Annotated in this window: 53 protein-coding genes (2 of these 53 cut by a window edge); 35 read left to right on the top strand and 18 right to left on the bottom strand. The window is 65.8% G+C overall.

Annotated features, from left to right (window positions below):
* The 3 genes from BN3560_RS03035 to BN3560_RS03025 all read right to left on the bottom strand — a co-directional run.
* Positions 1-1,086 carry the 5' portion of a PucR family transcriptional regulator gene (locus BN3560_RS03035; protein WP_157780533.1) on the bottom strand. Its footprint begins 519 nt before the window's first position, so the window shows 1,086 of its 1,605 coding nt (coding positions 1-1,086); its start codon is at positions 1,084-1,086; its stop codon lies beyond the left edge, outside the window.
* A gap of 257 nt (positions 1,087-1,343) precedes the next feature.
* A complete protein-coding gene (locus tag BN3560_RS03030) occupies positions 1,344-2,582 on the bottom strand; it encodes an MFS transporter (RefSeq protein ID WP_096226975.1) in 1,239 nt (412 codons plus the stop codon).
* Between the two features lie 94 nt (positions 2,583-2,676).
* Positions 2,677-2,913 (bottom strand): hypothetical protein, encoded by a 237-nt coding sequence (locus BN3560_RS03025; protein WP_096226974.1) that lies wholly within the window; start codon positions 2,911-2,913, stop codon positions 2,677-2,679.
* A gap of 329 nt (positions 2,914-3,242) precedes the next feature.
* On the opposite strand from BN3560_RS03025, the gene BN3560_RS03020 reads away from it, so the two are divergent.
* The 4 genes from BN3560_RS03020 to BN3560_RS03005 all read left to right on the top strand — a co-directional run bounded on the left by BN3560_RS03020 (position 3,243) and on the right by BN3560_RS03005 (position 7,778).
* Positions 3,243-5,642 carry a molybdopterin-dependent oxidoreductase gene (locus BN3560_RS03020; RefSeq protein WP_096226973.1) on the top strand — a complete coding sequence of 800 codons (2,400 nt, stop codon included), beginning with the start codon at positions 3,243-3,245 and terminating at the stop codon, positions 5,640-5,642.
* Positions 5,643-5,655: 13 nt separating this feature from the next.
* A complete protein-coding gene (locus BN3560_RS03015; protein ID WP_096226972.1) occupies positions 5,656-6,003 on the top strand; it encodes a 4Fe-4S dicluster domain-containing protein in 348 nt (115 codons plus the stop codon).
* Positions 6,004-6,234: 231 nt separating this feature from the next.
* Entirely contained in the window at positions 6,235-7,503 is a 1,269-nt protein-coding gene (locus BN3560_RS03010) for an MFS transporter (RefSeq protein ID WP_161959454.1), read from the top strand.
* Between the two features lie 65 nt (positions 7,504-7,568).
* Positions 7,569-7,778 (top strand): hypothetical protein, encoded by a 210-nt coding sequence (locus BN3560_RS03005; protein ID WP_087191806.1) that lies wholly within the window; start codon positions 7,569-7,571, stop codon positions 7,776-7,778.
* Between the two features lie 69 nt (positions 7,779-7,847).
* Here BN3560_RS03005 and BN3560_RS03000 read toward each other — a convergent pair whose 3' ends face one another.
* Positions 7,848-9,545, bottom strand: a complete 1,698-nt coding sequence (locus BN3560_RS03000; RefSeq protein WP_096226970.1) for a PucR family transcriptional regulator — start codon at positions 9,543-9,545, stop codon at positions 7,848-7,850.
* Positions 9,546-9,925: 380 nt separating this feature from the next.
* On the opposite strand from BN3560_RS03000, the gene BN3560_RS02995 reads away from it, so the two are divergent.
* Entirely contained in the window at positions 9,926-10,633 is a 708-nt protein-coding gene (locus BN3560_RS02995) for a DUF5714 domain-containing protein (protein WP_096226969.1), read from the top strand.
* Between the two features lie 55 nt (positions 10,634-10,688).
* On the opposite strand, the gene BN3560_RS02990 is transcribed toward BN3560_RS02995, so the two are convergent.
* The gene (locus BN3560_RS02990; protein WP_096226968.1) at positions 10,689-12,656 is read right to left on the bottom strand and encodes a GGDEF and EAL domain-containing protein; all 1,968 of its coding nucleotides are present in this window, start codon (positions 12,654-12,656) and stop codon (positions 10,689-10,691) included.
* A gap of 355 nt (positions 12,657-13,011) precedes the next feature.
* Positions 13,012-13,890, bottom strand: a complete 879-nt coding sequence (locus BN3560_RS02985; protein ID WP_096226967.1) for an SDR family oxidoreductase — start codon at positions 13,888-13,890, stop codon at positions 13,012-13,014.
* 354 nt (positions 13,891-14,244) lie between these two features.
* Between BN3560_RS02985 and BN3560_RS02980 the strand changes: the two genes are divergently transcribed.
* Together BN3560_RS02980 and BN3560_RS02975 are read left to right on the top strand one after the other, a co-directional pair.
* A complete protein-coding gene (locus tag BN3560_RS02980; protein WP_096226966.1) occupies positions 14,245-15,429 on the top strand; it encodes an FprA family A-type flavoprotein in 1,185 nt (394 codons plus the stop codon).
* Positions 15,430-15,524: 95 nt separating this feature from the next.
* The gene (locus tag BN3560_RS02975; RefSeq protein ID WP_096226965.1) at positions 15,525-16,637 is read left to right on the top strand and encodes a diacylglycerol/lipid kinase family protein; all 1,113 of its coding nucleotides are present in this window, start codon (positions 15,525-15,527) and stop codon (positions 16,635-16,637) included.
* On the opposite strand, the gene BN3560_RS02970 is transcribed toward BN3560_RS02975, so the two are convergent.
* The gene (locus tag BN3560_RS02970) at positions 16,615-17,505 is read right to left on the bottom strand and encodes a DUF5996 family protein (protein ID WP_096226964.1); all 891 of its coding nucleotides are present in this window, start codon (positions 17,503-17,505) and stop codon (positions 16,615-16,617) included. The two genes, BN3560_RS02975 and BN3560_RS02970, sit on opposite strands and share 23 nt — an antisense overlap.
* Before the next feature lie 228 nt (positions 17,506-17,733).
* On the opposite strand from BN3560_RS02970, the gene BN3560_RS02965 reads away from it, so the two are divergent.
* From BN3560_RS02965 to secY, 19 genes are all read left to right on the top strand, one after another.
* On the top strand, positions 17,734-19,881 hold the full coding sequence (locus BN3560_RS02965) for a YgiQ family radical SAM protein (protein ID WP_096226963.1): 2,148 nt from the start codon (positions 17,734-17,736) through the stop codon (positions 19,879-19,881).
* 654 nt (positions 19,882-20,535) lie between these two features.
* Positions 20,536-21,366 (top strand): 50S ribosomal protein L2, encoded by an 831-nt coding sequence (gene rplB / locus BN3560_RS02960; RefSeq protein ID WP_015539834.1) that lies wholly within the window; start codon positions 20,536-20,538, stop codon positions 21,364-21,366.
* A gap of 22 nt (positions 21,367-21,388) precedes the next feature.
* Positions 21,389-21,661 carry a 30S ribosomal protein S19 gene (gene rpsS, locus BN3560_RS02955; protein WP_041239448.1) on the top strand — a complete coding sequence of 91 codons (273 nt, stop codon included), beginning with the start codon at positions 21,389-21,391 and terminating at the stop codon, positions 21,659-21,661.
* A 15-nt stretch (positions 21,662-21,676) separates the two neighbouring features.
* On the top strand, positions 21,677-22,018 hold the full coding sequence (gene rplV / locus BN3560_RS02950) for a 50S ribosomal protein L22 (RefSeq protein WP_015539833.1): 342 nt from the start codon (positions 21,677-21,679) through the stop codon (positions 22,016-22,018).
* Between the two features lie 5 nt (positions 22,019-22,023).
* On the top strand, positions 22,024-22,737 hold the full coding sequence (gene rpsC / locus BN3560_RS02945) for a 30S ribosomal protein S3 (RefSeq protein WP_015539832.1): 714 nt from the start codon (positions 22,024-22,026) through the stop codon (positions 22,735-22,737).
* Positions 22,738-23,160: a 50S ribosomal protein L16 gene (gene rplP, locus BN3560_RS02940; RefSeq protein ID WP_015539831.1), complete on the top strand. Its 423-nt coding sequence runs from the start codon at positions 22,738-22,740 to the stop codon at positions 23,158-23,160.
* Entirely contained in the window at positions 23,161-23,355 is a 195-nt protein-coding gene (gene rpmC / locus BN3560_RS02935; RefSeq protein ID WP_015539830.1) for a 50S ribosomal protein L29, read from the top strand.
* A gap of 25 nt (positions 23,356-23,380) precedes the next feature.
* Entirely contained in the window at positions 23,381-23,641 is a 261-nt protein-coding gene (gene rpsQ / locus BN3560_RS02930) for a 30S ribosomal protein S17 (RefSeq protein ID WP_015539829.1), read from the top strand.
* Positions 23,642-23,689: 48 nt separating this feature from the next.
* Positions 23,690-24,058 carry a 50S ribosomal protein L14 gene (rplN, locus tag BN3560_RS02925; RefSeq protein ID WP_015539828.1) on the top strand — a complete coding sequence of 123 codons (369 nt, stop codon included), beginning with the start codon at positions 23,690-23,692 and terminating at the stop codon, positions 24,056-24,058.
* A gap of 16 nt (positions 24,059-24,074) precedes the next feature.
* Entirely contained in the window at positions 24,075-24,395 is a 321-nt protein-coding gene (rplX, locus tag BN3560_RS02920) for a 50S ribosomal protein L24 (RefSeq protein WP_096226962.1), read from the top strand.
* A 258-nt stretch (positions 24,396-24,653) separates the two neighbouring features.
* Positions 24,654-25,202, top strand: coding sequence for a 50S ribosomal protein L5 (gene rplE, locus BN3560_RS02915; protein WP_015539826.1), 549 nt, complete (start codon positions 24,654-24,656; stop codon positions 25,200-25,202).
* A gap of 71 nt (positions 25,203-25,273) precedes the next feature.
* Positions 25,274-25,459 carry a type Z 30S ribosomal protein S14 gene (locus tag BN3560_RS02910; protein ID WP_041239446.1) on the top strand — a complete coding sequence of 62 codons (186 nt, stop codon included), beginning with the start codon at positions 25,274-25,276 and terminating at the stop codon, positions 25,457-25,459.
* A gap of 111 nt (positions 25,460-25,570) precedes the next feature.
* Entirely contained in the window at positions 25,571-25,969 is a 399-nt protein-coding gene (rpsH, locus tag BN3560_RS02905) for a 30S ribosomal protein S8 (protein WP_015539824.1), read from the top strand.
* A 19-nt stretch (positions 25,970-25,988) separates the two neighbouring features.
* Positions 25,989-26,531, top strand: coding sequence for a 50S ribosomal protein L6 (gene rplF, locus BN3560_RS02900; protein ID WP_087192274.1), 543 nt, complete (start codon positions 25,989-25,991; stop codon positions 26,529-26,531).
* Positions 26,532-26,571: 40 nt separating this feature from the next.
* Positions 26,572-26,940 (top strand): 50S ribosomal protein L18, encoded by a 369-nt coding sequence (rplR, locus tag BN3560_RS02895; RefSeq protein WP_015539822.1) that lies wholly within the window; start codon positions 26,572-26,574, stop codon positions 26,938-26,940.
* Between the two features lie 15 nt (positions 26,941-26,955).
* Complete coding sequence (gene rpsE, locus BN3560_RS02890) at positions 26,956-27,486, top strand: 30S ribosomal protein S5 (protein WP_015539821.1); 531 nt, start codon at positions 26,956-26,958, stop codon at positions 27,484-27,486.
* A complete protein-coding gene (rpmD, locus tag BN3560_RS02885) occupies positions 27,486-27,677 on the top strand; it encodes a 50S ribosomal protein L30 (RefSeq protein ID WP_015539820.1) in 192 nt (63 codons plus the stop codon). The genes rpsE and rpmD overlap by 1 nt, the downstream gene beginning before the upstream one ends.
* A 183-nt stretch (positions 27,678-27,860) precedes the next feature.
* Positions 27,861-28,310, top strand: coding sequence for a 50S ribosomal protein L15 (gene rplO, locus BN3560_RS02880; protein ID WP_087192275.1), 450 nt, complete (start codon positions 27,861-27,863; stop codon positions 28,308-28,310).
* Positions 28,304-29,584 carry a preprotein translocase subunit SecY gene (secY, locus tag BN3560_RS02875; RefSeq protein ID WP_087192276.1) on the top strand — a complete coding sequence of 427 codons (1,281 nt, stop codon included), beginning with the start codon at positions 28,304-28,306 and terminating at the stop codon, positions 29,582-29,584. The genes rplO and secY overlap by 7 nt, the downstream gene beginning before the upstream one ends.
* A 571-nt stretch (positions 29,585-30,155) precedes the next feature.
* Here secY and BN3560_RS02870 read toward each other — a convergent pair.
* The 4 genes from BN3560_RS02870 to BN3560_RS02855 all read right to left on the bottom strand — a co-directional run bounded on the left by BN3560_RS02870 (position 30,156) and on the right by BN3560_RS02855 (position 33,606).
* Positions 30,156-30,551, bottom strand: coding sequence for a SpoVA/SpoVAEb family sporulation membrane protein (locus tag BN3560_RS02870; protein ID WP_096226961.1), 396 nt, complete (start codon positions 30,549-30,551; stop codon positions 30,156-30,158).
* 11 nt (positions 30,552-30,562) lie between these two features.
* Positions 30,563-30,952 (bottom strand): SpoVA/SpoVAEb family sporulation membrane protein, encoded by a 390-nt coding sequence (locus tag BN3560_RS02865; RefSeq protein WP_096226960.1) that lies wholly within the window; start codon positions 30,950-30,952, stop codon positions 30,563-30,565.
* 69 nt (positions 30,953-31,021) lie between these two features.
* Positions 31,022-31,354 carry a 4Fe-4S binding protein gene (locus BN3560_RS02860; RefSeq protein WP_096226959.1) on the bottom strand — a complete coding sequence of 111 codons (333 nt, stop codon included), beginning with the start codon at positions 31,352-31,354 and terminating at the stop codon, positions 31,022-31,024.
* 2 nt (positions 31,355-31,356) lie between these two features.
* Positions 31,357-33,606 carry a molybdopterin-dependent oxidoreductase gene (locus tag BN3560_RS02855; RefSeq protein ID WP_096226958.1) on the bottom strand — a complete coding sequence of 750 codons (2,250 nt, stop codon included), beginning with the start codon at positions 33,604-33,606 and terminating at the stop codon, positions 31,357-31,359.
* A gap of 334 nt (positions 33,607-33,940) precedes the next feature.
* On the opposite strand from BN3560_RS02855, the gene BN3560_RS02850 reads away from it, so the two are divergent.
* The 5 genes from BN3560_RS02850 to nagA all read left to right on the top strand — a co-directional run bounded on the left by BN3560_RS02850 (position 33,941) and on the right by nagA (position 40,917).
* Positions 33,941-35,380, top strand: a complete 1,440-nt coding sequence (locus tag BN3560_RS02850; protein WP_157780532.1) for a helix-turn-helix transcriptional regulator — start codon at positions 33,941-33,943, stop codon at positions 35,378-35,380.
* Positions 35,381-35,614: 234 nt separating this feature from the next.
* Positions 35,615-36,241: an adenylate kinase gene (locus BN3560_RS02845; RefSeq protein ID WP_087191873.1), complete on the top strand. Its 627-nt coding sequence runs from the start codon at positions 35,615-35,617 to the stop codon at positions 36,239-36,241.
* Between the two features lie 92 nt (positions 36,242-36,333).
* Positions 36,334-38,523, top strand: a complete 2,190-nt coding sequence (locus BN3560_RS02840) for a cytochrome C oxidase Cbb3 (protein WP_087191872.1) — start codon at positions 36,334-36,336, stop codon at positions 38,521-38,523.
* 103 nt (positions 38,524-38,626) lie between these two features.
* The gene (gene nagB, locus BN3560_RS02835) at positions 38,627-39,367 is read left to right on the top strand and encodes a glucosamine-6-phosphate deaminase (protein ID WP_096226956.1); all 741 of its coding nucleotides are present in this window, start codon (positions 38,627-38,629) and stop codon (positions 39,365-39,367) included.
* Between the two features lie 422 nt (positions 39,368-39,789).
* Entirely contained in the window at positions 39,790-40,917 is a 1,128-nt protein-coding gene (nagA, locus tag BN3560_RS02830) for an N-acetylglucosamine-6-phosphate deacetylase (RefSeq protein WP_096226955.1), read from the top strand.
* 440 nt (positions 40,918-41,357) lie between these two features.
* Here the strand turns inward: nagA and BN3560_RS02825 are convergent, their stop codons facing one another.
* The 7 genes from BN3560_RS02825 to BN3560_RS02795 form a co-directional block, all read right to left on the bottom strand.
* Positions 41,358-42,731, bottom strand: coding sequence for an ROK family protein (locus tag BN3560_RS02825; protein ID WP_087191869.1), 1,374 nt, complete (start codon positions 42,729-42,731; stop codon positions 41,358-41,360).
* Positions 42,732-42,735: 4 nt separating this feature from the next.
* Positions 42,736-43,950: an AGE family epimerase/isomerase gene (locus BN3560_RS02820; protein WP_096226954.1), complete on the bottom strand. Its 1,215-nt coding sequence runs from the start codon at positions 43,948-43,950 to the stop codon at positions 42,736-42,738.
* A 10-nt stretch (positions 43,951-43,960) separates the two neighbouring features.
* Positions 43,961-44,944, bottom strand: a complete 984-nt coding sequence (locus tag BN3560_RS02815) for a dihydrodipicolinate synthase family protein (protein ID WP_087191867.1) — start codon at positions 44,942-44,944, stop codon at positions 43,961-43,963.
* A gap of 190 nt (positions 44,945-45,134) precedes the next feature.
* Entirely contained in the window at positions 45,135-45,995 is an 861-nt protein-coding gene (locus BN3560_RS02810; RefSeq protein ID WP_096226953.1) for an ABC transporter ATP-binding protein, read from the bottom strand.
* Positions 45,992-48,019 (bottom strand): dipeptide/oligopeptide/nickel ABC transporter permease/ATP-binding protein, encoded by a 2,028-nt coding sequence (locus BN3560_RS02805; protein ID WP_096226952.1) that lies wholly within the window; start codon positions 48,017-48,019, stop codon positions 45,992-45,994. The genes BN3560_RS02810 and BN3560_RS02805 overlap by 4 nt, the downstream gene beginning before the upstream one ends.
* A gap of 1 nt (position 48,020) precedes the next feature.
* Positions 48,021-48,977, bottom strand: a complete 957-nt coding sequence (locus BN3560_RS02800) for an ABC transporter permease (RefSeq protein WP_087191865.1) — start codon at positions 48,975-48,977, stop codon at positions 48,021-48,023.
* 281 nt (positions 48,978-49,258) lie between these two features.
* Positions 49,259-50,869 (bottom strand): ABC transporter substrate-binding protein, encoded by a 1,611-nt coding sequence (locus BN3560_RS02795; RefSeq protein WP_096226951.1) that lies wholly within the window; start codon positions 50,867-50,869, stop codon positions 49,259-49,261.
* A gap of 210 nt (positions 50,870-51,079) precedes the next feature.
* On the opposite strand from BN3560_RS02795, the gene BN3560_RS02790 reads away from it, so the two are divergent.
* The 4 genes from BN3560_RS02790 to BN3560_RS02775 form a co-directional block, all read left to right on the top strand.
* The gene (locus BN3560_RS02790; RefSeq protein ID WP_096226950.1) at positions 51,080-51,673 is read left to right on the top strand and encodes a very short patch repair endonuclease; all 594 of its coding nucleotides are present in this window, start codon (positions 51,080-51,082) and stop codon (positions 51,671-51,673) included.
* A 300-nt stretch (positions 51,674-51,973) separates the two neighbouring features.
* Positions 51,974-55,516 carry a pyruvate:ferredoxin (flavodoxin) oxidoreductase gene (nifJ, locus tag BN3560_RS02785; protein ID WP_096226949.1) on the top strand — a complete coding sequence of 1,181 codons (3,543 nt, stop codon included), beginning with the start codon at positions 51,974-51,976 and terminating at the stop codon, positions 55,514-55,516.
* Positions 55,517-55,778: 262 nt separating this feature from the next.
* A complete protein-coding gene (locus tag BN3560_RS02780) occupies positions 55,779-56,273 on the top strand; it encodes a hypothetical protein (protein WP_096226948.1) in 495 nt (164 codons plus the stop codon).
* A 171-nt stretch (positions 56,274-56,444) separates the two neighbouring features.
* Positions 56,445-57,000: the 5' end (the start) of a molybdopterin-containing oxidoreductase family protein gene (locus BN3560_RS02775; protein ID WP_096226947.1), read on the top strand. It continues 1,715 nt past the right edge of the window; the window shows 556 of its 2,271 coding nt (coding positions 1-556); the start codon lies at positions 56,445-56,447; its stop codon lies beyond the right edge, outside the window.

The following is a 57,000-nucleotide window of genomic DNA, read 5'->3' as shown; positions in this document are numbered from 1 at the left end:
CGAACGGTTCAGCGCAGCGACTATGCGGTTCTCCACGACGAAGGCGACGCAGTCGAACGTGGCTTGCAGCCGGCTGCACACCGCGGCGTAGGGTCGCATGAAGCAGCAGTCCTGAACCTGCAGGGAAGAGGCGAAATCGATGCAGAGGCACTGGTACTCGTCGGCATCCTGGCTCCATCCCTGCGCTATCGCGCTCTGTACGAGGTCGGCGTCGGAGACTTGGCGGCCCAAGATGAGCGACTTCAGCGAGGAATGCGCGTTGATGAACGGCCGGCTTCCACCGGTTGCGCTGCTCGCCCGGTAGAGCCTCTCTATGGCGGACGCCAGCGTGAGCGCCGGGGCGCAGTCCTTCTTGCCGACCGGTTGGAAGTTGGGATGGATGGACAACACGATGGCGTACTCGGGCGACAGCCCGATGGTCGACCGGAGCACCGTGCAGTCGAACGCCTGCATGGTGGAGAAGGTGGGAAGCGGGGAGGTGAAGTTCTCGCCGTCCTGCTCGTCGCGTACGCCGTCGAAGAGCATGCCCTTCGGAAGGTACGCTCCCTCCTTTATGAGGTCGGTCTGCTCGCGAGGGAAACGGACATTTCGGAACACGCGATGCGCGAGCACACGGCTGAACGGGTCGGTGATGCAAATGTCGTTCTTGAATACCTTCAGGCTCGCGTTCACGAGCCCAGGCAGCTCGCCGCCCTGCTCCACGATCATGCCGAGCTCGCGCTCCCAGGCATTGAACCTCTGGAACGCCTCTTGGACGGCGTTGAACGCCCTGCTCTCGTTTTGCCTGTCGTCGACCCAGAGGACATCGCAGTTTTTCGCCTCGAGGCAGAACGCCGGCGGTTCGCCCAGGCATATGAACGCAAGGGTGAGATGGGGGTTGCGACTCAGCTGGCGCCTGATCTTCTCCTTCGACGCGTCGATATCGTCCGACGAGGCCACGTACGCGATGTGCTCGAAGAGTCGGTGCTCGCTCTCGTTGAAGAGGGCCGGGTACTCGAGTGCTGGCTCGCAGGCGTCCGACGCGATGCTCGAACCTGCGACCGCAGCTCCCAGCTCGTGCTCGATGGTGTGAAGGCTTAGCTTCATGGACGGCCTTTCGCGGGAAAACGTGTTTGCCATATTATACCAAGGAGTCCAAGCCTGCCGACAGCGATGCTACCCGGAGCGTGCCGCCGAGCGAAGGAGTGTCCCGGCGCGCGAGCCCCCCCCCAACGCAAGCGGGCCGCAGGTTGAACCTGCGGCCCGCTCTGGTTTCGGCGGTTGCGGCGTCCAGGGGAGGCGCCGGGGCCCGCGAAACGTCGGGGATGGAAGGGGCGTCTCGCGCCTCCCCGGTGCCCGTCGCCCTACTGCGCGTCCTCGGCCTTCGCGGCGCCCACCGCGTACTTGCCGCAGCGTGCCATGAACACGACGGCGCACACCAGTCCGACGGCGCCCACGATGCCCAGCGGCACGGCCACCATGGCCCAGCTGCCCGTGGACTCCACGATGGCGCCGGCGATGGGGGCGGCGGGGATGCCGCCGAAGTTCGAGCCGATGGGCAGCGCGGCCATGACCAGCGCCACGCCGGCCGGGGTCTTCGCGGCCCACTGCGCGTTCGAGAACAGCGCGGGCGGCACGATGTTCGTGAACAGGCCCACGAGCACGGCCACCACGATGATCGCCGCCTGGCCGGTGAACACGAACTGGATCACGCCGGCCACGGTGCAGAGCACCATGGTGCCCACGAGCACGAGCGGCTGGTTCCTCACCTTCGTGAGCACCACGCCGATGATGAGCGAGCCCACGATGCCGGTGACGGTGGTGATGGACGACACGGAGTTCGCAGCGGCCATGTCCATGCCCACGAGCGGCGTCTGCAGGTAGGTGGGCGCCATGGCCGACCATACCGAGAAGATGAACGCGAAGCAGGCGAACACGATCACGAGCAGCCACGAGTTCAGGGACGTGAGGCCGGCCCACGGCTTGACGTCGCCGCCGGCGGCCACCATCTGCATCTCCTCGGCATGGTCGACGTGGATGCCGAACACGGTGAGCACGAGGCCAACCACCACGATGGCCAGGCACACCCACCACACGCCCTGCCAGCTGCCGGTGGCGCCCAAGATGAACGCATAGGAGTTCAGCATGATGAGCGATCCGGCCGCCGTCCAGCAGGCCCAGATGGAGTTCGGCAGGCCGCGCTTGGCGGGATCCTTGAACAAGAGCGCGATGAGCGTGGGGCCGGCCGTGGCCAGAAAGCCGTTGCCCAGGCCGCCGATGAAGCGCGATGCGATGAACACCTCGACGTTCGGGGCGAGCACGCCCACGAGCGAGTCGAGCGCCATGCACACCAGCGCGGCGATGAGCATGCCCTTCGGCCCGATCTTCGTCTGGATGGCGCCGGTTGCGAACGCGATGACGGTGCCGGCCACGGAGCACGCCGACATGAACCAGCCCGCCTCGCCCAGGCCGCACTGGAAGTACTCCATGAGGCTGCCCATGGCGGGCGGCACCTTGAAGAACCCGATGGCGAAGATGGCCCCCATGACGAAGATGAGGATGAAGTTCACCCAGGCGTTGCCGGTCTTGCTTTTCTCTCCCATGTTCCTCTCCTTGCTGGTCGATTCCCCGTGCGGCCGCTTGCGGCCGCACCCTGCGCTAGCTCGCGCCTCCCCGGCTGGCCGGGGCGCCCGCAGGCTAGTTCTGCCCCGGCGCCTTCCCGGGCACGGCGGGCGGCTTGGGAGCCCCCGGCGCCGCCGGCGCCCCGGGAGCACCGGGCGCTCCCGGGGCGGCCGCTCCCGGGGCGCCCGGTGCCGACGGTCCCGCGGGCAGCGCTGCGCCGCAGTCGGGGCAGGCGGACAGGCTCGGCTCGCACGAGCGTCCGCACTCCGGGCATTTCTTGTTCAGTTCGACGGCCGTTGGTCTGAAGCACATGGTCTCTCAACCTCTTTCCCGATTGGTTCCGACAGGTTGGCGGTGCGTCGGCGCATGGCCGCGCGCGGCATTCGCTGCGAGCGGATACCTCTCCCATCAGGCACGACGCGTTTCACGTCCACAGCGTCCGACGGGTCCGCCACGCTTTGCAGTATAGAAAACGCCCCGATCGGCGGCCTATAGAGGATGTTCCAAAAGTTCGCCCGAGTTTTTGGAACTTCCTCCGTTTCGCGGCCGCAGGCCCGCTCCCTAGAATGGCGGTATTCGACGAGCGGCCGGTTCCACCCGGCGTTCGGAGACCCAAAGGACGAGGGAAGAGAGGAATAGGTATGGAGTACAACAACGAGTACAACCTTGACCTGTACCCGAAGAAGCTGCACTGGAAGGAAGGCGACCTCACCGCCACGCGCACGACCATGTGGTCGGGCCCGGGCTGCCACGAGGGATGCCAGGTCATCTTCTACACGGACGACGACGGCAAGCTCGTGAAGGTGGAGGGCGACCCCAACAGCCCGTTCAACCAGGGGCGCCTCTGCATGCGCTGCCTGGAGCTGCCCGAGCTCGTGAACCACGAGGAGCGCCTGCGCTACCCCCTGAAGCGCGCAGGCGAGCGCGGCGAGGACAAGTGGGAGCGCGTGAGCTGGGACGAGGCCTACGACCTCATCGAGGAGAAGGTGCGCGCGTTCCAGGAGAAGGACGGCCCCGAGTCCATCATCTCCATGATCGGCACCGGCCGCAACGTATCGCAGGTTATCGCGCACAACCAGTACGCTAACTTCGGCGGCCCCGACCTCACGCTCTGCTTCCTGTCGGGCGACTCGTGCATGCTGCCCCGCACGGCGCTCTGCTACGTGGTCATGGGCAACCAGTGGGTGGCAGACATGAGCCAGTTCCGCCCCGACCGCTACGAGAACGACCCCGAGTGGCAGATTCCCGAGTGCATCGTCATCTGGGGCACGAACCCGGTGGTGTGCAACTCCGACGCCTTCCTCGGCCACTGGATCGTGGAGGCCATGAAGCGCGGCAGCAAGCTCGTGACCATCGACCCGCAGCTCACGTGGATCGCCTCCAAGTCGAAGTACTGGCTGCGCCTGCGCCCCGGCACCGACGCGGCGCTCGCCCTCGGCATGATGAACGTCATCATCGGCGAGGACCTCGTGGACCACGACTTCATCGACAAGTGGACCTACGGCTACGAGGCGCTCGCCGAGCGCGTGAAAGACTATCCGGTTGAGAAGGTGGCCGAGATCTGCTGGGTCGAGCCCGAGCTTATCGTGGAGGCCGCACGTTTCTACGCCAAGGCGCACCCCTCCACCATCCAGTGGGGCCTTGCGGTGGACATGTCCAAGATCGGCACCCCTACGGCCCATGCCATCGCGTGTTTGGCCGGCATCACGGGCAACATCGACAACCCCGGCGGCAACATCCTCATCGACCAGGCCTGCGGCCTGGAGTTCGGCTACAACTCCGGCATCGAGTACCTGAAGGAGGGCATGGTCGAGAAGCGCCTGGGCAACTCCAAGTACAACCTGAAGAAGTACGGCTTCACGGCGTCGTCGCAGTCCGACTGCATCCTCGTGGCATGCGAGACCGGCCTCGACGAGAAGGGCGATCCGCGCCCGGTGAACATGCTGTGGATCCAGTCCTCCAACCCCATCACGAACATGGGCCAGGACGCCCCGCGCATCTACCGCGCCATGAAGAACGTCCCGTTCATCTGCGTGGTCGACCTGTTCAAGACCCCGTTCGCCGTAGCATGCGCCGACCTCCTGCTGCCCTGCGCCATGTCCAACGAGCGCGACTGCATCCGCGTGTGGTTCGATCCGGTCCGCTCGCTCACGAAGTGCTCCAGCTTCTACGAGGCGAAGGAGGACGAGCAGATCATGATCGATCTGGGCCACCGCCTCAATCCCGATGCGTGGCCGGAGTGGGTCAAGGAGCCCCGCGACTACATGAACTGGCGCCTGCAGGTGGGCAATTGCGGCTTCACCATGGAGGAGCTGGAGAACGAGCATGCGGGCATGATCTACAACGACTTCCGCTACTACAAGTACGAGAAGGGCCTGCTGCGCCCCGACGGCCAGCCCGGCTTCATGACGCCCACGGGCCGCTACGAGTTCTACATCAGCCTGTTCGACAGCTGGGGCGTGGACGCGCTGCCGTACTACGAGGAGCCGCCCACCAGCCCCGTGGCAACGCCGGAGCTCGCCGAGGAGTACCCGCTCGTGCTCACCACGGGCAAGCGCTCCTTCGAGTTCTTCCACTCCGAGTGGCGCCAGGCGAACACCACCTCGCGCGAGCTGCACCCGGTGCCGTACTTCGACATCCACCCCGACACGGCGGCGAAGTACGGGCTGCACGAGGGCGAGTGGGCCTGGATCGAGAACCAGATGGGCAAGTGCCGCCAGGTCGTGCGCCTGAACGCCACGCTCGATGAGCGCGTGGTGTCCACCGAGCACGGCTGGTGGTTCCCCGAGCAGGAGGCGGCCGAGCCGAGCCTGTTCGGCGTGTTCGACTGCAACCCGAACAACCTCATTCCCATGTGCGAGAACGGCGACAGCGGCTACGGCGCGCCCATCAAGTGCGGCATGGCGAAGGTGTACCCCTGCACGCCCGAGAACAGCGCGCCCGAGGACCAGCCCACCTACCAGGTGACGGCCACGAACGGCTACACGCACGGCCCGTCGCACAAGAGCGACACGCCGAGCTTCTACGACCAGAACAAGTAAGGAGGAGGTACTCATGGCAAACATCGGCGAATACGGCCTTCTGATCGACTACCAGTACTGCTCGGGTTGCCACGCCTGCGAGGTGGCCTGCAAGAAGGAGCACGACCTGCCCAAGGGCGACTTCGGCATCAAGATCGTGCAGGACGGCCCGCGCCAGTGCTCCGACGGCGTGTGGGAGTACGACCACCTGCCCGTGCCCACGCACCTGTGCGACCTGTGCGCCGTGCGCGTGGAGGCCGGCAAGCTTCCCACCTGCGTGCACCACTGCCAGGCCGGCGTCATGGTCTACGGCACGCTGGAGGAGCTCGCCGCCAAGGCGAAGGCGGCCGCGAAGGACAAGATGGTGATCTTCGCGAAGTAGCCTCGCGGCGGGAAGGCGCTGCGGCGGGTGGGGCTTTCCGCTCCCGCCGCGCTCCCTCTCTCGGCGGGCGGCGCCAAGCCGCCCGCCCGCTTCACAATCTGCACCATGGATCGGCTGGTCGGTAAAACGACCGGCTGGTGGCGTTTCGGACGAGGCTCTTCAACGGCCTCACCGCCCGGCGTGCAAGGGGCGCGCCGGGTGTTACCTTTTCGTTTCGCAAGGGGGTCGAACATGCAAGAGAAACTCTATCCGTGGCGATGGGCCATCCTGATAGGCATGACGGTGCTGCTCGTGAGCCTGCAGTTCTCGTTCATCGTGCCGGGCGGCGCGGCGATTCTGGTGATGCAGCAGTACCAGTGCGAGCCCATGATGTTCTCCATGATCATGTCCATTCCGTACTTCTCGGGCGTGCTGTTCTGCATGGCCGGTGGCGTGCTGGCCGACCGCCTGGGCCTCGGCAAGGTGTTCGCGGCGGCGTTCGTCGTGTCGCTTCTGGGCGCGTTCGCGCGCTGCTTCTCGGCCGACTACTGGACGCTCTTCGCCTCGAGCTTCTTCATGGGCATGGGCGTGGCGGCGCTCAACGCGAACTCCGCGAAGCTCCTGCGCCTGTGGTTCCCCGGGACGGCGAACTCGTTCGCCATGGGCGTGTACACGGCCGGCATGTCGGCCGGCGCAGCGCTGGCCATCTGGTACGGCTCGCGCGTGGCCTCCATCCAGGACGCGTGGTGGTTCAGCTTCGGCCTCATGGTGGTGGGCGTGATGGCGTGGTTCGCGGTGTATCGCAAGCATCCCGACGGCGAGCACCGCTCGGTCGAGCCGGTGGGCACGTACCTGCGCGTGGTGGTGAGGAACGGGCACGTGTGGGCCGTGGCCATCGTGGCGCTTCTGGTGTTCGGCATGACGAACGTGAACGGCTCCTACATGGTGGCTGCCGTGACCACGCTCATGGGCGATCCGAGCCTTACGGCCGTGGCGGGCGACCTGTCCACGCTGAACACGGTGATCGCCTGCGTGGCTTCCATGGCGCTGCCGGTGGTGTTCGCGAAGCTTTTCAAGAACATGCGGGCGCCCTTCATCATCTGCCTCGTGGGCACCGCCGCGTGCTTCGCGCTCGTGTTCTTCCTGCCGTACGGGCCTCTCACCTGGGCGCTCTTCTGCATACAGCCCATGCTCATGGCCTCGGTCATGCCGTTCACGAAGATGCTCCCCACGCTGCTTCCCAGCGTGAAGCCCGAGCACTACGGCGTGGTGGGCGGCATCCAGGCCACGCTCCAGAACTTCGGCATGTTCCTCATCGCGTCCTACGTGATCTCGCCCCTCGCCATCGCGGCGACGGGGGCCGTGGACGGCGTGCCGTACTACCAGGGCGTCTACGTGGCCACGGCCGTGCTCTGCCTCGTTGCCGCGGCGTCGCTCTTCCTGTTCCCGAACGTGCGCAGCTCCGTGGCACGCAAGATAGCCGACGAGCAGGCGGCCGCTCCCGACGAGCAGGCGGAGTAAGAACAGCGGGAACCGGGCGCCGAGCCGCCCGGTTCCCCACGTGAAGCGAGGGGAGGGGGCTGCTTATGGGCAACTGCCATTACTGCATGAACTGCGGCCGCTGCCGGGGCGAGAAGCCTCCGGCCATCCTCGTGCGCCGCTGCCCGTCGTGCGGCTGCATGAACGATCCGGGCACGCGCGCCTGCGCCGCCTGCGGCGGCTCCCTCGAGCTGCAATCCGGCACGACGAGCCTCGCGCCGGGCATGCCGCAGCGCGATCCGGGCACTACCGCTTGAGCGTGGCGGAGAATACCCGTCCTCGATATGGCTCTAGCTTCAGGGAAGCGCGCCTCTCCGATCCCTCCCTTAGCTTTCCTGCTCGGGGCTTCGTGCGCCGACGATCGCCCGCTCTACGGAATCGCTGCCCTCGGTGAGGAAGAAGGCCTTGAAGTCCAGGAGCATGCGCTCGCGGGCGCCGGGGAGGGCGAGGTCGAAGTCGAAGCGACGCTGGATCTTCTCTATATGGTAGAGCACGGTGTTGCGGTGCAGGTGGAGCCGCGAGGCCACGGCGGTGGCGTTGCGGCCGCTGTTCAGGTAGTGCCAGAACAGGGCCAGGTAGTTCGTGTTGTTGGCAACGTCCTCGGCGTGGATCTTCTCCACCACGGTATGCGAGAAGCAGAAGCGCATGAACCGCTCGTCCTTCTCCGCCGGATCCACGAGGAAGTACATGAGCGCGTCGCCGAAGAGGTACGCACCGCGGTCGGCGTCCTCGGCGGCGGAGAGCTGCAGGCGGATGGTCTGGCGCAGCCCGAGCGCGATCTTCGCCTGCCGGTATGCCAGGTCGAGGTTCTCGATGCCCTCGAATATCTCCGACACGCCGCAGTCGATGCCCAAGGGGCCGCTCACGTGCTCCTCGAGCTCGTCCAGGGTGCGGCGGTGCGCGAGGCGGCAGTCGCTCGGCGGCGCGTAGCAGAGCGCCAGCACCTCGGCCCGGTACGCGAAGCAGTGCACGTCGCCGCCGTTCAGCCGCCCGGCCGCCCGCACCGCGCGCCCCGCCTTCTCGGGATCGGCCCCCTCGTCCACCTCCAGCACCACGAGCTTGTACTGCGCGTTGGCCGCGAGCCCGGCCATCTCCCGCTGCGTGTCCACGTACTCGCACGACACGGGCTCGTGCTCCAGCAGCTTCTCGAAGAAGAAGTAGTGGGGTATGTTCAGCTTCACCTGTGAGCGCCACTGCTGCTCGCACAGCGGCATGACGTGGCGTATCAAGATGCAGAACAGGTCCTTCAGCCCCTCGGTGAGCGGCGCGACGTGGCATGACATGGACAGCGATCCGAAGTAGGTGTGGCTTAGGTACAGCGGGTGCGAAAGCCGCGCGTAGGGCGTGATGGCGGAGGGTTCCTTCTCGTAGAACGCCTTCTCGGGCAGGTGGAAGCGCTTCTCCGCGATCATCTGGGGCGACAGGCAGCCGGTTTCGACGAGGCGCCGGTGCAGGGCGTCGGGCGGTTCGATGGCGGAGGTGCGCGCGACGAGGTTGAACTCGTTGTCGGTCACGAACATGAAGTTGCGCATCACCGGCGCGCTCGCGTCGAGCGCCTCGGCGAGCGTGCCGTGGCGCAGCGCGATGCGGTCGAGCTCGCCCTCCCACAGCAAAAGGCGCATGAAATAGGATTGCACGAGGAAGATGAAGTAGGAGAAGCGGTCCTGTTGGCGGATGACGAGCAGGCGGTCGGCCACGTCCGCGAGGGCGGGCCCGACGTGCTCCCCGCCGTCCGCCAGCGCCAGCGCGAAGGCCCGCGGGCGGTCGCGCAGGAGCGTGCCGGCCATGCCGAGGCGGCACACGAACAGCAGCCGCGCGTCGTCCAGGTCGCTCGGCGCCGTGCTCGCCACCTGCTCGTGCGACACGGCGGCGAACCAGCGGAACGTGCGGCGCGCGGCGGGAGGGCGGTGGACGACCTCGCAGTCCGACAGGAAATCTTCCAGCATGGGCAGCGTCACCGTCGCCAGGCTGCCCCCTTGCGCGGGCGTGAGGAAGACGTCGTCCCCGAAATCGTGAGATGCCACTGAGAACCCCCCATTCACGTGACGGCCGGAGGCGCAGGTGCTGCTTTCCGGTATACCCGAACAGTATAGCAGGAGATGCGGCGTAACCGTGCGGATCCGGGAGGGAGGCGTGCCGGATGGGAAGGGGCGGGGCGGGCCAGGTGTGCGAAGTTGGCTTGCGACGCGAGTGCGGGAACCGCGGCGTTTCTGCTCTCGGCTGTGCAGATAGCCTATGATCGCTAACCACGGCGCAGTGGTTAGCTGCTGCAGGGATCGTTATCATGGTGGGTGTCGTGGTGACGGTGCTCAACGGGCTGGTGGGCATGGTGGTGAGGAAAACCGTCAAGTGGAGTTGAGGGCGTGAGGTCGTGCCGGCAAGAAGGAGAGGGAAGGAGAGGCGTATGTCAGCAGGATTGGCGATCTGCCTGGTGTGCGGGAAGCCGCTCGATTACTTCGAGGAGGCGCGGGAGGTTGCCTGCCATATCTGCGGTAAGAAGGAGACGGGGCATTCCGTGTGCACGGCGGGGCATTACGTGTGCGATGCCTGCCACCGCAAGGGCGGCGTCGACCATGCCATGGAGTACTGCTCGTCCGCCGATTCGAGGAACCCGGTGGAGATGGCGATGGCCATGATGGACGACAAGTCCATCTTCCCCAACGGGCCGGAGCACCACACGCTCGTGGGCGCCGCGCTGCTCGCCGCCTACAAGAACGCCGGCGGCGACCTCGACCTGCCCCGGGCGCTCGCCGAGATGCGAAACCGCTCGATGAACGTGCCGGGCGGCGCCTGCGGGCTCTGGGGGGCCTGCGGCGCGGCCGTGAGCGCGGGCATGTACTGGAGCATCGTGTCGGGTTCCACGCCCATGACGCGCGGGCCGTGGGCCGAGACGCAGCGTTTGACCTCGCGCATCCTCGGCCGCCTGGCCGACCTGGGCGGGCCGCGCTGCTGCAAGCGCACGGGCTTCGTCGCCCTTCAGGAGGCGGCGGCGTACACGGCCGAGCTGAGCGGTGTGGAGATGGAGATGCCCGAGCGCATAACCTGCCGCTATTACCACCGCAACCGGGAATGCCTGAAGGTCGGCTGCCCGTTCTTCCCCTGCCCCGCTTGAACGCTCGCGGTAAAGCGATAGGAATCCTGCATCAGCTACGTTGCGCAGCACGGGGCTACCCCTCGGCGCGCTCCTCGCTCGCGGCAATCACCGCGGCGGCCTCGTCGGGCGGCAAGAGGCGCGAGAACAGGTAGCCCTGCATGAGGTCGCAGCCGCACAGGTTCAGGAAGGCGCGCTGCTCCGGCGTCTCCACGCCCTCGGAGAGCGCCTGCGTGCCCAGTGCGCCGAAACCGGAGGCCAGGAGCCCGAAGAACTCCACCAGGTGCTCGTTCTCCGTCGCGGATCGCAGGATGCTCTTATCCAGTTTCACCACGTCGAACGGCAGCTCCAGCAGCGTGGAGAGGTTCGAGTACCCCGTGCCGAAGTCGTCCAGGTAGAAGCGCACGCCCTGCGCGTGCATCCTCTCCATGAACGCGCGCACGGCGTCGGGGTTCGCGATGATGGCGCTCTCCGTCACCTCCACGCGCAGGCACGATGCCGGAATGCCGTGGCGCTCCACCACGGCCAGCACCGACTCGGCCAGGTCGTCCTGTATGAACTGCACGGCCGAGAAGTTCACCGACACGCCGCGGAACGTTGAGCCGGGGTGGGCGCCGCGATAGGAGCGAACGAACGCGCAGGCGCGGTCCAGCATGAAGCGCGTGACGTCGGAGATGACGCCGATCTGCTCCGCGATGGGGATGAACTCGTCGGGCGGGATGGGACCCAACTCGTCGTCGGTCAGGCGGCAGAGCGCCTCGGCCGCCACGAACCGCTGCGCGCTCTCGGACCACACGGGCTGCAAGTTCATGGTGAAGCCGTCCTGCTCGGCCGCACGCCGCACCACGTCGGCGATGGCGCTGCGGCGGTGGATGGCCTTCATCATGCCCGGCGTGCACACGCACGGCGTGTTCGGCTCGAGCTTCTTCGACTCCTCCGTGGCGTATTCCAGCGCGGCCACCACGTCGCCGGGCGTGCGCGCGATAACGGGGTAGCTCACCGCCCCGATGGCGGCGCCCACGGTGTAGGAGCGCCCGCCGATGCGCCATGGCTCCCCGAGGCGCTGTCGCAGCGGGGCCAGCAGGGAGGCGGTCGCGTCGTCCCCGTCTTGTCCGCCATGTGTGCCCCAACCGCCGTCGCGGCTCACGATGAAGGCGAACTGGTCGCCGCTGTAGCGGTAGAGCCGCGCGTCGCCGATGGCGCCCAGGTACGAGGCGAACTCGCGCAGGAACCGGTCGCCGCTCTCGTGGCCGAACTTGTCGTTGATGAACTTGAAGTTCGAAAGCGACACGAGCACGGCCGTGAACGGCTGCTCCTTCTCGTTCATGAGCGAGACCATGGACAGGAACTCCTGGCGGTTGGAGGCGCCGGTAAGCTGGTCGACCGACAGGCGCTTGTTCTGCAAGTACAGGTAGATGATGAGCAGCGAGCACGCGGCCGCCGATCCCGACAGCAGATAGGTTGGGAACAGCTGCTGCACGGCGATCACGGCCACGGCGATGAGCGGGAACACGGCCAGGATGCGCTTGATGACGGGGTCGATGGGCGCCCGCGTGAACATGACGAGCGCGAAGCAGGCCATGCAGTAGAAGTAGAACACCAGGTACGTGGCGATGATGAACGGCCCCTGCACGTAGGCGCCCGCCGCGTCGAAGGAGAACAACCATCCGGTGGGCACGTTCGCCAGCACCAGCAGGAAGTACACCGCGCACGGCACTCCGCTGGCAAGGGCGAAGGCCCGCCCGACCGGCCGCGCCTCGCTCACCACGGCCACGGCGTAATAGAAGTACACGGTGCCCAAAAGCGGCGTGAGCACGAAGTAGCAGTGGGTGACGAGGTACGTGAGCGGCAGCAGCTCCAGGGGCGCGTAGGCAATCAGAAGCGTGGAAGCCAGGTTCGTGCCGATGGCGCCCAGCGTCGTGCCCAGGCAGAGCCGGAACACCCGGTTCTTCAGCGACGGCACCGCATGGCTTTGGCGCGAGTACACGGAGATGATGAGCACGATGATGAAGGCGATGACCTCGGCCGATACGTTCCATCCCATGTCGTTCGCCCATCCTCGTTTTCCCCGGCGCCCGCCGAGAGGGCCACATCCCGCAACCCCCTGCTGTATTGTACCGTCTCGTCTTCGCCCTGCCCGGCACAATTCCGTCTAAAGTTCCTGGCGAACGTCGATCCCGTCCTGCGGACAGACGGCTTTTAGAGGAAGGTGACGCCCGTGTTCCACGCGGAAGCGGGCCTGCAGCGTCTGCGTCGGACTCCATGATTCCCGCTTGCAGTGGGCGAAGCCGTTTCGCGCTCTCCGCTGTTTTTACGATTAACGGAATCAACCGTACCCTTCCTGACCCCGGTCGGCGTTCGCGCCCGCCGACCCCGACCGGCCGGCGGGCGCTCGGCGCCTACCCGTTCACCACGGTGCCGCCGTTCACATGGATGACCTGCCCCGAGATGTAGCTGGAGTCGTCGCAGGCCAGGAACACGTAGGCGGGGGCAAGCTCGTAGGGCTGGCCGGGGCGGCCCATCGGCACGCTCTCGCCGAAGTGGCGCACCTTGTCGCTGTCGGCGCCGTAGGACGCGGGGTTCAGCGGCGTCCAGATGGGGCCGGGCGCCACGGCGTTCACGCGGATGCCGCGGCCCACCAGCTCCTCGTTCTCGGAGAGCGAGCGGGTGAACGCCGTGATGGCGCCCTTCGTGGCCGAGTAGTCCAGAAGCTGGGGGCTTCCCTGGTAGGCCGTCACCGACGTGGTGTTCACGATGGCCCCGCCCCGCGGCATATGCGGCAGGGCGGCCTTAACCAGGAAGAACATGCTGAAGATGTTCGTCTGGAACGTGCGCACGAGCTGAGCCTGCGTGATGTCGAGGATGCTCTTCTGCGGCGTCTGCTCGCCGGCGTTGTTCACGAGCACGTCCAGGCGGCCCCAGGCGTCCACGATGCCGCCCACCGTGCGGCGGCAGAACTCCTCGTCGCCCACGTCGCCCTTGAACACGAGCGCGCGCCGGCCGAGCGAGCGGATGCGCTCGGCCACCGCCTGCGCGTCGTCGTCGGAGGAGTAGTAGACGAGAGCCACATCGGCTCCCTCCTTGGCGAAGGCGATGGCCGCAGCGGCACCGATGCCGCTGTCGCCCCCGGTCACGAGGGCGGCTCTGCCCTCCAGCTTGCCGGCGGGACGGTAGTCGTCACTTTCGATCTGCGGCTTCGGATCCACGTTCGCGCGCACGTCGTCCATGGCGTAGCCTGCCTTCGGGGCCTGGGTCTCGAGCATTGCGGTTTGCGTCATAAGGGGCTCCTTTCCCACGGGTACGGGCGCAGCTTACGCCTGCGCCCGCCCGCCGCCCCGCCCCGGCGCGCAGCGTTACGCGGCCCTTCGGCAGCGGTAACGCCCGCGAGAACTGCCCCCCCCGTTCAGCCCGTGACCCCTGCGCAGCCTGCTCTTCGCAATGCCTTCCCAAAACATAGCCCACGCCCCTCGCTTGGCCCCGCCTACGCTCCCCACAACGCCTCCCTGCGCAGCCCACGCCCGCACCTCCCGCGCAATCCGAATGCGGGTCTTTCGCTATCATTTACCTGCGCACCCCTCGGCCGACAGCGCTCCGTCGCTATACTGGACGAAAACGCGAGAAAGGAGCTAATCATGCTGCATGCGGTCGAGGTAAAGCCGGACGTGTACTGGGTCGGGGGAGTCGATTGGAACGAGCGGAACTTCCACGGCTACACGACGGATCGGGGGTCCACGTACAACGCCTACCTCATCATGGACGAGCATCCCACGCTCATCGACACGTGCAAGCCCGCGTTCGCCGACGAGCTCGTCGAGCGCGTGCGCGAGGTGGTTGACCCCGCGCACATCGAGAACATCGTGGCGAACCACGTGGAGCAGGACCACTCCGGCGCGCTTCCCGCCCTCTGCGAGCTCGCGCCGAACGCGCGCATCTACGCAAGCGCCCCGCACGGCGTGAACGGCCTCGCGGCGCACTACGGCGATCGCGGCTACGTGCCCGTGAAGACCGGCGACACGCTCAACATCGGCAAGCGCACGCTCACGTTCACCCAGACCGTCATGGTGCACTGGCCCGACAACATGGCCGCGTACTCCGATGTCGATCGCATCCTGTTCTCCAACGACGCGTTCGGCCAGCACTACGCCTCCTCCAAGCACTTCGACGACGAGGTGGGCCTGCCCGAGGTGCTGGCCCAGGCCAAGAAGTACTACGCGAACATCGTCATGCCCTACTCGCGCCACGTCCAGCGCGCGCTGGGGGCGCTCGGCGGCCTGGACATCGACATGATCGCGCCGAGCCACGGCGTGGTCTGGCGCAGCCACGTGCCCGAGATACTGGAGACGTACGCGCGGTGGAGCTCGCTCGCCCCCGAGGAGTACGCCATCGTGGTGTACGACTCCATGTGGCACTCCACCGAGGCCATGGCCCACGAGATACTGGAGGCGTTCATCGAGTGCGGCGTGCCTGCGCGCCTGTTCGACCTCAAGGCGAACCACATCTCCGACATCATGACCGAGGTGCTGTCGGCGAGGTACGTGGCCGTGGGCTCTCCCACGCTCAACAACGGCATGATGCCCACCGTGGCGGCGTTCCTCTGCTACCTGAAGGGCCTCTCGCCGAAGTCGGGCTGGGAAGGCCGCGTGGGCATCCCGTTCGGCTCGTACGGCTGGGGGAAGAACGGCCCTGACGAGGTGGCCGAGGTGCTTGAGAAGTGCGGCTTCGACCTCGCGCTCGGCACGCTCGCGCACCAGTGGACCGCCGACGCCGCCAGCCTGGAAGAGCTCCAGCGCGCCGTCGTGAGCGGACTGGGGAAGTAACTGCTGCCGGCAGTCGTGCTTTCCCCCTATAATAGGCGGTGACGGCATCCGCCGGGATCCGGCCCGGCGGGAACGATACGCGCGAGAGGAAGCCCATGCCAACCCCTTTGGGAAAGACGCTGCTCATTGCCAATCCGGCGGCGCAGAACGGCAACGGCGCCGCTGCGGCCGAGCGTGCGGCGGCACTGCTGGGGGATGCCCTGGGCGACGGCTCGCTCGATGTGGCTCCCACGCGCGGCCCCGGCGAGGCCGTGCGCCTGGCAGCGGGCGCGGGCGCGTACGAAACGGTGCTCGCCCTCGGCGGCGACGGCATCATCCACGAGGCCGCCAACGGGCTCATGCAGCTGCCGGCGGGGGAGCGCCCGGCCTTCGGCATCGTGCCGGTGGGCTCGGGAAACGACTACGCGCGCACGATCGGCATGTCGGCGCGCTCGGTGGACGCGGCCGTGGCGCAGCTGCTCGCAGCCTGCGCCCGCCCGGCCGACGTGGGACGGTGCAACGGCAAGTTCTTCGTGGAGACGCTCTCGTTCGGCGTGGACGCGGCCATCGCGCTCGACACGGTGGAGCGGCGGGCGCGCACCGGCAGGACCGGCACGGCGCTCTACCTGGCCAGCGGCATGGACCGGCTGCTGCACCACCTGGACTGCCACCGCTACACGGCCTCGTTCGACGGCGGCGAGCCCGTGCGCGGCGCGTCGTTCACCTTCGCGGTGCAGGTGGGCCCCACCTACGGCGGAGGCTTCCGCATCTGCCCGGACGCGCGCATCGACGACGGCCTGCTGGACGTGTGCATCGCGCACCCGCCCTTCGGCATCGCGCGCGCCGTCTTCGTGTTCCTGCTGGCGAAAGGCGGCCGTCACACCGGCTTCCGGCAGATAGAGCTGCGCCGAGCCCGCACGCTGTCGGTGCGCTTCGACGCGCCCCCGCCCGTCCAGATCGACGGCGAGCCCCTCGAGGCCTCCGAGTACGCCATCGACGTCGTCCCCCGCGCCCTCGACGTGCTCGTGCCCGAACGCCCGCCTGACCTGCGCGAGATTCCGGACGGGCCGCATATCGGCTCCGCCCGGTCAGCCGCGGGCGGCCGGTCTGGAGCGGTCAGCCGCTCTGCGAGAGCCAGCCTGTGCCGCCCCCGGGGCCGTGGCTCTTCGCGTTTGCGTTCGGCACGAGCTACTTCTTCCCACCGTCCTACACCAACAGCGGGCGCGTGAGCCAGTCGAAGCGCTCCCAGCGCTGGGCTGCGGCCACGTTCACGAAGGCGTCGTGGCAGAACCGCACGACGGCGGCGTGCGGGTCGTCGGCGCGCAGCACGTCCTCCAGCTTGAGGAAGTACTCGGCGCTCGCGGGGTCGTAGTACGCGCCCGGCACCGAGACCTCGGGCATCGCCCCCTCGAGGAAGGGGTAGGCCAGCACGAAGAACGCCGGGTCGTCGGCCTTCTCGTCGCCCGGCCAAAAGCCGAACTCAACGAACTGCTCGTCGAACGCCACGCGCTCCACGATGCCGCCCTCCCCGGAGTACGGGCACGGCTTGCCCGAGAACAGAACGCACGTCATGTCGAACGTGCCCCAGAACAGCGACGGCTGGATCTTCTTCCCGCGGAATCCGGCCGAGAAGTCCAGCAGCGCGTTGCGGGCGAACAGGCACTGCGCGAAGTAGCGCCGGGCCGCCTCGCCGTCGAACGCGAGCGGCTCGACGAGCGTGTAGAAGGGCGCCTGCGTGAACATCTCCTGCGGCACCGGGTAGAGGGGCACCGGGTGTCCGATGGCCTCCAGCAGCAACGTGAACCGCTCGTAGTAGCGGGCCACGGACGTGCCGTCCTCCAGCGGGAACGACGCCTCCTCGCCGGTTGTCGCCACGGCCTGCACCTGCGGCTCGTCCAAGCGCAGCTGGATCTCGAACCCGCCCGTGCCGTGCGGCACGAACCCGGTGGTGAACCCGTCGGGCGTCGCGTCCAGCAGCACGTGGTTCCACTCCGGCTGGGGCTCCAGGCATTCCAGCTTCACCTTGCCCATCATCTGGGCCGTCATATGCAGCGCGATGCACGTCTCGCGCCATTGGCTGTACGTTTGCAGGTGCATGGCCTTCTCCTTGTTGTCGGGTTCGCGGGGGATCGAACGCGCAATAGCGGTTCGCGATTTCAATCGATACAGTCTAGCGGCCTCCCCGCCGGCCCCCTCCGGCGGCCCGGAGGCGTCACCGGGTCGTGGGGAAGGGGTTACGCGGGTGGCGGACGGCCCGTATTTCCGCTACGATGGCGGGGTAGCCCCAACGATCACGCGCGCCCCCGCGCGCCGGCAAGGAGTCCCATGAGCGCACAGTTTCTCCCGGTGAACCGTCAGGACATGGCGGAACGCGGCTGGGACCAGGTCGACTTCGCGTACGTGTCGGGCGACGCGTACGTCGACCACCCCTCGTTCGGCGCGGCCATCATCACGCGGCTTCTGGAGTCGCACGGCTACCGGGTGGGCGTCATCGCGCAGCCCGATTGGAACGACCCGGCCTCGATGGCCGCGCTCGGCGAGCCGCGGCTGGCGTTCCTCGTGTCGGCCGGCAACATGGACTCCATGGTGAACCACTACACCGTGGCGCGCAAGCGCCGCCGCGAGGACGCGTACTCGCCAGGCGGGCAGGCGGGCCTGCGCCCGAACCACGCGGCCGTCGTGTACTCCAACCTCATCCGCCGCACGTTCAAGAAAACGCCCATCGTGCTGGGCGGCATCGAGGCCAGCCTGCGGCGGCTCGCGCACTACGACTACTGGTCGGACAAGATCAAACGCTCCATCCTGCTGGATTCCGGCGCCGACCTCGTGAGCTTCGGCATGGGGGAGCGCTCGGTGGTGGAGATAGCCGACGCGCTCGATGCGGGACTGTCCATCGACGACCTCACGTTCATCGACGGCACCGTCTACCGCGCAAGCTCGCTCGAGCACGTCTACGACGCGGTGGAGCTGCCCTCGTTCCCCGACCTGCAGGCCGATCCCCTGAACTACGCGCGCAGCTTCGCCGTGCAGTACGCCAACAGCGACCCCTTCATTGGAAAGCGCTTGGTGGAGCCCTATTCCGACCACGAGTTCGTCGTGCAGAACCCCCCGGCCGCCCCGCTCTCGCAGGCCGAGATGGACGCCGTGTACCGCCTGCCGTTCGCGCGCACGTACCATCCGATGTACGAGGAGGCCGGCGGCGTGCCGGCCATCAAGGAGGTGCGGTTCAGCCTCACCAGCAGCCGCGGCTGCTTCGGCGAGTGCTCGTTCTGCGCGCTCACGTTCCATCAGGGGCGTATCGTGCAGGCGCGCAGCCACGACTCGCTGGTGGAGGAGGCGCGGGCCATCGTGGACGAGCCCGGCTTCAAGGGCTATATCCACGACGTGGGCGGCCCCACGGCGAACTTCCGCGCCCCCGCCTGCGCCAAGCAGACGAAGGCCGGCGCCTGCCCGCACCAGCGCTGCCTGTTCCCGGAGCCGTGCGAGCGCCTCGAGGCCGACCATGTGGACTACCTCAAGCTGCTCGAGCGGCTGCAGAAGCTGCCCGGCGTGAAGAAGGTGTTCGTGCGCTCCGGCATCCGCTTCGACTACGTGTTGGCCGACCGCAAGCACGGCGACGAGTTCATCTACGAGCTCTGCGAGAACCACGTGAGCGGCCAGCTGAAGGTGGCGCCCGAGCACGTGTCCGACACCGTGCTCGCCCACATGGGCAAGCCGCCCCGCGCCGTGTACGAGCGCTTCGTGCAGAAGTACGAGCAGGCGAACGAGGAGCTGGGGAAGAAGCAGTACCTCGTGCCCTACCTCATGTCGTCGCACCCCGGCTCCACGCTCGACGAGGCCGTGGAGCTGGCCGAGTACGTGCGCGACCTGGGCTACATGCCCGAGCAGGTGCAGGATTTCTACCCCACGCCCTCCACTATGTCCACGGTCATGTACGCCACCGGCGTGGACCCGCGCACCATGCAGCCGGTCTACGTGCCGAAGTCCCCGCACGAGAAGGCGCTCCAGCGCGCCCTCATCCAGTATCGCGACCCGAAGAACCGCCCCCTCGTGCTGGAGGCCCTGAAAAAGGCCGGCCGCATGGACCTGGTGGGCCACGGCCGCGAATGCCTCGTGCGCCCCGAGGGCGCCCCGCCCGCCAAGGGCCCCCGCGGCAAGGCGTCCGGCTCGTCCACCCTGCGCAAGGCCGCGAGCAAGGCCGAGCCTGCGCGCAAGGGCGGCGGCAAGGGTGCAGGCAAAGGAGAGCCTGCGCGTACGGGGAGCGGCAAGGGCGCGGGCAAGGGCGAGGCTTCGCGCAAGGGGAGCGGTAAAGGCCAGCGCGTCGCCTCGTCGTCCAAGGGCGCGCGCGACGCTGCAGGGGCCAAGGGGCCGCGCAAGGAAGCGCAGCGCCCAGGTGGAAAGGGCTCGCCGAAGCGCCCGAGCGGCAGTTCGAGCGCTTCGCGCGCCAAGGGCGGCGGCAAGACCCGCCGCTAGCGCACGGCCTTTGGCGCGGTCGTCCTGAAAAGCATAGGTACGGAAGCGCGATTCCCGCTTGCTGTGCTCGACATCCCGGAACCGGTCGTGGCCGGTTCCGCACACTTTTCACCGGATTATTGCATCTTTGGCCCCCGCAAACCCGTTTGCTCATCTTGCGATTGGATCTGGGCAGCATTACCCCAGCTCGTTGTTTCCGCGATTCCGAAAAGGGCTCTCCTAGGGGTTCCCGATGTAGAAAACTGGTAAATACTGTGCAAAAAGCCGATGACGCCCTGGACTTGCGTGGCTATCCCGCGCCCCGCGCCTCTCGCCTTTCGTGCATTCTCGCATGCCCGCCCCGGTCCCGCCGAAGGCGCCAGGCGGGACGGACAGCTGCGGCGCCCCCTTCACGTACCCCGTACCGTCCTCCAAAAGCCCCCGCAACTTGTGCGCAACTTGTGTGCGCAAATCAACACTTGATACCTGACCCGGAGGGGTTTATAATTCTCGGTTGCGTCTGGTCATTGATAGATACACCCGGACGCGTGGTACACCGGAGTCGCGTGCGTCAAGCCTCCCCAAGGCGCAGCGGCAATCGGCAGTCCACGAAGCGACAAGGGGTCTTTGGGGTACGGAGAGGCGTGCGAGCAAAGATCCGAAGAAAGGACAGTAATGGGAGTCAAACAGTACAAGCCGACGAGCCCCGGCCGACGTTTCCAGACGGTCTCGGACTTCGCCGAGATCACGACGGACAAGCCGGAGAAGTCCCTGCTTGCGCCGCTGTCGAACAAGGCGGGCCGCAACAACAACGGCCGTATCACGACGCGGCACCAGGGCGGCGGCAACAAGCGCCGCTACCGCATCATCGACTTCAAGCGCCAGAAGGACGGCGTGCCCGCGAAGGTCGCTACCATCGAGTACGACCCGAACCGCAGCGCCCGCATCGCCCTTTTGCACTACGTCGACGGCGAGAAGCGCTACATCCTGCACCCGAAGGGCCTCCGCGTGGGCGACACCGTCATGAGCGGCCCCGAGGCCGACATCAAGCCGGGCAACGCGCTGCCGCTGGCCAACATCCCCGTCGGCACGCTCATCCACGCCGTGGAGTTGCAGCCGGGCAAGGGCGCCGCCATCGCGCGTTCCGCCGGCACCAGCATCCAGCTCATGGGCAAGGAGGGCAACTACGCCATCCTGCGCATGCCGTCCTCCGAGATGCGCCGCGTGCTCATCACGTGCCGCGCCACGGTGGGCGAGGTCGGTAACGCCGAGCATGCCAACATCAAGATCGGCAAGGCCGGACGCAACCGCTGGAAGGGCATCCGCCCCAGCGTCCGCGGTACCGTCATGAACCCGGTCGACCACCCGCACGGCGGCGGCGAGGGCAAGAACAAGTCCGCTGGTCGTCACCCGGTCACCCCGTGGGGCGTCCCCACGAAGGGCCATCGCACCCGCAATCCCAAGAAGGCTTCGAGCCGCTTGATCATCCGCCGTCGCAAGAAGTAGCGCAAAGCGTTAAGGAGTAATAGTGAGTAGAAGTTTGAAGAAGGGTCCTTTCGTTGAGCCGCGGCTTCTTGATCGTATCGAGAAGATGAATGCGGCGGGCGAGAAGAACGTCGTGAAGACCTGGTCGCGCTCCAGCACCATCTTCCCGGAGATGGTGGGCCACACCATCGCCGTGCATGATGGCCGCAAGCACGTGCCGGTCTACGTTACCGAATCCATGGTCGGCCACAAGCTGGGCGAATTCGCCCCGACCCGCACGTTCAAGGGTCACTCCGCCGACAAGGGCAAGCGATAAGAAGGGGTGAAAACAATGGAAGCTAAAGCTGTAGCACGCTATGTCCGCGTTTCGCCCCGCAAGGCGCGCATCGTAGTAGACCTGGTCCGCGGCAAGTCCGTTATCCAGGCCCGCGAGATCCTCGCGTTCACGAACCGCGGTGTGGCGGAAGCCGTCGAGAAGACGCTGAACTCCGCCGTGGCCAACGCCGAGCACCAGCACCACGTGCGTCCGGAATCGCTCATCGTGAAGACGGCCTTCGTCGACGAGGGCCCCACGCTGAAGCGCATCCGTCCGCGCGCCAAGGGCTCCGCGTCGCGCATCCGCAAGCGCACGAGCCACATCACGATCATCGTTGCACCGCGAGAGGAGGCATAAGCCGTATGGGTCAGAAAGTTAGCCCCACCGGGTTCCGCCTTGGCATCACCGAAGATTGGCGCAGCCGTTGGTACTCCGACAAGGACTACGCCAAGAACCTGGAAAACGACTTGGCCATCAGGAAGTTCCTGGACAAGTACCTCGCCCGTGCCGCCGTCTCCAAGGTTGAGATCGAGCGCGCCGGCGACAAGATCAAGGTCATCGTCACCACGGCCCGCCCGGGCGTTGTGATCGGCAAGAAGGGCGCCGAGATCGACTCCCTGCGCAAGAAGCTGGAGAAGGTTGCCAGCGGCCCGGTGTCCATCGAGGTCGTCGAGGTCAAGCGCCCCGAGCTCGATGCCGCGCTCATCGCGCAGTCCGTGGCCGAGCAGCTCGAGGGCCGCGTGGCCTTCCGCCGCGCCATGCGCAAGGCGGTCCAGTCCGCCCGCAAGAGCGGTGCCAAGGGCATCCGCATCCAGTGCTCCGGCCGCCTGGGCGGCGCGGAGATGAGCCGCCGCGAGTGGTATCGCGAAGGCCGCGTGCCGCTGCACACGCTGCGCGCGAAGATCGACTACGGTTTCTGCACCGCCGCCACCACGATGGGCTCCATCGGCGTGCAGGTGTGGGTGTACCACGGCGAGATGCTCCCCGGCCAGAAGGCGCCGAACCCGGCGCTCGAGGGCAGCTCCCGTCCGAACCGTTCCCGTCGCAACGACCGCAACGAGAGGGGGGCGAAGTAAATGCTCGTACCTAAGCGCGTCAAGCACCGCAAGGTGCAGCGTGGTTCCATGAAGGGCAAGGCCAAGGGCGGCACCCGGCTGAACCACGGCACGTGGGGCATCCAGGCGCTCGAGGCGCACTGGATCACCAACCGTCAGATCGAGGCAGCCCGTATCGCCATGACCCGTCACATGAAGCGTGGCGGCAAGGTGTGGATCACGATCTTCCCCGACAAGCCTATCACGCAGAAGCCGGCAGAAACCCGCATGGGTTCCGGCAAGGGCAACCCCGAGGCATGGGTCGCCGTCGTCAAGCCCGGCCGCATCATGTTCGAGATCGACGGTGTCGACGAGGAGACCGCCAAGGAAGCTCTGCGTCTCGCCATCAACAAGTTGCCCATCAAGTGCAAGATTGTTTCCAAGGAAACGGAAGGGCAGGAATAAATGAAAGCAGCAGAGATCCGTGAGCTTTCTGCCGACGATTTGCAGGCGAAACTCAAAGAAGCGCGCGCGGAGCTTTTCAATCTGCGCTTCCAGATGGCCACGAGCCAGCTCGACAACACCGCCCGCGTGGGTCAGGTCAAAAAGGACATCGCCCGCATCCAGACCGAGATGCGTGCCCGCGAGCTGAACGCCTAGAGCGCGGATAAGGAAGGTTATATACATGAGTGAAGATCGTAACTCCCGCAAGGTCCGCCAGGGCACCGTGGTGAGCGCCGTCAACGACAAGACCTGCGTCGTGCAGGTCAAGGAGCGCAAGCCGCATCCCGTGTACGGCAAGATGATGACGACCACGAAGAAGTTCCACGCCCACGACGAGAACAACGAGGCCGGCGTCGGCGACACCGTGCGCATCATGGAGACGCGCCCGCTGTCCAAGATGAAGCGCTGGCGTCTGATCGAGATCGTGGAAAAGGCCAAATAGCCTGCGTGCTCGCATGCATGCCCGTAAGAGGAAAGTTAGGTTACAGCAATGATTCAGATGCAAACCATGCTCGCAGTGGCCGACAACTCCGGCGCTCGCAAGGTGCAGTGCATCAAGGTCCTCGGCGGCTCCAAGCGCCGCTACGCGGGCCTCGGTGACGTGATCATCTGCAGCGTGAAGGAAGCGGCGCCCAACGGCAACGTCAAGAAGGGCGAGGTCGTGCGCTGCGTCGTCGTGCGCGTGAAGAAGGAAGTCCGCCGCCCCGACGGCAGCTACATCAAGTTCGACCAGAACGCCGCCGTGCTCATCAACAACGACGGCGCGCCCCGCGGCACCCGCATCTTCGGGCCGGTTGCCCGCGAGCTGCGCGACAAGAAGTACATGAAGATCGTGTCTCTGGCACCGGAAACGCTGTAGGGGAGGTGTGCGTAATATGAGTGGTATGAACATCAAGAAGGGCGACAAGGTCAAGGTCCTGTCCGGCAAGGACAAGGGCAAGGAGGGCGTCGTGCTGCGCGCGCTTCCGCAGAAGGAGCGCGTGGTGGTGGAGAAGGTCAACATGATCAAGAAGGCCATGCGCCCCACCCAGCAGAACCCGCAGGGCGGCATCTCCACCATGGAGGCCCCCATCCACGTGTCCAACGTCATGGTCATCTGCCCCGAGTGCAAGCAGCCCACGCGTACGGGCAAGAAGCGCGACGAGAACGGCAAGAAGATCCGCGTCTGCAAGAAGTGCGGCAAGGACATCGATTAGTAGTTCCGCCGATCTCCGATCGGCGGAACGGGTCGACGCTGCGGGTGGCTGTGGCACCCCGCCTTCGCACGATCGCGAAGGCTCGCGTACCCAAGTACGCTTCGCCTTCGCGATCCCGCGAATTCGAGGCACCACAGCCGCCCTCGCTGACTTTTCGGCGACCAGCGACGGCCAATGCAGTACAATGGCCCCTGCCGCTTCGGCGGCGAGGGACGCAGGGTCGGAAATCCTGCGTTTAATTCATCGAAAGGAAACGAAATGACCGCTCCTCGCCTGAAGGAACAGTACAAGACCGAGATCGTGCCCAAGCTCGAGCAGGAGCTCGGCATCAAGAACATCAACGAGGTCCCGCGCCTCGAGAAGATCGTCGTGAACATGGGCGTGGGCGCCGCAGCCTCCGACTCGAAGCTGCTCGACGCCGCCATGGCCGACCTGCGCACCATCACGGGCCAGCAGCCCTGCGTCACGCGCGCCAAGAAGTCCATCGCCGGCTTCCACCTGCGCGAGGGCCAGGCCATCGGCTGCAAGGTCACGCTGCGCGGCGACCGCATGTGGGAGTTCCTGGACCGCCTGCTGGCGACCGCCCTCCCGCGCGTCCGCGACTTCCGCGGCATCTCGCCGAAGAGCTTCGACGGCCGTGGCAACTACACGATGGGCATCACCGAGCAGCTGATCTTCCCGGAGATCGACTACGACAAGATCGACCGCACGCGCGGCATGGACATCACGGTCGTCACGACCGCGGACAACAACGAGGACGCCTTCGCGCTGCTCTCCGCGCTGGGCTTCCCCTTCAAGGACAAGTAGGTTGCTTGATCCCACGATGGTACTTGCACCCGCGCGCGAGCGCGGGTCGAGGATAGGAAAGAAGGAATTGCATGGCTAAGAAATCGATGATCGCCAAGGCGAAGCGCGAGCCGAAGTTCTCGACGCGCCAGCACAACCGCTGCACGCGTTGCGGACGCCCCCGCGCTTACTACCGCAAGTTCGGCCTGTGCCGCGTGTGCCTGCGCGAGCTGGCCAACAAAGGCGAACTGCCCGGCGTGACCAAGTCTTCGTGGTAAGCCGCCAGACTCAAGTCACGTTCAAGGGTGTGCCCGCGTAGAAGGCGGAGGCGTTACGGGCGCCGACGAACCGTGCGCGCGGCTCATCACGGACCAAAGGAGAACAGAACCATGACCATGACCGACCCCATCGCAGACATGCTTACGCGCGTGCGTAACGCAAACTCTGCCGGCAAGCAGACGGTTTCCATGCCGTCGAGCAAGAAGCTTGTCGAGATAGCCCGCATCATGCAGGAAGAGGGCTATATCCAGCGCTACGACGTCGTCGAGGGCGAGCCCCGCGCGACGCTGGAGATCGTGCTGAAGTACGGCGACAAGAAGGCCAAGACCATCCGCGGCATCAAGCGCATCTCGAAGCCCGGCCTGCGTATCTACGCGGGCAAGGACGAGCTGCCCCGGGTGCTCGGCGGACTCGGCACCGCAATCATCTCGACGAGCCTCGGCGTGATGACCGACCGCGACGCCCGCAAAAAGGGCGTTGGCGGCGAGGTCATCGCGTACGTGTGGTAGGAAAGGGAGGTAGGTAGATATGTCTCGTATCGGCAAACAGCCCATCACCGTTCCTGCCGGCGTCGACGTTACCATCGACGGCAACACCGTGACGGTCAAGGGCCCGAAGGGCGAGCTCACCCGCAGCTTCCCCGAGATCATGATCATCAAGCGCGAGGGCGACGACATCATCGTCGAGCGTCCGGACGACAGCCGCGACGCGAAGGCCTTCCACGGCCTCGTGCGCACGCTCATCGCGAACATGGTCGAGGGCACCGCGAACGGCTTCTCCAAGAAGCTCCAGCTCGTGGGCGTCGGCTACCGCGCCGCGCTCAAGGGCAAGGACCTGGAGATGCAGCTCGGCTTCTCTCATCCCGTGCTCGTGGAGGCGCCGGAGAACATCACGTTCGAGGTCCCGAGCCAAACCGAGATCATCGTGTCCGGCCCCAGCAAGGAGCAGGTCGGCCAGGTGGCGGCGAACATCCGCAAGTGGCGCAAGCCGGAGCCCTACAAGGGCAAGGGCATTCGCTACGAGGGCGAGCATGTGCGTCGCAAGCTGGGCAAGGCCGCCAAGGGCGACTAACGTTTGAGCCTCTACACGGTTTGAGATCGAAGGGATAATCATGAACAAGCTTCAGAAGAAACAAGCCGGGTTGGCTCGCCGCCATCGCCGCGTGCGCGGCAAGGTTTCCGGCACGGCGGCGCGTCCGCGCCTGTGCGTCACGCGCAGCAACAACAACATCTACGTCCAGCTCGTCGACGACGTCGCCAGCAAGACCATCTGCGGCGTGTCCACGCTCGGTGCCGAGTTCAAGGCCACGGGCAAGAAGGGCGGCACCGTCGAGGGCGCGGCTGCCCTCGGCGAGATCGTCGGCAAGAAGGCGCAGGAGAACGGCGTCACGGAGGTCGTGTTCGACCGTGGCGGTCATCTGTATCACGGGCGCGTGCAGGCTCTGGCCGATGCGGCTCGCGAAGCCGGCCTGAAATTCTAGAAGGGGTTAAAGCTTATGGCTCGTAACAAGCAGCAGAACGACGCCGGGGTTCCCGAGCTCCAGGAGCGCGTCGTCTACATCAACCGCGTGTCCAAGGTCGTCAAGGGCGGCCGCCGCTTCGCGCTCACCGCGCTCGTGGTCGTCGGCGACGGCAACGGCCGCGTCGGCGTGGGCATGGGCAAGTCCCAGGAAGTGCCCATCGCCATCAAGAAGGGCGTCGAGGACGCGAAGAAGAACATGTTCACCGTGCCGCTGACGCCCGAGAAGACGCTGCCGCATGAGATCATGGGCATCTACGGCGCCGGCCGCGTGCTCATCAAGCCGGCCACGCCCGGTACCGGCGTTATCGCCGGCGGCCCGGTGCGCGCCATCATGGAGCTCGCCGGCGTGACCGACGTGCTCACGAAGTCTCTCGGCACGAACAACGCCATGAACATCGTGAAGGCGGCCGCCGAGGGCCTCAAGAACATGGAGAGCCCCGAGCAGGTGGCTGCGCGCCGCGACACGTCCGTCGCGAAGATCTACGGCTGGAAGGAGAAGGAGTAATGGCAGACGCGAAGAAGACGCTGCGCATCACCCAGGTGAAGAGCTCCGTCGGCCGTAAAGCCGACCAGGGCCAGACGCTGCGTGCGCTCGGCCTCGGCAAGATCGGCCGCACGGTCGACCAGGTGGACAACGACTGCGTGCGCGGCATGATCTTCAAGGTCAAGCACCTCGTGCAGGTCGAAGAGCTGTAAACCAGCGAGGTTACACGCGCCGCCTTCGGGCGGCGCGTGTTATCATATTCGATTGTGAATCATCGCCGCCTCTGCGGCGTGATCGCGTTTCCGCCAAGGGGCGGGACGCCCAAGGAAGTTAGCTGGCGGCGAGCTGCCAGCGCGGGCCGCGGGCCCGTTTGCGACTGAGAAGGAGTCACAACCATGGAATTGAAGGATCTCAAGCCGGCCGAGGGCGCGACCAAGAACCGCAAGCGCGTGGGCCGCGGTCCTGCCTCCGGCACGGGCAAGACGTCCGGCCGCGGCATGAACGGCCAGAAGTCCCGCGCTGGCGGCGGCAAGGGCGTCGGCTTCGAGGGCGGCCAGACCCCGCTCGCGCGTCGTCTGCCGAAGCTCCCCGGCTTCAAGAACATCAACCATGTGGAGTACCTGCCCGTCAACGTGAGCCGTCTCGACGAAAAGTTCGAGGCCGGCGACGTGGTCGACGGCGAGAGCCTGAAGGCCAAGGGCATCATCAAGCATGCCGACGCACTGGTGAAGGTGCTCGGCGACGGCGACCTGACCAAGGCGCTCACGGTCAAGGTCGATAAGGTTTCTGCTTCGGCCAAGGCGAAGATCGAAGCAGCTGGAGGAAAGGTCGAAGAGCCTTGCTAAGCTCGATCATCGATGCGTTCAAGGTACCGGAGCTGCGTAAGAAGATCCTCTTCACGCTGGCTATCCTCGCACTGTACCGCTTCGGCGCGTACGTGCCGGTGCCGGGCATCCCGTTCAACGAGTTCGCGAATTCGTTCCAGGATTCGGGCGTGTCCATGACGATGCTCGACCTGTTCACGGGCGGCGCGCTGTCGAACTTCTCGGTGTTCTCGCTGGGCATCATGCCCTACATCACGGCCTCTATCATCATGCAGCTCATGCAGGGTGTCATCCCCGCCGTGGGCCGCTGGGCGAAGGAGGGCGATGCGGGGCGCAAGAAGATCACGCAGGTTACGCGCTACCTGACGCTGGGACTCGGCCTCATCAACGCGGTGGGCTACCTGTTCCTGTTCAAGTCGTCGGCGTACGGCGTGGTGTTCAGCACGGAGGTTCCCGAGCTGCTCACCGACATCATCGTCGTGTTCACGCTCGTGGCGGGCACCGCGTTCATCATGTGGATGGGCGAGCTCATCACGCAGCGCGGCATCGGCAACGGCATGTCGCTCATCATCTTCGTGAGCATCGTGTCGCGCGTGCCGAGCGCCATCTTCTCGTCGGTGAACCTGACGGCGGATTTGGGCATGGGCATTGCCATCACGGCACTCATCATCCTCGTGGTGCTGGCGTGCATCCCCGCGATCATCTTCGTGGAGCGCGCGCAGCGTCGCATCCCCGTGAACTACGCCAAGCGCGTGCAAGGGCGCAAGATGATGGGCGGCCAGTCCACGTACATCCCCCTGAAGGTGAACGCGGCGGGCGTCATCCCCATCATCTTCGCGAGCTGCCTGATCTACTTCCCCGCGCAGCTGGCGGCGCTCTTCAACATAGAGTGGCTCACGAACGTGGCCAACGCGATGTCGACGGGCTGGATCAACTGGATCCTCACGGTGCTCTTGATCGTGTTCTTCGCGTACTTCTACACCTCCATGGTGTTCAACCCCGAGGACACGGCCGACAACCTGCGCAAGCAGGGCGGCTTCATCCCCGGCGTGCGCCCGGGCACGGCCACCGTCACCTACATCAAGAACGTGCTGCACCGCGTGACGCTTCCCGGCGGCATCTTCATCGCCGCCATCGCGGTCGTGCCGTCCATCGTGTTCTTCTTCACCGGCAACACGCTCATCCAGGCGTTCGGCGGCACCTCGATCCTCATCATGATCGGCGTGGCCCTCGACACCATGAGCAAGGTGGAGAGCCAGCTGAAGATGCACAACTACGACGGGTTCTTCAAGTAGGGAAGCATCGAAAGAACGGCGAACTGCGCATCGGCGGCCCTCGGGCCGCCGATGCTGGTTTTCGGAGGCGGGGGGGGGGCTGTAAGGCGCTCGCCCGGGAGGATGCAGGGCGCTTCGCGCCTTCGGGTGCGCTGGCAAAGACGGTTCCTGCCGGCTGACACGAGGTTGGCGGAATCGCGATATCCTTCGGGATGGACAGCAGCAGGATGAGGCCCTCACTCGCTCGCTGCGGGTTGCAATTATGGATTGGCGAAGAGAAGGGCCCGAACAATCCGGGCCCTTCTGTCAGTTCCCGGCGGTACTGCTATTCCGGCTGGGCCGCGACGATGGGGATGGACGGTTTCGGTGGACGCGGAAGTTCGAGGCCGCAATTCTCGCATCGTGCCGCGCCTTCGGGGTTCTTGTGCCCGCAACGGAAGCACACAGTAGTGATGTTCAACTTCCGGGGCTTTCCCCGGCAGCGTCCGCAGCTTACGCAGGCGTATCCACATGACATGGCTTCATCTCCTTGTCGGGGGTTCTGCGGATGCGGACGCCTGCGCGAGGTGCCCGCCAGGGGATGGATGGGCCGTCATTGGCGAGCGATCGTAGCTTGCTTTTCGGCCGCATCGTCCCCATGTGCGTTGTCGTCCTGCTTGTGGAGTGCGCAGTATCCGCTTCCGCAGACCAATCCGATGGCCGTGAGGGCTAAGAACACGCCGATGACGGACAGCAGCGGCCAGGGGTTGCCGGCGAGAGCTGCCTGCGTCGTGGCGCAAACGGCCTGCCCGGCGCCCACCACCATGATGGTGAAGCCGGCGCCGCCCCACTCTGCGAGTTGATCCATGATGCCGAAGGGCGTCAGGATGCCTCCAAGGGCCAAACCGACGAGCAAGATGAGGGGAACGGGCGCTTTCGTGGCGTCCGCGACGATTTGAAACAGAAGGCAGAGCGTTCCGCCCACTAGGAAAGCCATGATGAATTCCATTGCGGTGCCTCCTATGCCACGAGGAACGCCAATGCGCCCACGATTGCGTCGACGAGGCCGCCGACACCGATGACGAGCAGAACGAGCTTTACAGACGCCGCCACGCCTTTACCTGGCTGTCCGGTTTCGGCAACGGCCCTTTCGTAGGCGCCTGCCACGCCGCCTGCGAACCCGTTGAACGGCAGGATCGAGCCGAAACCGCTCACAGCGCCTATCCTCTGCTGGATGCCGGGAAGGTACAGCACGAGGGCTACCGCGCCCATCCCCAGCAGCGTGAGAGGTCCGAGATAGGGAAAATCGGCTCCCAGGGCGCCGGCGAATATGTTCCAGATAATCTGTCCAATAACGGCATACAGGCCGCCGACGGCGAATGCGAGTGCCCATCCCTTCACTTTGTCCATCGCTTCCTCCTTCTAAGGGGCGCCGCCGTACATGCTGTCGTGTCCGCACGGCGGCGCGGCCGTCCCATGTTAGATGTTGAACAACACGAGTTTCTTCTTCGATGCGATCTTCTTGGCCAACTCATCGATAGGACCGACTTCCAGACACTGTGCCTGGCAGTGGTGCTGGCAGGTAGGCAGCTTGCCCTTCGCCTGCCGCTCGGCGCAGAAGTCGCACAGGTCGGTGGGCACCGGCACGTAGGACAGCTGCCAGCGGTCGGGGGCGTACTCGAAGGGGCCGATCTCGTTCAGCTTGATGCCGAACTGGCCGACGGGCAGGTGGTGCTCCATCTGACAGGCTGTCTCGCAGCTATGGCAGCCGGTGCACCATTCGTAGTCGATGAGCATGCCGTATTCCGTCATGATTATTCACCGTCCTTTGCGGGATAGATTTTGCAGAGCATGGACTTGTAGTTGGCGCCGAACCCGGATTTGCCGGGAACGTACGAATTCAGAAGCTTGTTGACGTTCAGATCGAGCATGCCGAACAGCCCGTCCTTCTCCTCGCCGGGAGCCTCGGGGAACCACCAGCCGTGATCGGACATAACCACGCGCTCGTCCATGATGTTCGTGCACTCCACGACGCGCTTGCAGCGACCGCGCTCGTTCTCCAGCCATACCCACTCGCCGTCGTGCACGCCGATGCGCTCCGCGGCCTTGGGGTTGATCTGCACGAGGGGCCAGGGGCGGCCGGCTCGCAGGTGCGGGACCTGCCGATGCTCGGAGTGGAACATGAACCAGTTGCGCGCGCCGGTGGTGAGCACGAACGGGTACTCGTCGTACAAGTCGGGTGTCGCGGCCGGGCTCTCGGTTGGCTCCTCGAAGTAGGGCACGGGGCTCAAGCCCGCATTGTGGTAGAACGTCGACCACAGCTCGATGCGTCCCGTCTGCGTGTTGAAGCCGGGTTGGCCGTCGGGGCGCAGCAGGCCCTTCTCGTGGCGGCCGTACTCGAAGGGGATGTAGGCGGGCGCCACCTGCTGCAGCTCCTCGAACGTATAGCCCGTGCAGGCGATGACGGAGCTGAACATCTCCTTGTCGTCCTTCCACGGCCACGCCTCGGGGTTGAAGCGCTTTCCCAGTTCCAGGTTGATCTGCATGTCCGATTTGCATGCGCCCACCTGGCACACCTTGTTGATGGTCTCGCCGCGCTGCGCGCCGTCGCCCACGCGGATGCCGTCGCGCTCGGCATAGGTGCAGGCTGGCAGGAACACGTCGGCCAACGCCATGGCCGTGGGCGTCATGAACATATCCACCACCACGATGAAGTCGAGCGTGCGCCAGGCCCTCATGGAGCGTTCGGGGTCGGGGGAGGTGCAGGTGAGGAAGTTCGTCGTTTGCAGCCAGGCGCCGTGCAGCTTGTAGGGCTCTTTGGTCTCGAGCGTTTTCATCACCTCGTCGGAGGACGCCACCTGGAAGCCGAACTTCAGCAGGGAGTACTTGTCCAGTCCGATGCGGTGCGCATCCATCTCGGGCGTGACCAGCTCGCCGCCGAACCCGCCGGAGTAGGCCAGGATCTCGGGCGGTACGATCATGCAGCCCGGTTTCTCGCAGAAGCCGCATACCTGCCACAGCGCCCCGATGGCCTGGGCCGCCGGTAGCGACTCCTTTGTGGTGTCCACGGCCAGGCCCCATTGCACGATGCCGTTCTCGGCACCCGCCCATGCGCGGGCCGCGCCGACGATCTTCTCGGCGGGCACCCAGGTGATCTCGGCCACCTTGCCAACGGGGTAGGCCGCCGCGGTCTGGGCCAGCTCGTCGAAGCCATAGCACCAGCGGTCCACGAAATCGTGGTCGTAGAGGTCCTCGGAGATGATGACGTTCAGCATGCCGAGGGCGAGGGCCGCGTCCGTTCCCGGCCGCACCTGCAGCCACCACTCGGCCTTCGAGGCGAGCCACGTCAAGCGCGGGTCCACCACGATCAGCTTCGAGCCGCGCTTCATAACGTCGACCATCCAATGACCGTAGAAGCCGTCCGAGTTCGCGACGAGCGGGTTGTTGCCCCATACCATGATGTACTCGGCGGGGACCCAGGCGGGATCGTCATAGCGGTCGGGGAACTGCTGGGAGAAGTCGCCCACCCAGAAGTTGCCCGTCGTGGCGGCGCAGCCGGCCACGCGCGGTAGGTAACAGGCCATGCCCGACATGTTGAACATATAGTTTGGGCTGCCGAACGACCAGGCCAGGCGCGTGATCCAGGCAGCTATGTCGCGCCCCGTGCCCTGCACGAACGGGATGGACCAGGCGCCGTAGTTCTCCTTGATCTCGGTGAACTTCTCGTACACGAGGTCGAGTGCCTCGTCCCAGGTGATGTCCACCCACTTGTCCTGACCGCGGTGCGCAGGATCGCGCCTCATGGGCGTGGTGACGCGGTCGGGGTTGTACACCACCTCGGTCAGCGCCAGGCAGCGGTTGCAGAGCCTGCCTTGGTTGTAGGGGTTCTCCGGGTCGCCCTCCACCTTGACGAGCTTCCCCTCGTCGTCGGTGTACAGCAGCACGCCGCAGCCGATATGGCAGCCGGGGCCCGACCAGGCGCTGCCGCGCGTGACGTGCAGGCCGTCCTCATCGTACTTGAACGGCTTCTCGTGCTCTACGAGATGGTACTTGTTCTCGCTCATGCTGTTCCTTCCGCTCGCTTCTTTCACTCGCCCTGTCCCGCTTTCGTCATTCGCGGGACAGGGCGATTCTAGGCTCGTCCGGAGTGCGCATCTTCGCTCGATTGGATTGAATGCGCGTTTCATACGTTTCCCCCTAGGTGTCGGTGTCGGTATGAGAAAATTCATACTCCGATGTAATGGCAGGTGGCAAAGCCTATGGGTGCTGCGTTGGCTCCGGGAGACACTTATTCTGCGGTCTTCGAGCGCCGTGCCCCATATAATGGGCGGGTACACTGGGCGCAGCGGCATGCCGAACGCTTCGGGCGGGCATGTCGGCGCCGAAAGGGGGCGTGTCATGTCGGAGAAAGCACAAGCGCGCGTGACCGAGGTCTCGTACGGCCAGTTCGCACCATTCGTCGTGGTGGGGTTTGGCCTTTGCTGGGCCGTCATGTACATCATCGCCTACAGCTTCGTGTTCACGCCGCTTGACGCGTTCTCGTCCTTGCAGCGCGATGTGGGCCGCATCGGTTACCTTGGGGGCATCGTCGTATTCGAGATGGCGCTCTATGCGCTGTTCGGACGCTTCTGCTCCACGCGATTCCGCATCCCGCTCGCCGTCGCCGCTTATATTGCGCTTGCGGCCATGGTGGTGGTGAGCGCCTTGGGCGAAGCGCTCGGCTTGGGCGGTTGGCCATGCGCGATCGCCATGCTGGCGGCGGGTATGTGGCAGGGTGCCTTCCATATCCTGTGGGCCGAGGCGTTCATGTATCTGGACCGCAAGAGTGTCCGGCGCTACCTGTACCTATCCATCGTCATTGGGGCGATGCTGTTCTTGCTCACTACGCTGGTGGCCTCTTCCGCCGGTATGTTCGTTACGCTGCTGCTGGCGTTCCTCTCGCTTGTTTGCTATGTGTTCACGCATCAATTCTGGCCGAGCCATGCGTTGGGCGATCGACCTGTGACAAAGGATGTCGCACGCTCGCTCAGAAAGAGCAACGTTGTCCTTGTCATCTACGGGGCCGTGTTCGGCGTGGGCATCTATGCTTGCATGGCGCCTGATCTGCCAGTGTACGTGAGTTACCCCCTGACGGGCTTAGCGCTTGCCGCAGGCGTGGGCGGCCTGCTGCTCTTCGAGGTGCACACGAAGCGCGCCATTGCGTTCGAGACGTTCATTACCGTGCTGCTACCTGCCGTGGCAGTTATCCTTATGGTGCTCACCGGTGCGTCGGGAACCATGAAATGGGTTATGTACCTGCTGCTGCTCATGTTGCTCACCGCGTTCGACGCGTCCACGTTCTGCTTCTTGTTCGATCTGACGGATCGGCTGCGCCTCACGCCCATCAAGAGCATCGCCCGAGGCAGGATATACATTCAGTGCGGCATGGTGGCGGCAGGTGCCGTCAACCTAGTCCTCGTGAACTTCCTCGACTTGTCGCGCGACTACGCTTTCGTCATGCCGTTTTTCTTGGCCGTGCTGCTGTTCGTCATGGTGGCGGCCAGCGGCAAGATCGATGTCATGCCCCACGATCCGGGTATGGCATCGGCGCGTGCAGAGAGGGAGGCAGGCGGCGTAGACGGCGGCGTCGCCAAGAGCAAGGCCATGGCCGAGGAGTTCGGCCTGTCGCGGCGAGAGACCGAGGTGCTTGTGCTGCTAATGCAGGGCTACGATACGAATGCCGTCGCTGAGAAGTTGTTTCTGTCGCCCCATACGGTGAAGTCCCACACGTACCATATCTACCAGAAGGCGGGGGTCAACTCGAGGCGGGAGCTGCTGGAGAAGCGCGACGGCGGGTAGCCTGGCTCGCTTCGCATCGCCCTAGTCGGCGTCTTCGCATGCCGAGGCATTTTCCACAAGGGTGAGCAACTCCTCGCGGGAGTTCGCGTCCAACTTGCGGTATATCCTGCAAGTGTGCGATTTCGCCGTCTCCCTGCCGTCCCCGTCCTCCGTCTTTCTTTTGAAATATGATCGGCGCGCTTCGCCGTTTGCTACAATACGGGGCATCGATGGTATGTCGAAAGGAAATCACTCATGAACATCGTGTTGTTGGGGGCGCCGGGTGCCGGGAAGGGCACGCAGGCGGCCAAGCTGGTTGAAGAGTTCGCCACGCCGCACATCTCGACGGGGGACATGCTGCGCGCGGCCGTCAAAGCCGGCACGCCGCTGGGCAAGAAGGCCAAGTCCTACATGGACGCCGGCGAGCTCGTGCCCGACGACGTCATCATCGGCCTGGTGACCGAGCGCCTGCAGGACGCGGACACCGAGAAGGGCTTCATCCTCGACGGCTTCCCGCGCACGTCCGCCCAGGCTGTCGCGCTTGACGCGGAGCTCTCCAAGCTGGGCCGCCCGCTGGACGCGGCGCTGCTCGTGGACGTGGACCCCGAGGTCATCGTCAAGCGCCTCACGTCGCGCCGCATGTGCCGCGACTGCAACTACATCGGCACCGCCGCCGACGAGACCTGCCCCAAGTGCGGTGGCGAGATGTACCAGCGCGACGACGACAACGAGGCCACGGTGCGCAACCGCCTCGACGTGTACGAGAAGTCCACGGCGCCGCTCATCGACTACTACCGCGGCTGCGACCTGCTCGTCTCCATCGACGGCGACCGTGACCCGAACGTGGTGTACGCCGACGTGAAGAAGGCGCTGGCCCTGTAGGCGCCGAACGCGGCGTTTTGCACGCAATCTTGAAGGCGGATAGGGCTTGAGCTGCCCTGTCCGCCTTTTTTCATCTATAATTCGTTACCAGTATGCCCACCGTCCGCCAGAACATATCCTACGCCTACACGGGCTTCATGCGCGCGCATCGGCCGGCGGTCAGGCACCTGGCGAAGAGCATCCTCGCCATCCTCGCCGTGGCGTTCCTGCTGGAGACGTTCCTGTTCAACCTGAACTACTTCACGTCTGCCGGCTACAACTCCATCAGCCTGAACGACAAGCTCAACCTGCAGGAGACGACCGACGAGCAGTACAAGCTCACGGCCGTGAACCACACGCTGGAGTTCTCGAACCTCAACACCGAGGTGCACAATATCTGGCTTAACTTCGACTACCGCCAGGCCGCCCAGGAGCTCACGGTGAAGATCCAGTTCACCGACGATGCTCACCACACGTACTTCGACTCCACGGAGTACACGGTGGGCGTGCCCGACGTGGCGGTGTCCACCCTGTCCGACCAGAGCGAGTACATCAACCTGAACACGGCGGGGCTCGTGGACAACCTGAGGATCGAGATCACGGGCGAGAACGTGAGCTATCCCATCAAGCTCTCGGACATCGTGCTGAACGCGCACCATCCGTTCGACTTCAACACGGGGCGCTTCCTGGCCACGGCCGGCATTCTGCTCTTGGCGTTCGCGTTCCGCCCGCGCTCGGCCATCTACCGCATCCACATCGTGGACGAGCCGCGCAAGTCGAAGGCGGCCATCATCGCCACGGTGGTCATCGAGGTGTACCTCATGTCCGCGTTCCTGTTCATGGGCTCGAACCTTGTGGGCGTCGCCACGCAGGGCTACAACAGCGGCTCGTGGGACGGGCACAGCATCGTGAATACCTTCGAGGTGGGCGGCGACAACGCCCAGCAGTATGCCGAGCTTGCCAAGGCCATGGCGCACGGCCAGCTCTACCTCGAGGAGGAGCCGCCCCAGTGGCTGCAGGACATGGCCGACCCCTACGACAAGGGCGCGCGCGACGAGGCGCAGAAGGAGACGGGGGAGCCGTACCTGTTCGACGTGGCCTACCATGACGGGCACTACTACGTCTACTTCGGCGTGGTGCCGGTCGTGTTGTTCTACCTGCCGTTCTACTTGCTCACCGGCGCTAACTTCCCCACGGCTATCGGCGTGCTCATTGCGTGCGTCGCCTTCGTGCTGGGCTGCTCGGCGTTGCTCGACCGCTTCGCGCGCTATCACTTCAAGCGGGTGAGCCTGGGCCTGTACCTGCTGCTGCAGATACCGCTCGTCACCTGCTGCGGCATCCTGTACCTGCTGAAGTTCCCCACGTTCTACTCGCTGCCCATCATGCTGGGGCTGGCGTTCTCCGTGTGGGGGCTGTATTTCTGGATGCGCGGCCGCGCGTCGGCAGCGCGTTCCACCGGGCCGGAGAAGTGGTACCTGGCAGGGTCGCTGTGCATGGCGCTCGTGGTGGGCTGCCGCCCGCAGCTCGTGGTGCTGTCGCTGCTGGCCTTCCCGCTGTTCTGGCGCCCCTACATCACGGAGCGCCGGCTGTTCACGCCGCGCGGCGGACGCGAGTTCGCCTGCCTCGTGGCTCCCTATGCGGTGGTGGCGGCCGGCCTCATGGGCTACAACTACGCCCGCTTCGGCTCGCTCACGGATTTCGGGGCGAACTACAACCTCACGGTGAACGACATGACGAAGCGCGGTTGGAACCTGGGCCGCCTCGCGCCGGCGCTGTTCGCGTACTTTCTGCAGCCTCCGTGCGTGACGGGCGTGTTCCCGTACGTGCAGCCGGCTCCGTTCGACACCACCTACATGGGGCAGACCATCAAGGAGGTCACGTTCGGCGGCATCCTGGCGTGCCTGCCGGTGCTGTGGGTGCTGCCGTTCGCGAAGCGCATCCTCGCGCTGCGCATGCGCCAGCGCTCCACGCGCACCATCATGGGCGTCATCGTGGTGCTGCTGGCGTCGGGCGTCATCGTGGCGCTCTTGGACGCGCAGATGGCCGGCATCCTGCAGCGCTACTTCGCCGACTTCAGCTTCATGTTCCTAGCGGCCGTCGTGCTGCTGGCGTTCATCGTGAACGAGAACCTGTCGCCTGGGACGATGGCGCAGAACCTGCTCATGAAGGTGCTGCTGGTGCTGGTGGCCGTTTCGGTGGTCTACAGCGTGCTCGTATGCTTCGTGCCCGAAACGGGCTGGTATTCCGATGTGTACTCGTGGGCGTACCAGGACGTTATCGAGACGGCTCAGTTCTGGACCTAGGCACCAACCCCTCCGGCTCCGACCGGGGCCGAGGGAGGCGCCGCGCCGCCGTTGCGGCATGCGCGGCATAGAAAGCAATAAACGCAAGGGAAGAGAGGGTTCCATGGAATTCATCATCGCCGAGAGCACCGAGGACATGAGCCGCCAGGCGGCCGACCGCATCGCCTCGTACGTCGACGCCGACCCGTCCTGCGTGCTGGGGCTGGCCACGGGCACGACGCCCATCGGCCTGTACGCGTGCCTCGTGGAGGACTGCGCGGCCGGCAAGATCAGCTTCGCCGACGTGACCACGTTCAACCTGGACGAGTACCGCGGCCTCAACCCCGAGCACGACCAGAGCTACCGCTACTTCATGAAGAAGCACCTGTTCGACCATGTGGACATCGACCAGGCTCGTACGCACGTGCCGGAAGGGTTCAATCCGGACGCCGATGCCGTGTTGTGCGCAGCCTACGAGGAGGCCATCGAAGAGGCGGGCGGCATCGACCTGCAGCTGCTGGGCCTCGGGCCGAACGGCCACATCGGCTTCAACGAGCCGGAGGACACGTTCCCCAAGGCCACCCACTGCGTCGACCTCACCGAGAGCACCATCCAGGCCAACAGCCGCCTGTTCGACAGCATCGACGACGTGCCGCGTCAGGCCTACACCATGGGCATCGGCACCATCATGGCCGCGCGCAGCGTCCTTGTGGTGGTGGAAGGCTCCCACAAGGCCGAGATCGTGAAGAAGGCGTTCTTCGGCCCGGTCACTCCGCAGGTGCCGGCCTCCATCCTGCAGTTCCATCCCAACGCCACCGTCATCGTGGACCCCGCCGCCGGCGAGCTCTGCCGCGATTTGGCGTAAAGCGCGCAAAGAAGCCGCTGTGCCGGGGGAGGATCGGCGCAGCGGCTGTCGCAGCGAGAGGGGGCCGCATCGTGCGGCTCCCTCTCGCTGCGAGCGAATCAAAGGTGCGCTTCGAAAATATCGCCCCTTGGATGCACGGAAATCGCCGCTCTGAAGCTCACGGAGCCGGCATGGACGAGCATCGTATTCCACGAACTGGGCAAACCGTATCGGATGGCGATGCCGGACGGCGCAAAAGGGCCTTGCAGGCTCCTCCAGAGCTTCAGAGCGGCGATTTCCGTGCAATTCGAACCTCGAATTTGCGAAGAAGGGGCGAATCGGAGGCAACCTTCTCGGAGCAGAGGACGAAAAATGGCCGATGGGGCAGTATAATGTCCCTGCTAAAATCACCTGCTTGAGGCAGTTCGGAAGGAGAATGCCCTATGCGCATCATCAACGGAAGCGTGTTCGTTGGCGAGGGGTTTGTCGAGCGCGACGTGTTCGTGGCGGAAGGCCGCTTCGTGGGGGAGGCCGCGCGAGCGGAAGGCGGCCAGACCGTCGACGCGGCCGGCTGCTACGTGATCCCCGGTTTGGTGGACCTGCATTTCCACGGTAGCGCCGGCGCCGACATCAGCGACGGCGACCTGGCGGGCCTGCACAGGATGGGCGCCTACGAGGCCTCGCGCGGCGTCACGGCCATGTGCCCGGCCACGATGACGCTGCCCGAGGACGTGCTCATGCGCGCCGCGCAGGCTGCGGCGGCCTACGAGCCGGCTGCGGACGAGGCGGCGCTCGTGGGCATCAACATGGAGGGCCCCTTCATCTCGCCGAGCAAGGTGGGCGCGCAGAACCCCGACTACGTGCGCAACCCCTCGGCCGAGGAGTTCCGCCGCCTGCAGGAGGCGGCCGGCGGCCTGTTCAAGCTCGTGGACATCGCGCCCGAGGAGCCGGGTGCCGAGGAGTTCATCCGCGAGATGGCGAACGAGGTACGCATTTCGCTCGCGCATACCTGCACGGACTACGACACGGCCGCCCGCGCGTTCGAGCTGGGCGCGCGCCAGCTCACGCACCTGTACAACGCCATGGACCCCATGCACCACCGCAAGCCCGGCCCCATCCCGGCCGCCGTCGAGCACGGCGAGGTGACGGCCGAGATCATCGCCGACGGCGTGCACATCCATCCCGCCATGGTGCGCCTGGCCTTCCAGCTGTTCGGCGACAACCGCATGATCCTCATCAGCGACACGCTGCGCGCGGCCGGCCTCGAGGACGGCACCTACGACCTGGGCGGCCAGGACGTCACGGTGCGCGGCCCCGTGGCCACCATCGACAACGGCGCGCTCGCCGGCTCGGTGAGCGACCTCATGCGCTGCCTGACCGTTGCCGTGCGCGACATGGGCATCCCGCTGGCGAGCGCCGTGAAGGCGGCGAGCGCGAACCCGGCGCGCGCCCTCGGCCTGGACGCCGAGCGCGGCGCCATCGAGGCGGGCAAGGTGGCCGACGCCGTGCTGCTGGACAAGGAGACGCTCGACGTGCGCGCCGTCGTCCTGCGCGGCGAGCTGCTGGCGTAGCGCACCATCGGATGCCGCTAGAAGCGCCCCGCTGCGAGCGATCGCGGAGGGCGCTTTGCCTAAGTGGGGGATTGCCCCGATGCCTGCATGCGGGGCGGGCATCGGGGCAGCGGCCGCCTGAAGCGTTACGAAGGCTGGCATTGCTGACGCCGAAACGGGCCCTCAGTGTCAAAAACAAGTCGGTTTGGCAATCCATGGTTATTCGCTCGGATTATCATCACAGAACGCTACCTGGGAAAACACCGTCCCGGACTGCTGTTCTATCGCAGAATCTGTCTCATGCGGCGCGCTACGATTGCCAAACCGCCCCGTTTTTGGCAGCAACCGGCTCTTTCGGCGTCAAGGCCCTTGAACGAGATCGGAAGAGGCCGGAAAAAAGCCCGCGCCATGCGGCGCGGGCCTCGTCTAAACGATGAAGGGGGAATGCCCCTTGCGCCGTTTTACGCCTCCGGCAGCGAGGCGGCGGCCACGGACTGGCCCACGCGGCGCATCATCTCGTCGGGCAGCGTCACGTTGATCTGCGCGTCGAGCTCGGGGTATTCCTCGGCCAACACGCGGTTGCACTCGCTGATCACGAGGTCGCCGCCCACGCCGGAGGCCACGCGGCCCAGCACCAGGAGCGTCTTGATCTCGTAGAACGAGCTGTACAGCACGAGCGTGTGCGCCAGGTACACGCCGATGGAGCGGAAGATGTCGAGCGCGCCCTCGTGGCCCTCGTTGGCCAGGCCCTGCACCACCTTGAGCTTCTCGGCGGGGGAGAGCTCCGGGTCCAGCTCGATACCTGCGGCCGGCGCCAGCTTGATGACGGCGTCCTGGCTGAAGTACTTGCAGCCTACGCCGAAGTCGCCGGACCACTCGTCCTGCATGGCCTCGGGCGACAGGTCCACCGGCGCGAACGCCAGCTCGTTGATCCAACCGAGCACGTTGCCCTCGTCGTTCACGTAGCCCACGGCCTCGCTCGTGCCCATGGCGATGCCGAGGATGTCGCCCTTGCCCGTGCTCATGAAGCCCGCGAGCGCGGTCACGTCGCCGTCGTTGGCCACCACCAGCGGCACGTCGCCGATCTCCAAGCCGGCGCGGTCGTAGATGCTCTTCACCTCTTCGCGGCGATCGCGCGGCACCTTGATGAACAGGGAGGCCACCATGGGGCTGTTGCCCACGAACGTGCCGGCCGACGACACGCCGATGGCGTCCACGCGCGGCATCTTGGAGGCGGCGGTCTTGAACGCGGTCACGATCTCGTTGAAGTGGTACTCCGGATCCTCGGTGACCTTCGGGAACCAAACGACCTCCTCGGAGTACACCGACTCGCCGTCGATGACGGCCGACACCTTGCGGTCCGACCCGCCGGCGTCGAAGCCGATGCGGCAGCCCTTCAGGTGGCCGCCGATCTTCTTGGCGGCCTCGTTGGCGGCGGGGAAGTCGGCCTCCGTGCACGCCACGACCTCGAGCGGCTTCTCGTACACGTCGCCCACGAAGCCGTAGTCGAACGAACGTGCGCCCTCCGGCGAGTACGCCTCGGCCAGCTTCGCCGCGATGTCATCGCAGCCGCGCAGGTACACCCGGAAGCCGCCGATGCTCCACAGCTCGAACTTCACCAGGCGCTCCACGTAGCGGAAGTCGGCCTCGGCGAACTCGCCGCCGCGGATGAAGCTCTCGCGCACCGAGATCAAGCCGTCCTCGCGCTCAACGGCCACGGCGATGGGCTGGGTGGCGCCCTCGAGGTACGCCTTCATCCACACGCCGAAGGGGATGAAGCCCTCGTCCAGGACGGGCATGTTCTTGACGTCGTAATCGATACCCAGGTAGTTCATGTCGTCAGTCTCCTATCAGCTCGGTCAGCACTCGTTCGGTCATGGACAGGGCGCGGGGCACGTGGAAGGGGCCCTTGAACGTGGAGCCCTTCGTGGGGGGCATGGTGGGCAGACCGTCGCGGCGCAGGTAGCCGTACCATTCGCCGAACTCGGGGTCGGCGAAGTGCTCCTTGCAGTAGTCCACCGTGCGCAGCAGCCAATCCAGGTAGTACTCGTCACCGGTGTCGCGGTACGCCTTCGACGCGGCGATCATGATCTCGTTGTGGGGCCACCACAGCTTCATGTCGTGCTCGTAGGCTTCCGTCGGCTTGCCCAGCGCGTCGATGAAGTACAGCAGGCCGTCGTACTCGTCGTCCCATCCGGCCTCGATGGCCAGACGGAAGATCTGCTCGGCCGTGCGGTGCAGCTCCTTGTCGCCGCGGTAGTTGGCCTCGTCCATCATGAACCAGCTGCACTCTATGTCGTGGCCCGGGTTCACCACGCGTCCGGCCGTGTACTCGAGCTCCGGCTCTCCCTGCGCGTTCACGCTCTCCAGCGTGCATCCCAGCTCCGGTCGGTAGTGCCAGTTCACGATGCGGTCGGTGCACTCGCGCGCGTGCCGGTCGTACTCCTCCGCGTTCGCCGGGTCCACGCGTCGCATGATGCCGATGATGTTCAGGAAGATCATCGGGTCGCCCAGCGCGTAGCCCGAGCGCGTTTCCGCGATGGTCTTGGGCCCGAGCCCTGTCGGGTCCTCGATCAGGCCGTTGTTCAGGTTGTGGATCATCTCGTACGCCCGGCGCGCGCGCTCCAGATGCTCAACCTCGCCCGTGAGCCCGTAGTACTCGGCGTTCGCGATGGCGTAGAAGCCCTCCGAGAAGCAGTAGCGCCTCTGGCGCAGGGGCTTGCCCTCGGCCGTCACCGTGAAGTACAGGCGGCCGCCCGCCTCGCGGTTGATGCAGTGCTCCTCCAGGAAGTCCAGGCAGCTCTTCGCGGCCTCCATCCATTCGGGGCGCTCGCCGTACAGGCGGCACAGGTGCGCGAACGTCCAGGCGCAGCGCCCCTGCATCCACACGCTCTTGTCGGTGGAGTACACCTCGCCCGTGCGGTCGAGGCAGGTGTACACGCCGCCGTTCTCGCGGTCCATGCCGTGCGCGAGCCAGAAGTCCACGCAGGCGTCCAGCTCGGAGCGGCACCAGTCGCGCGTGGCGGTTAGCTTCTGAAGGGTGTCGTCAGTCACAGGCCCCTCCTTACTTCGAACAGCCGAAGACGGGGCAGGCGCTCCAGGTGGACTCGCGCGTGGGTGCGTCGGCGTCCATGAGGCCGGCCTGCTTGAGCACGGTCACGATGTGCTCCACGTCCTCGCCCTCGAGCGCGCACACGGGCTCGCGCATCTGGTTCGTATTGAACACGCCCATCTGCCACAGCGCCGTCTTGAACGCGCCCACGCCGGCGCCGAAGCCCACGGTGGCCTTCACCTCGCGCGTCACGAACATAAGGCGGGCCAGATGATTCTGGATGTCGCGCACGCGCTCCCAGTCGCCGGCCTGCGCCGCGCGCCACTGCTCCACGTAGCTCGCCGGGTCGAGGTTCGCGAGTCCCGGCACGGCGCCGTCCGCACCTGCGAGGTATGCGCCGTCCACGCATACCTCGTGGCCGGTGAGCAGCTGCAGCGGGTGCCCCGCATCCTCGTTCTCCAGCAGCAGCCAGCGGAACGACACGTCGTCCCCCGAGGAGTCCTTCACGCCCTGCAGCACGCCGTCCTTGCCCAGGCGCACGAGCATCGTGGGGTCGAGCTTCGTGTGCACGCACACGGGCAGGTCGTAGGCGAACAGTGGCAGGTCGGTGTGTTCGCGGATGGCGCGGAAGTGACGTTCCACCTCTTTCGGGCCGCCGAGGGCGTAGAAGGGGGCGGTGGCCACGAGTGCGTCCACGCCGTAGCCGGACGCGCGCTTGGCCTGGTCGACCACGCGCAACGTCTCCATGTCGATGATGCCTGCCAGCACCGGCACGCGGCCATGTACCATGGCCACGGCCTCCTGCAGCACGTGATAGCGCTGCGCATCGGTGAGGAAGGCCACCTCGCCCGAGGAGCCGAGGAAGAACAGGCCGTCCACGCCGGCATCGATCATGCGGTTGATGGAGCGCTCGAGTGCCTCGAGGTCGAGTTGGCGCTTCTCGGTCAGCGGTATGACGACCGGTGGGATCACGCCGCGAAACGGTGAGTCAGTCATGGGAGCTAATCCTCTTTTCCGTTGTTCGAATCTAAACGATAGAACTTTAATTCCCCTGATGGTCGCCGTCAACGCACGGTAAGGGGCGACCACAAGAAAAGCGCCCGGATCGGCGTGCATGGCTAGCGATACAACGCGGCCCCCGGATCTCTCCGGGGGCCGCGATCCGCCGAATGCGCCGGATTCGGGCCTACTTGCCCAGTTCGGGATGCAGCAGCGAGGGCGCTGCGCCCAAAAGCAGCTTCGTGTACTCGTCCTTAGGGTTCGAGAACACCTCCTCCGCCGTGCCGTTCTCCACGGCCACGCCGGCGTTCATGACGATGATGCGATCCGATATGTAGCGCACCGTCTGTATGTCGTGGCTGATGAACACCATCGACAGGCCCAGGTCGCGCTTCAGGTCCATCAGCAGGTTCAGGATCTGTGCGCGCACCGACACGTCCAGCGCGCTCGTGGGCTCGTCGGCGATGATGGCGTCGGGCTTGAGCGACAGGGCGCGGGCGATGGCCACGCGCTGCCGCTGGCCGCCGGAAAGCTGCCCCGGTAGCGCGTCGAGCACCGATCCCGGCAGGCCCACCATCTCGATGAGTTCCTGCACGCGTGCCTCGCGCGAGGCCTTGTCGCCGATCTTGTGCACCACGAGCGGGTCCATGAGCTGGTCGTGCACGCTCATGCGGGCGTTCAGGGCCGTGGCCGGGTCCTGGAACACCACCGAGATCACGCGGCCGATGAGGCGGCGCTCGGCGGCGGTGCGCTTCGTCACGTCCTTGCCCTTGAAGAACACCCTGCCCGACGTGGGCTGCTGCAAGCCGCACATGACGTTGGCCGTCGTGGACTTGCCGCAGCCCGATTCGCCCACGATGCCCAGCGTCTGTCCCGGCATGAGTTTGAGCGTGAGCCCGCGCACGGCCTGCACCTTGTTCGGGTGCAGGATGTAGCCGGTGCGCGTCTTGAACGTCACGCGGATGTCATCGAGGAAGATGATGGGGGTGGGCTCGCCGTCCGCGCCCGCAGGCGCGGTGGACGTCCCGTTCAGTTTCTCATCGCTCATATCAGCGGACCTCCTGGCACATAGGGCTTGATACCGAGTCGTTTCAGCTCGCTGTCAGGCAGCTCGCCGTAGTAGTGGTCGGTGCCCTCCACGCGCTTGAGCACGGGGCGCAGCTGCGAGACCTTGTCGGGATGGCTCGAGCGCGGCGTGAAGCGGTCGCCCTCGGGGAAGTCCTTCGGCGAGGGCACGGAGCCCGGCACCTGGTGCAGGCGGGCGCCGCCGGCCTCGATGGACAGCACCGACCCCAGCAGGCCGCGCGTGTACTCGTGCACGGGGTGGCACAGTATGTCCGTGACCGGGCCCTGCTCCACCACCTGGCCGGCGTACATGACAGTGATGGAGTTGGCCACCTCGGCCACGAGGGCCAAGTCGTGGCTCACGAACACCATCGCGAAGCCCAGCTCCTTCTGCAGCTTGTTCAGCAGGTCGATGACCTGCTTCTGCACCGTCACGTCGAGGGCGGTGGTAGGCTCGTCGGCAATGATGAGCTTCGGGTCGCGCGTCAGCGCCATGGCGATGAGCACGCGCTGGCGCTGCCCGCCGGAGAGCTCGTGGGGGTAGGAGCCAAGCGTGCGCTTCGGATCCAGGCCCACCAGCTCCAGCAGCTCCTCGGCGCTGCGGGTGCCGCCGCGCTTCGTCAGCTGCTTCATCTGCGACTTGATGAGCATGGAGGGGTTCAAGGACGACAGCGCGTCCTGGTAGATCATGGCGATCTCGCGGCCGCGCAGCGCGTTCATCTGACGTTGGCTCATGGCGAGCAGGTTCTGCCCGTCGTAGAGCACCTCGCCGGTGACGGTGGCCTTCGGGTCCAAAAGGCCCATGATGGTGAGCGAGGTGATGGACTTGCCGCAGCCCGACTCGCCCACGAGGCCCATGGTCTGGCGCGGGCGCACCACGAAGCTCACATGGTCTACCACGTTCACGTCGCCATGGCGCGGGAACTTGATGCAGAGGTCCTTGACCTCCAGGATGGGCGGCACGTCCGTGCGCGCCTCGAAGCGGTCGGTGCGCGTCTTCTCCACGGCTTGCAGCTGGGCCAGGCGCTTCTCCAGCATCTCGGCCTGGGCGGCGTAGGCCAGCGTCGGGTCGGCCACCATCTTGTCGGCCTCGCGGTTCGCGGCGAGCGCGTCGTCGGCGGCCTTGACCGGGGCCTTGGGGGCCGCGGCCATGGCGTCGGTGATGCCCTCGGACAGGATGTTCAGGCAGAGCACCGTGATCATGATGGCCAGGCCCGGGAACAGCGCCTGCCACCAGCGGCCCGCCAGCACGCCGCCGCGCGCGTCGGACAAAATGTTGCCCCACGTGGGCGTGGGCTCAGGGATGCCGGCCGAGATGAAGGACAGGGATGCCTCGAACACGATGGCGTCGGCCACCAGCACGATGGTGAACACCATGACCGGGGCGATGCAGTTGCGGATGACGTGCTTCACGAGGATCCACGGCGCCCGTGCGCCGGAGACGACGACGGCGCGCACGTAATCCTGGTTGTACTCGCTCACCACGTTGGCACGCACGATACGCGCGATCTGCGGAATGTACAGGAAGCCGATGGCGAAGATGAGCGAGGGCACCGAGCTGCCGAACGCGATGACGAACGTGGCGGCCAGGGCGATGCCGGGGAAGGACATGACCACGTCGAGGACGCGCATGATGACTTCCGACACCCACTTGCGTGACACGGCGGCGATAGCGCCGATGATGGAGCCGCAGATGAGCGCGAACGCCGTGGCGCCCAGGCCGATGATGAGCGAGTAGCGCGCGCCGTACATCATGCGCGACAGCACGTCGCGGCCCTTGTCGTCGGTGCCGAACAGGAACTGCGCGTCGGGCGCTTGGCGGGCGGTGAAGATGGCGTACGGGTCGTGCGGCGCGAGGATGTTGGCCAGCACGGCGATCATGACGATGAGGACCAGCACGATGAGCGAGATGCGCGACCCGATGGACATGGCCTTCCAGCGGCGGAAGTGCACCTTGCCGGGGTTGGACTCGAGCTTTGCGGTAGTGTTTTCTCGTAGCTTAACCATGTCACACCGTCCTGATGCGCGGATCGATCAGGATATAGAGCATATCCACGATGATGTTGATGATGATGAACGTGATGGCCACCACCAGCACGACGCCCTGGACGAGCATCGTGTAGCTGGACTGGATGCCCGAGAGGATGGCCATGCCCATGCCGGGCAGGTTGAAGATGACCTCGATGACCACGGCGCCGCCGATGAGGTAGCCGATGCGCAGGCCCAGCACCGTCACCGGGGTGATGAGCGCGTTACGCAGCACGTTGCGGGCCACCACGACGCTCTTCGGGATGCCGGCGCCGAGCGCGGTGCGCACGTAGTCGCGGTCGAGCTCCTCCACCATTGACGTGCGAATGACACGCGTGAGCTGGCCCGATACCGGCACGCCCAGCGCGATGGCCGGCAGCGCCATGCGCGCGAGCCATCCGCCGGGATCGGAGAACAAGGAGGGCAGGGGGCCCGAGGCGGGCAGCACGTGCAGCATGGACGAGAACAGCAGGATCATGAGCACCGCCAGCCAGAACGACGGGGTGGCGATGCACGCGATGGAGAACACGCGGATGATCTGGTCGGGCCATCGGTCACGGTACAGCGCCGAGACCACGCCCAGGATCACCGCCACCACCACGCCGATGATGAGGCCGAAGAACGTCAGCTGGAGTGTGACTGGCAGCGCCTGGCCGATGCGCTCGGCCACGGAGGCGTTGTTCGCGCCGTAGGTACCCAGGTCGCCTTGGGCTAGGCCCACCATGTAGTTGCCGTACTGCACGAGGATCGGGTCGTTCAGCCCGTGGTCCTCGCGATACTGTTGGACTTGCGCCTCGGTCGCGTTCTCTCCCAGGACCGAATACGCTTGGTCGATAGGCGAGAGCGCCATGACGAAGAATACGAGGATGGTGACACCGAATATCATGATCGGCAGCGCTATGAGGCGCCGTCCGATCATACGCAGCAGGTTGCTCACCGCACCCTCCTTTCGCTCTTGGCTCTGATCGGTTACCGTTACTTGTTGGCAGCTGCCCTTCTCGCGCGCATGGTGACCATGACCCCTCGTGGAGCAGCTTTCCCTATTCTATATGAGTCTTTGGGGATTCTCTGTGAAAATTAGGGAGCAAAGTGAGAAAGGGGACGCAGGTGGGGCCGACAATGTGCGGCCTGTTGCCGCGTGGGTCGCACACCCGAAAAAAGGGCCTGCACCAAATGGGCAGGCCCTAAGAAAAGCATCGTGCGCGAGCAGCAGTTCCCTTACGCCTTGGGGCTGGCGCCCAGGAACACGAGGCCCGTCGTGGCGATGGGCTTGAAGCCGGAGATCATGCTCTCCTGGTAGCCCGTGGCGATCTGACGGTGGAACAGCGGATACAGCGGCACCTGCTCGGCCAGGAGGTCGAAGCACTGGTTCCACAGGTCCTGCTGCTTGGAGGAATCCGCCTCGCGCGCCTGCTGCATGAGCTCCTGCAGCTCGGCCCACTTGCCGTCGGCGGCCTTGCTCCAGCACGTGCGGCCCTGCGTCCAGATGTTGTCGCCGTACCACCAGCTCATGAGCAGGTCGGGGTCGTTGCCGAAGCAGGTCGGGTCGCCCGGGGTGAGCATGACGTCGTAGGCGAGCGTCGTGTCGGAGGCGGCGTACTCGCTCCAGTTGATCTTCTGCTCGTCGATGGTGCACTCGACGCCGGCGGCCTTGAGGTCTTCCTTGATCTGCGGGGCGAGGTCCTTCACCCAGTTGTTGTTCACGACGAGCGTGAAGGCCAGGTTCTCAACGCCGGCCTCGGCGAGCAGGCTCTTGGCCTTCTCCACGTCGTGCGTGTAGACCGTGGCGGCCTTGTGGTAGTTGGCATGCTCTTCCGGCAGGAAGCCCGTGACCGGGGCGGCATGGCCGTTGAGCTGGTTGGAGATGAGCTTCTCCACGTCCACGGCGTAGTAGAGCGCCTGGCGCACGCGGTAGTCGTCGAACGGGGCCTTCAGCGTGTTGAACATGAAGAACGCCTGGTTGAAGCCCTGGGCGTACTCGACGGTGGCGCCGGCGCCCGAGAGCTGGTCGGCGTTGGCGTCGGGCACGTTCTCCATGACCTGCACCGTGGCCTCCTGCAGCGCCGTCGTGCGGGCGGTGCCGTCCAGCAGGATGTTCCACTCCATGGCGTCGGCCGTGGGCTTGTACTGGCCCTCGTAGTTCGGGTTGGGGACGAACTTGATGGTGCCGCCGTCGTCGCCGTTCACGCTCTCGTACATCCACGGGCCGGAGCCGATGGGCATGGTCTTGAGCTGGTCCTCGGTGAGGGAGGCGGGGAACACCTTCGCCACGGTCAGACGGTCCTTCAACAGCGCGAAGGGGTACTTCAGCTTGATGGTGACCGTCTTGTCGTCCTTCTCGGCGACCGAGTCGATGAACGACAGGAACGCGCCGCAGGTGGCGTCGGCCATGTTGACCTCGAGCGCGTTCACCACGTCGGCCACGGTCACGTCCGTGCCGTCGGAGAACTTGGCGCCGTCGCGCAGGGCCACTTCGTACTCGGTGTCGGAGACCTTCGTGGGGTCGCCGGCGGCGAGCGCGTTGTAGGTCTTGTACGTGTGCAGGTCGAGGTCGTACAGGCCCTCGAACACGTGCCACGTGGCGGCCAGCATGAGCGCGGAGCCGCCGTTCAGGCCCACGGGGTTCACGTTCGTGGACGTGTAGGCGCACGCGCCCGTCAGGGTGCCGCCCTCGGCAGGGGCGTCGGTGCCGGCGTCCTGCTTGGGCTCTTCCTTGGGGGCCTCGCCGCCGCCGCAACCGGCGAGCGCGAGTCCGGCGGCCGTCGCGGCGACGGCGCCTCCCGCCAGGAACGTGCGGCGGGTCAAAGGTGCTTTCAAAGGCTGTTCCATAGGTTTCCCTCCATTCGGTGACGGGGCCTTCCTAGCCCCGAGCATACGCACGTGCTTGCGCACGCGCACAACAGCTTTGCCTATTATGGTGTAAAACGCCGAGAAAATAAAGAACTTGTAAACTCAATATTGGGATTATCATTCTAAGAAGAAAATATATGAACTGGGAAAACACGTGCTATCATGCGGCGCATGAGCGTAAGTAAACAGATGGGTAACGGGGTGGGGAACCGGGGCGAGCGAGCAGGTTCCGCGGGCTGCGAGGCGGCCGGGCCGGGCGTTGGGCCCTTCCGGGCGCGCGTGGAGCTGCTCGCCGGCCGCGCGCTGCCCGCCCCGGTGCGCGTGGCGGCCCCGCCCGCCACGAACGAGAACGTGCGCAAGTCCATGCGGGGCAACAAGCGCGCCGACACGAGGCCCGAGCTCGTCGTGCGGGCCCGCCTGCGCGCGGCGGGGCTTTCGGGCTACCGCCTGCAGTGGAAGGTGCCGGGGCATCCCGACGTGGCCTGGCCGGGCAAGAAGGTGGCCCTGTTCGTCAACGGGTGCTTCTGGCACCGTTGCCCGCACTGCAACCTCTCGCTGCCCAAGAGCAACGTGGAGTACTGGGTAGTGAAGTTCGCGCGCAACGTGGAGCGCGACGAGCAGAGCCGCACCGCCCTGGAGGCCCTGGGCTGGAAGGTGCACGTGGTCTGGGAATGCCAGCTGAAGAAGAAAACCATCGACGCCACGATGGCCAAGCTCCTGCCCGCGCTCGCCGAGGAGCTAGGGAAGGAGCTGGCTGCCGGCTCGGATGGTCGCCCTGGTTGATCTCGGTTGCCCATGGGAAACGTGCGGAGGCCGGCGCGAGATCCGCACGAGCCGGACGGCCCGCCGTGCCGTTCATGCGAGCCCAGGGTTGCCCAAGCGCCGTCCCCTGCACACCGTCCCCCGCGTCTCTCCACGTCCTCGCCATAATTTCCACCGCTTGCCGATGCGGGCGACCGTGCCGTGCCAGCCACTGCACCTGCGGCGCTCGATGGCGAACCCCTACTGGTATCATAGGCGAGGTGTGTTCTCCAGGCGCGAGGTTCGGCCCTGGTCGAAATCCCCTTAAGAGGAGAGGAAAGCATGACGAGAGAATTCAAATCCATGGACGGCAACAACGCCGCGGCGTACGTGTCCTACGCGTTCACCGAGGTGGCGGGCATCTATCCCATCACCCCGTCGAGCCCGATGGCCGACCTCGTTGACCAGTGGTCCGCCGCCGGCCAGAAGAACATCTTCGGCACGAAGGTGAAGGTGTGCGAGATGCAGTCCGAGGGCGGCGCCGCGGGCGCGGTCCATGGGTCGCTGGCCGCCGGCGCGCTCACCACCACCTACACGGCCTCGCAGGGCTTGCTCCTCATGATCCCCAACATGTACAAGATGGCCGCCGAGCAGCTGCCGTGCGTGTTCCATGTGAGCGCCCGTACCGTGGCCACTCAGGCGCTCTCCATCTTCGGCGACCACTCCGACGTCATGGCCTGCCGCCAGACGGGCTTCGCCATGCTGGCCGAGACGAACGTGCAGGAGGTCATGGACCTGTCCGCCGTGGCGCACCTCGCCGCCATCAAGGGGCGCGTGCCGTTCATCAACTTCTTCGACGGCTTCCGCACCTCCCACGAGGTGCAGAAGATCTCCGTGTGGAACTACGACGACCTGGCCGAGATGTGCGACATGGACGCGGTGCGCGCCTTCCGCGAGCATGCGCTCAACCCCGAGCACCCCGCCATGCGCGGCAGCCATGAGAACGGCGACGTGTTCTTCCAGCACCGCGAGGCATGCAACGGCATCTACGATGCGCTGCCCGCCGTGGTCGAGGACTACATGCACCAGGTGAACGCCAAGCTGGGCACGAACTACGAGCTGTTCAACTACTACGGCGCCCCGGACGCCGACCGCGTGATCGTGGCCATGGGCTCGTTCTGCGACGTGGTCGAGGAGGTCGTCGACTACCTGAACGCGCACGGCGAGAAGGTGGGCCTGGTGAAGGTGCGCTTGTACCGCCCGTTCGTGAGCGAGAAGTTCGTGGCGGCGCTGCCGGCCACGTGCAAGAAGATCGCCGTCATGGATCGCACGAAGGAGCCGGGCGCGCTCGGCGAGCCGCTGTACATGGACGTGGTGAACGCGCTGGCGCACGAGGGCCGAGGCGACCTCACGGTGGTAGGCGGCCGCTACGGCCTGGCCTCGAAGGACACCCCGCCCTCTTCGGTGTTCGCCGTGTACAAGGAGCTGGAGAAGGACGCCCCGGCGCGCGAGTTCACCGTGGGCATCGTGGACGACGTGACTAACCTGTCGCTTCCCGAGGACCCGGCGAGCCCCAACACGGCGGCCGCGGGCACGGTGGAGTGCAAGTTCTGGGGCCTCGGCGGCGACGGCACCGTGGGCGCGAACAAGAACTCCATCAAGATCATCGGCGACCACACCGACAAGTACGTGCAGGCCTACTTCCAGTACGACTCGAAGAAGACCGGCGGCGTGACCATCAGCCACCTGCGCTTCGGCGACTCTCCCATCCGCAGCACCTATTATGTGAACAAGGCCGACTTCGTGGCCTGCCACAACCCGTCCTACGTCACCAAGGGCTTCCGCATGGTGAACGACGTGAAGCCGGGCGGCACGTTCATGATCAACTGCCAGTGGACGCCGGAAGAGCTCGAGCACCATCTGAACGCCGAGGCCAAGCGCTACATCGCCAACAACGGCATCAAGCTCTACACCATCAACGCCATCGACCTTGCCCGCGAGATCGGCATGGGCAAGCGCACGAACACCATCCTGCAATCGGCGTTCTTCACGCTGGCGAACGTCATCCCGCAGGACGAGGCCATCCGGTACATGAAGGATGCGGCCACGAAGTCCTATATGAAGAAGGGCCAGGACGTCGTCGATATGAACCACCGCGCCATCGATGCGGGTGCCACCGCGTTCGTGCAGGTGGAGGTTCCGGCTAGCTGGGCCGAGGCTGTCGACGAGGGCGAGGCCCCCGCGCTCGAGGGCCGCGCCGAAGTGGTGAAGATGGTCCGCGAGATCATGGAGCCGGTGGGCCGCATGGACGGCGACCGCCTGCCCGTGTCCGCGTTCGTTCCGCACGTGGACGGCCAGTTCGAGCAGGGCGCTGCGGCGTACGAGAAGCGCGGCGTGGCCGTGAGCGTTCCCGCTTGGGATGCCGCCACCTGCATCCAGTGCAACCAGTGCGCGTTCGTCTGCCCGCATGCCACCATCCGCCCGTTCGCCCTCACCGAGGAGGAAGCTGCGGCGGCGCCGGCGGCGACCACCCTCGTGCCGGCGAAGGGCAAAGCCGCTGCCGGCCTGCAGTACACGCTGGCCGTGTCGCCGCTTGACTGCATGGGCTGCGGCGTGTGCGTGAACGTGTGCCCGTCCGACTCGCTGTCCATGGTGCCGCAGGAAGACGAGCTCGCCCAGCAGGACGTGTTCGACTACTGTGTGGCCAACGTGTCCGACAAGCCCGAGCTGGAGGACGCCAGCGTCAAGGGCAGCCAGTTCAAGCAGCCGCTGCTCGAGTTCTCCGGCGCCTGCGCCGGCTGCGCCGAGACGGCGTACGCCAAGCTCGTCACCCAGCTGTTCGGCGAGCGCATGTACATCACGAACGCCACCGGCTGCTCGTCCATCTGGGGCGGCCCGGCTGCCACGTCTCCTTACGCGGTGAACAAGGATGGGCGCGGCCCGGCTTGGTCGAACTCGCTGTTCGAGGACAACGCCGAGCACGGCCTCGGCATGTTGCTCGGGCACGAGGCGGTACGCAACCGCCTGATGGGCAAGCTGGAGGAAATGGCAGCCAGCGACAAGACGCCTGATGCGACCAAGGAGCTCATCGCGGCGTATAAGGACACCGCCTCCGACGGCGCCGCCAACGCAAAGGCCGCCAAGGCCCTGATCCCGGCCCTTGAGGCCGCGGCTGCCGACGGCTGCCCCGTGGCGCCCGCCATCCTCGAGGAGAAGGACTACCTGGCCAAGAAGTCCGTCTGGATCTTCGGCGGCGACGGTTGGGCCTACGACATCGGCTACGGCGGCCTCGACCACGTGCTGGCTTCCGGCGAGGACGTGAACGTGTTCGTGTTCGACACCGAGGTGTACTCCAACACGGGCGGCCAGGCCTCCAAGGCCTCCAACATCGGCCAGGTGGCGCAGTTCGCCGCGGCCGGCAAGGACATCAAGAAGAAGAGCCTCACCGAGATCGCGATGAGCTACGGCTACGTGTACGTGGCGCAGGTTGCCATGGGCGCCAAGCCGGCCCAGACCATCAAGGCCATCGCCGAGGCCGAGGCGTATCCCGGACCGTCGCTCATCATCGGCTACTCGCCGTGCGAGATGCACTCCATCAAGGGCGGCATGGCGAACTGCCAGGACGAGATGAAGAAGGCCGTGGACTGCGGCTATTGGAACCTGTTCCGCTTCAACCCGGCCGCGCCCGAGGGCAAGAAGTTCACGCTCGACTCCAAGGAGCCGGCGGGCGGCTATCAGGACTTCCTCATGAACGAGGCCCGCTACAGCCGCCTGACCCGCGAGTTCCCCGAGCGCGCCACCGAGCTCTTCGAGCGCAACGAGCAGGCCGCCCTGGACCGCTACGAGCACCTGCTGAAGCTGAAGGACCTCTACGCCCAGGCGTAAGGCCGCTTAGCAGGACAGATTCCCACCGAAGAACCGCCGCAAGGCGGTTCTTCTGCGTCAAGGGGCGGATAGGCGACGTGGAGGGAAGGGACGGCTGGAGCGGCCGGGTAGCGGGCTGGCAAGTTTGATAGCTTACGCTCGATCGCCCCGCCCCCTACCATGGAGCCTGGCTGATGGGAAGATGCGCACTACATGTCGACTCGCTCGAAGGGGGGATGCGATGGTGCAGCGATGTCTTTTCGACTCGGCTTAAGGGGGTTCTATGACGTTTTCGTATCGGGCCCTTATGGGCTTTCTCATGTCGTTTTTCCTGGCCATAACCATGAGCGCGTTCTCGCCGGTGGTATCCGGCGCGCCGTTCGAGCCCATGGGCTTCGCCGTGGGCGTGGCCGTGGGCACGATCCTGGGCACCGTTATCCTGGCGGCGTTTCCGCTCATACCTCTGTCCATGAAGTACGCACTGCGTTGCGGGGCGCCCGAAGGATCGGCGGGTTGGTTCCTGTTGAAGGACGTGCTCCTGTGCACGGTGCTCGTGTTCGTTATCTCGTTCGTGCTCACGTGGATGGTCACCGGCATGGACGCCCTGTTCGTGAACCGTCTGCTCGCGCCTATGCCGCTCATGTGGGCGATCTGCTATGTGGTGGCGGTGCAGGTGGAGCCCTTGTGCATGGCGATAGCGGGCAAGATACTGCGCGTCCCCCTGCCGGGCGCGCCCGAAGCGGCCGTGCAGGATGCGACGGGCCGGGAGCAGGCCTGAGCGCAAGGGCCCGGATGCCGAGGCGTCCGGGCCCTTCTCCATATTCCCCCATCCATCAAATTTGACAGCTTGGCGCGGCGGGCGCGGGGGAGTACCTTCGCCTTAGGTTCCGCGCATCCTCGATTCAGCCATTCGACGAAGCGAACGACCTGAGAGGAAGAAGGGCGAACTATGTCAAACGTCGAGTACAAACGAGCGCTATGCTTCGCCTCGCATGCCAACTGCGGCGTGCGGGCAACAGTAGAGGACGGCAAGATCACCAAGCTCGAGGGCGACCCCGAGTGCACGGTGAGCCAAGGCCGGGTGTGCGAGCGTATGGACTTCCAGCTGGAGTGGCTCGACCACCCGAAGCGCTGCAACTACCCGCTCAAGCGCGTGGGCGCGCGCGGCAGCGGCAAGTGGGAGCGCCTCACATGGGACCAGGCGTGCGCCGAGATCGGTGAGAAGCTGCGCTACCTCGCCGACGAGTACGGCCCCGAGTCGGTCATCTTCTCGCACGGCACGGGCCGCACCGACGAGTGGTACGAAGGGCGGTTCTTCAACCTGTACGGCAGCCCCAACCTGGCCATGGGCGGCTCCGAGATCTGCTGGTGCCCCACGTACACGAACGAGAGCGCGACGTACGGCCAGTTCGCAGCAGCCTTCACGGCAGCCAAGACGGGCTGCGTGGTGTTGTGGGGGCACAACCCCGCCCAATCCGGCGACTTCCCCGAGCACTGGGGCTACC

It is taken from the genome of Gordonibacter urolithinfaciens, from assembly GCF_900199375.1.
GTDB lineage: Bacteria > Actinomycetota > Coriobacteriia > Coriobacteriales > Eggerthellaceae > Gordonibacter > Gordonibacter urolithinfaciens.
Note: the sequence above shows the minus strand (reverse complement) of the source record. Positions and strands in the feature narration are given on the sequence as shown.

Bases quoted from the DNA above. Each gene is read 5' to 3' on its own strand.
- rplV (WP_015539833.1), top strand. From the start codon at position 21,677: ATGGAAGCTAAAGCTGTAGCACGCTATGTCCGCGTTTCGCCCCGCAAG.
- rpsQ (WP_015539829.1), top strand. From the start codon at position 23,381: ATGAGTGAAGATCGTAACTCCCGCAAGGTCCGCCAGGGCACCGTGGTG.
- nagA (WP_096226955.1), top strand. From the start codon at position 39,790: ATGCGCATCATCAACGGAAGCGTGTTCGTTGGCGAGGGGTTTGTCGAG.
- rplO (WP_087192275.1), top strand. From the start codon at position 27,861: ATGGAATTGAAGGATCTCAAGCCGGCCGAGGGCGCGACCAAGAACCGC.
- BN3560_RS02970 (WP_096226964.1), bottom strand. From the start codon at position 17,505: ATGCACCTGCAAACGTACAGCCAATGGCGCGAGACGTGCATCGCGCTG.
- BN3560_RS02855 (WP_096226958.1), bottom strand. From the start codon at position 33,606: ATGAGCGAGAACAAGTACCATCTCGTAGAGCACGAGAAGCCGTTCAAG.
- nagB (WP_096226956.1), top strand. From the start codon at position 38,627: ATGGAATTCATCATCGCCGAGAGCACCGAGGACATGAGCCGCCAGGCG.
- rplE (WP_015539826.1), top strand. From the start codon at position 24,654: ATGACCGCTCCTCGCCTGAAGGAACAGTACAAGACCGAGATCGTGCCC.
- BN3560_RS02910 (WP_041239446.1), top strand. From the start codon at position 25,274: ATGGCTAAGAAATCGATGATCGCCAAGGCGAAGCGCGAGCCGAAGTTC.
- rplR (WP_015539822.1), top strand. From the start codon at position 26,572: ATGAACAAGCTTCAGAAGAAACAAGCCGGGTTGGCTCGCCGCCATCGC.
- BN3560_RS02975 (WP_096226965.1), top strand. From the start codon at position 15,525: ATGCCAACCCCTTTGGGAAAGACGCTGCTCATTGCCAATCCGGCGGCG.
- BN3560_RS02980 (WP_096226966.1), top strand. From the start codon at position 14,245: ATGCTGCATGCGGTCGAGGTAAAGCCGGACGTGTACTGGGTCGGGGGA.
- rplX (WP_096226962.1), top strand. From the start codon at position 24,075: ATGAGTGGTATGAACATCAAGAAGGGCGACAAGGTCAAGGTCCTGTCC.
- BN3560_RS02815 (WP_087191867.1), bottom strand. From the start codon at position 44,944: ATGACTGACTCACCGTTTCGCGGCGTGATCCCACCGGTCGTCATACCG.
- BN3560_RS02825 (WP_087191869.1), bottom strand. From the start codon at position 42,731: ATGAACTACCTGGGTATCGATTACGACGTCAAGAACATGCCCGTCCTG.
- BN3560_RS02810 (WP_096226953.1), bottom strand. From the start codon at position 45,995: ATGAGCGATGAGAAACTGAACGGGACGTCCACCGCGCCTGCGGGCGCG.
- rpmC (WP_015539830.1), top strand. From the start codon at position 23,161: ATGAAAGCAGCAGAGATCCGTGAGCTTTCTGCCGACGATTTGCAGGCG.
- rplB (WP_015539834.1), top strand. From the start codon at position 20,536: ATGGGAGTCAAACAGTACAAGCCGACGAGCCCCGGCCGACGTTTCCAG.
- BN3560_RS03015 (WP_096226972.1), top strand. From the start codon at position 5,656: ATGGCAAACATCGGCGAATACGGCCTTCTGATCGACTACCAGTACTGC.
- rpsE (WP_015539821.1), top strand. From the start codon at position 26,956: ATGGCTCGTAACAAGCAGCAGAACGACGCCGGGGTTCCCGAGCTCCAG.
- BN3560_RS03020 (WP_096226973.1), top strand. From the start codon at position 3,243: ATGGAGTACAACAACGAGTACAACCTTGACCTGTACCCGAAGAAGCTG.
- BN3560_RS02995 (WP_096226969.1), top strand. From the start codon at position 9,926: ATGTCAGCAGGATTGGCGATCTGCCTGGTGTGCGGGAAGCCGCTCGAT.
- rpsC (WP_015539832.1), top strand. From the start codon at position 22,024: ATGGGTCAGAAAGTTAGCCCCACCGGGTTCCGCCTTGGCATCACCGAA.
- BN3560_RS02795 (WP_096226951.1), bottom strand. From the start codon at position 50,869: ATGGAACAGCCTTTGAAAGCACCTTTGACCCGCCGCACGTTCCTGGCG.
- BN3560_RS02780 (WP_096226948.1), top strand. From the start codon at position 55,779: ATGACGTTTTCGTATCGGGCCCTTATGGGCTTTCTCATGTCGTTTTTC.
- BN3560_RS02865 (WP_096226960.1), bottom strand. From the start codon at position 30,952: ATGGACAAAGTGAAGGGATGGGCACTCGCATTCGCCGTCGGCGGCCTG.
- rpmD (WP_015539820.1), top strand. From the start codon at position 27,486: ATGGCAGACGCGAAGAAGACGCTGCGCATCACCCAGGTGAAGAGCTCC.
- BN3560_RS02845 (WP_087191873.1), top strand. From the start codon at position 35,615: ATGAACATCGTGTTGTTGGGGGCGCCGGGTGCCGGGAAGGGCACGCAG.
- BN3560_RS02870 (WP_096226961.1), bottom strand. From the start codon at position 30,551: ATGGAATTCATCATGGCTTTCCTAGTGGGCGGAACGCTCTGCCTTCTG.
- BN3560_RS03030 (WP_096226975.1), bottom strand. From the start codon at position 2,582: ATGGGAGAGAAAAGCAAGACCGGCAACGCCTGGGTGAACTTCATCCTC.
- nifJ (WP_096226949.1), top strand. From the start codon at position 51,974: ATGACGAGAGAATTCAAATCCATGGACGGCAACAACGCCGCGGCGTAC.
- rplN (WP_015539828.1), top strand. From the start codon at position 23,690: ATGATTCAGATGCAAACCATGCTCGCAGTGGCCGACAACTCCGGCGCT.
- BN3560_RS03010 (WP_161959454.1), top strand. From the start codon at position 6,235: ATGCAAGAGAAACTCTATCCGTGGCGATGGGCCATCCTGATAGGCATG.
- BN3560_RS02850 (WP_157780532.1), top strand. From the start codon at position 33,941: ATGTCGGAGAAAGCACAAGCGCGCGTGACCGAGGTCTCGTACGGCCAG.
- BN3560_RS03005 (WP_087191806.1), top strand. From the start codon at position 7,569: ATGGGCAACTGCCATTACTGCATGAACTGCGGCCGCTGCCGGGGCGAG.
- BN3560_RS02985 (WP_096226967.1), bottom strand. From the start codon at position 13,890: ATGACGCAAACCGCAATGCTCGAGACCCAGGCCCCGAAGGCAGGCTAC.
- rpsH (WP_015539824.1), top strand. From the start codon at position 25,571: ATGACCATGACCGACCCCATCGCAGACATGCTTACGCGCGTGCGTAAC.
- rplP (WP_015539831.1), top strand. From the start codon at position 22,738: ATGCTCGTACCTAAGCGCGTCAAGCACCGCAAGGTGCAGCGTGGTTCC.
- BN3560_RS02965 (WP_096226963.1), top strand. From the start codon at position 17,734: ATGAGCGCACAGTTTCTCCCGGTGAACCGTCAGGACATGGCGGAACGC.
- rplF (WP_087192274.1), top strand. From the start codon at position 25,989: ATGTCTCGTATCGGCAAACAGCCCATCACCGTTCCTGCCGGCGTCGAC.
- BN3560_RS02805 (WP_096226952.1), bottom strand. From the start codon at position 48,019: ATGGTTAAGCTACGAGAAAACACTACCGCAAAGCTCGAGTCCAACCCC.
- BN3560_RS02860 (WP_096226959.1), bottom strand. From the start codon at position 31,354: ATGACGGAATACGGCATGCTCATCGACTACGAATGGTGCACCGGCTGC.
- BN3560_RS03025 (WP_096226974.1), bottom strand. From the start codon at position 2,913: ATGTGCTTCAGACCAACGGCCGTCGAACTGAACAAGAAATGCCCGGAG.
- BN3560_RS02990 (WP_096226968.1), bottom strand. From the start codon at position 12,656: ATGGGATGGAACGTATCGGCCGAGGTCATCGCCTTCATCATCGTGCTC.
- BN3560_RS02840 (WP_087191872.1), top strand. From the start codon at position 36,334: ATGCCCACCGTCCGCCAGAACATATCCTACGCCTACACGGGCTTCATG.
- BN3560_RS02790 (WP_096226950.1), top strand. From the start codon at position 51,080: ATGGGTAACGGGGTGGGGAACCGGGGCGAGCGAGCAGGTTCCGCGGGC.